This is a genomic window from Sphingobium sp. L-44 (assembly GCF_056859495.1).
Map to the genome: position 1 here is coordinate 1 of NZ_JBSXOQ010000052.1, position 55,032 is coordinate 55,032.

The following is a 55,032-nucleotide window of genomic DNA, read 5'->3' on the forward strand; positions in this document are numbered from 1 at the left end:
CGTGTGACGTGTGGTAACTCCACCTTACCGATGAGCCCGGTGGCCACCGAGTTCGAAATCGCATGGGGTTGGGCATGCCCAACCCCATGCGATCACCTCAATCTACACCGGAAATTACACCACGAGCGCGGACGCTAACCAGAATTGTTTGGACTGGACAGGCAGTGGTTCATTTCTCGCGACGTTGAATATTATGCGGAACATGCCGGTGAGCAGCTATTGCTCATGCAGCTTGCATGGCACGGCTTTCCTGATCCTCCAGAATGGCGATTGGCTTCACGAAGCGCCGGAAAAATCGATGTGCCATGGAGCGAATGGGGCTATTTCGCTAAGTTACCCCAAGCTTGGATTATCCCGTAGATCGATCCTTGGTTACGAAAGCTGCCTGTCTCACACCGACCAATTGCCGTCACCGATCGCTCATGGGATACGAGGTTGATACACAGGGCATTTATCAGATACCGCGCCTTTCTTTCGAGCAAGGCAATACCGCTACGCGGATTGGCGTGGGTAAATGAGATGAATTTCCAACTCATCCCATGGATGCTGCTGCCGCTGCTTACCTCGGCAGCCTGCTGGTCTTTTTCGATACCGGATGCCATCTCGACATGGGCTTTGCATTCAGCAGTATGCTTCACGACTATCGGTTTTGGGCTCGTAGTATGGACCTTCCTCAAGCCGGTTTTTGACCAAGAAAGCTGACAGTCCCCTAACCACCCCTGATCGCCGTCCATCGGCCCGACGCGAACGCGCCCATCCCGTTCATTTGGCCGGCGCCGAATTTGTTTATGCGGCCTGGGGCAAGCGCGCCGGCAACCTCTTTGCCATCGCCCCACGCGTTTCGAGGGGTACGGACAGCCAGCATTATCGCCCCGTCGTCCTTCGAATCGCGATCGCCTCCAGGGAGATGGCCCCAAATGCGTTCGGGCGGAGCCTGTTGCCAGACCCCGCCCGAACGCATGTTCTTCGATGTCGCGGCGCCACTTATTTCGGCGACAGCACCATCAGCATCTGGCGGCCTTCCATGCGCGGATAGGCTTCGACCTTGGCGATCTCGGAGACATTTTCCGCCACGCGCTGGAGCAGGTTCATGCCCAGCTGCTGGTGGCTGAGTTCGCGGCCGCGGAAGCGCAAGGTGATCTTCACCTTGTCGCCATCGCCGATGAAATCATGGACCTTCTTCATCTTCGTATCATAATCATGATCGTCGATGTTCGGACGCATCTTGATCTCTTTGAGTTCCTGCGTCTTCTGGGTCTTGCGGGCGATATTCGCCTTCTTCTGGGCTTCGTACTTGAACTTGCCGATGTCCAGGAACTTGCAGACTGGCGGATCGGCGTTGGGCGAAACTTCGACCAGGTCCAGGCCAACGTCGGCGGCCTGTTCGATCGCCTCCTGCGTAAACATCACGCCCAGATTTTCGCCTTCGTCATCGATCACGCGCACCTTGGGCACGGTGATGAATTCGTTATACCGGGGGCCGGACTTCGGCGGCGGCGCCAGTGGGCGGCGCATCATCGGGGGACGTATAGCAGCTTCTCCTGAGTCTATTAAAACCGAGTGGCTCTTAGCGGCTTTTCTGAAAAACCGAAAGGGGTGCGTGCCTCCGTCGTAACGGAATCACGCACCCTGTGGCATTGCTGCCTCAACCCATATCGGGTGCGCGACCTTCTTTTTCAAGGCGCGCAATCACTTCGCTCAGCGAAAGCATGGTCTGGCCATCCTTGCCCAGTTCGCGCAGCGCGACCGTGCCTTCTTCCGCCTCGCGGCGGCCGACGACCAGCAGGTTGGGCACCTTGCCCAGAGAATGTTCGCGCACCTTGTAGTTGATCTTCTCGTTGCGCACGTCGGCCTCGGCACGAATGCCGGCGGCGCGCAGCTTCTCGACCACGTCCAGCGCATAATTGTCCGCATCCGACACGATCGTCGCGACCACCGCCTGCACCGGCGCCAGCCACAGCGGGAACTTGCCGGCATAATGTTCGATCAGGATGCCGATGAACCGCTCATAGCTGCCGAAGATCGCGCGGTGCAGCATCACCGGCCGGTGACGCTCGCCATCCTCGGCAATGTAGCTGGCGTCCAGCCGCTCGGGCAGCACCCGGTCCGACTGGATGGTGCCCACCTGCCAGGTGCGGCCGATCGCGTCGGTCAGGTGCCATTCCAGCTTGGGCGCATAGAAGGCGCCTTCGCCGGGCAGTTCTTCCCAGCCATATTCGGGCGTGTTGAGGCCGGCGGCGGCGACTGCGTTGCGCAGTTCCTCTTCCGCCTTGTCCCACATCTCCTCGGTGCCGAAGCGCTTTTCCGGGCGCAGCGCCAGCTTGATCGAGTAGGTGAAGCCGAAATCCCGGTAGATCCGGTCGGCCAGCGCGCAGAAGGCGCGCACTTCCTCGACGATCTGGTCCTCGCGGCAGAAGATATGGGCGTCGTCCTGGGTGAACTGGCGCACGCGCATCAGGCCGTGCAGCGCGCCATGCGGCTCGTTGCGGTGGCAGCAGCCATTTTCATAGAAGCGCAAGGGCAGGTCGCGATAGCTCTTGATCCCCTGCTTGAAGATCAGGATGTGCGCCGGGCAGTTCATCGGCTTCAAGGCCATCCAGTCGACATCGTCCGACACCAGCGGGCCTTCGTCCGCCACATTCGGCACTTCGTCGGGGATGACGAACATATTTTCGCGATATTTGCCCCAATGGCCGGACTGCTCCCACTGGCGCGCGTCCATCACCTGCGGGGTCTTGACCTCGCGATAGCCGGCATCGTCGATCGCCCGGCGCATATAGGCTTCCAGCTCGCGCCAGATCAGATAGCCCTTGGGGTGCCAGAAGACAGAACCGTGCGCTTCCTGCTGGAGGTGGAACAGGTCCATCTCCGCGCCCAGCTTGCGATGGTCGCGCTTGCCGGCCTCTTCCAGCCGGGTCAGATGCTCATTGAGCTGCTTCTTGTTCAGCCAGCCGGTGCCATAGATGCGGCTCAGCATCGCATTCTTCTGGTCGCCGCGCCAGTAGGCGCCCGACACGCGGGTCAGCTTGAACGCGGCCGGGTCCAGCTTGCCGGTGGAGGCCAGATGCGGGCCACGGCACATGTCGTACCAGCCGTCGCCACTATGATAGACGGTCAGTTCCTCGCCCTGCGGCAGTTCGGCGGCCCATTGCGCCTTGAACGTCTCGCCGGCGGCTTCCCACTGGGCGATCAGCGTGTCGCGGGCGATGACTTCGCGGCGCAGCGGCTTGTTGGCGGCGATGATCTTGCGCATCTCCGCCTCGATCGCGGGCAGGTCTTCCTCGGTGAAGGGGCGATCCTTGGGCGCGAAGTCATAATAGAAACCATCGTCGGTCGCCGGGCCGAAGGTGATCTGCGTGCCGGGAAACAGCGCCTGCACCGCTTCGGCCAGCACATGGGCGAAATCGTGGCGCGCCAGTTCCAGCGCGTCTGCCTCGTCCTTCGCGGTCACCAGCGCCAGCTGCGAATCCTGTTCCAGCGGGCGCATGATGTCGCGCAGCTCGCCGTCGACCTTCGCGGCGATCGCCGCCTTGGCCAGGCCCGGCCCGATCGCCGCTGCAATATCCGCCGGAGTAGTGCCGGGCGCGACTTCACGCACGGAACCATCGGGCAGGGTGATCTTGAGCATGGCGGACACGGGGGGTCTTTCTGTGAAATGTTCAGGTCGCACGGCCCAAAAAGCCGCGCCTTCCCCATAAATGGGCGGTCTGCCCTGTCAATAGAAGGCATCTTGCCAAGAGTCACCCATGGGCGCATGTTTTATGTGCTGATATATCATTATCAGTGCAGGAGGGACTTATGGCTTTGAGCTTTGCAAAATCCCGTGGCGCACAGGATGACGCGCCGATGGGCGAGATGAACACGACGCCGCTGATCGACGTCATGCTCGTGCTGCTGATCATGTTCATCATCACCATCCCGATCCAGACCCACAGCGTGGGTATCAACCTGCCCCAGGCGCCGGTCGATACCAGCCTGCCCCAAGCCGATCCGATCAAGAACAAGGTGACGATCGACGCATCGGGCGTGGTCCGCTGGAACGGCAATGCGGTCGATGCCCTGACGCTGCGCCGCTATCTCGCTCAGACGCTCGCCATGCCGGTCGAACCGGAACTGCAATTCCAGCCCGACGCCGCCGCCCGCTATCTGGTGGTCGACCAGACCCTGGCCGACATCCGCCGTTCCGGCGTCACCAAGCTCGGCTTTGTCGGCAATGAGCGCTATGGCCAGTTCTGACAAGGATACGCGATAAAATGTAAAGGTAAGTTGACTAATCGCTTCCTGCTTATGTAAAGGACGCTTGACCCTTTCAGAGCAGGAGGCACGAGTCATGATGACAGGACGGTCAGCGTCGGACCGGCGCGCTATTTTCATTTGGGCGATCGCCTTTTCCTTGGCCATGGCCTGTTCGGGCGTGGTGGTCGCTCGCTTCGATCTTGGCTGGATCGGATCGTTGGCTGTCATGCTGCTGGGGACTGGGATGGTCGTCCCGTTCGTACTGGCGCTTGAGCGATCGGCGCGGAACAAGGGCGACCTGTCTCCGGCGATGCAGCGCTATAATCGGCGCATGATTCTGGGCAGCCTGATCTATACGCTGGGCATGTTCGCCGCGACATTCGGCTACAAGAGCTGGCATCCTACCGGTGTTCTGCTCTGGATTCTCGGTATATTGCCGTCGATCGGGGTGCTGCTGATGGTCTGGGCGATGGGGCGGCTGCTGACCGAAGAGACCGACGAATATCAGCGCCTGAAGCTGACCCAGTCGGCGCTCGTCGGCACCGGCGCTCTGCTGGTGATCGGCACGTTATGGGGATTTCTTGAACAGTTCCGCGCCGTGCCTCATGTGCCGGCCTGGGTGGTCATGCCGATCTTTGCCATCACGATCGGGGTGGCTCGCTGTATCAGCTGGCTGCGCGCATGAAGAACCGGCTCAAAATCTTGCGGGCGGAACGCGACTGGAATCAGAGCGATCTCGCCGCCCAGCTCGGCATTTCGCGCCAGAGCGTCAACGCGATCGAGACGGGCAAATATGACCCCTCGCTCCCGCTCGCCTTCCGCATCGCCGACCTGTTCGGTTTGAAGATCGAGGATATCTTCCTGCGCGACTAAGGCCGGAAGAAGGGGGGGGGCAGGGCGCGCGGGCACCATGCAAATGCCATGGCGCGAAGCGACCAGAAGTGGACCTGTTCCCCCTCCCGCAGGCGGGAGGGGGTTAGGGGGTGGGCCGGACGTCGCGATAGCCCACCCCGCTGCGACTAACGCGCTGCGCGCGCAAGTCTCGCTACCCCTCCCGTTTACGGGAGGGGAATGGCAGGAAACCACCCAAATCCGCCCTTCCTTCTTTCTCCTCCGCGCTCTTCGCGGCTCCGCGCGAACAATGATCACGCGGAGCCGCGAAGAGCGCGGAGAAAGGGATATGAAGGACTGGAAAACAGTCTGGCGTTTAGCCAGCCTTTTTCGTCATTCCCGCGCAGGCGGGAATCCATCTCTGGAGTGCGCGCCGAAACGCTGGATGGGGAGATGAATCCCCGTTTACCCGTTTTGCGCGGGGATGATGATGGCAGAAACAAGCGCCCCATTCGCCTTCGCTCTCCGCCTTGGCCGCGGCTCCGCGTGTTGCATGTTCCACGCGGGCAAAGGGAATGGCAGCGCCTCTGCGCCGCGATGGCCTTCTGCGGAAAGCCCTGTCCTACAGCGGCGTGTCCGGTGTAAAGTTCCGGTCGGCTCTTTCCATCGTCAACCCACGCAATTGTAGTCGATTTTTCGCCGGCCGCGAAAATCTTCCATGGCGCATACGCGCAAACTTTCGATCGTTTCCGGCTAAGGCACTGAAAAGCCTGGCACCACCCTGCGCGACTCGCCGTCTAACAAGCGCTCATACCGGGGAAGGCCGTTAATTTAGGGCGTCAAACGACCCAGGCCGGCCATGTCTGTCGCTGAACGTGCCGACCGCGATCAGGCGATCAGCAGCCGGGCAGCGTCGTCGGTCGGTTGCAGGAAGGAAAGCGGGCCGCCAATCTCGACCCCGGCGGGCAGGGCGTCGGCGGACAGGCCCGACAGCGCCAGGCCGCTCTGGCAGGCGATCAGGGCCACCCCCATGTCCAGCGCCTCGGCCAGCAGTTCGGCGAGCGTCGGCAGGCCCGCCGCCTGATGCGCCGCATCTTCCGGCGCGGCCAGCGGCGACGCCAGCAGCGCGACGGCATCCAGTTGCAGGAACAGGCTGGCCGCGCCGCCTAACGCTGCCTGCGCCGTCGCGATCACCAATGCGCCGCGCAGTCGCTCCGCATCGGCCGTCATGACGACGATCCTCAGTGCGCGCATAGTTCCGCCGCGCAACCTGGGCAGGCCGGATCCTTGGGTACGGCCAGCGTGCGGAACCGCATCGCCAGCAGGTCCGCGATCAACAATTGCCCCGCCATGTCGGCGCCGAAGGGCACCAGCGCGCGGATCACCTCCAGCGCCGCCAGGCTGCCCATCACCCCGGTCAGCGCGCCGATTACACCGGTTTCCGAACAATTGCGTTCGGGCGCGTCGACCGGGCTGCCCACCAGGCAGCGATAGCAGGGCTTGTCCTTCTCCCAGCCGCGATAGGTGGCGAGTTGTCCCTCGAACGGGCCGACCGCCGCCGACACCAGCGGCATGCGCAGCGCCTGCGCAGCATCGGCCACCACCAGCCGGGTGGCGAAACTGTCGCACCCGTCCAGCACGACGTCGGCCGCGCGCAGCAGCATGGCGGCATTGTCCGCGTCGATCCGGGCGTTGATCGGGATCAGCTTGATGTCGGGATTGAGGCGCGCGACGGCCGCCATTGCCGCTTCGGCCTTGGGCGTGCCGATCTCGGCGGTGCCGAACAGCACCTGCCGCTGCAGGTTTGACAAGGCGACCGCATCATCGTCGATCACCCGGATCGTGCCGACGCCGGCGGCCGCCAGATAGAGGATGGCCGGACTGCCGATGCCGCCCGCGCCGATCACCGCGACATCGGCCGACAGCAGCCTGGCCTGGCCGGCGCCGCCAATTTCCTTCAGCACGATATGGCGCGCATAGCGCTCCAGTTGATCGTCGGTCAGCGTCACGATGCGTCCGACCAGAGGAAGCGCACCTGCGAGCGCATCCAGACCGGTTCGTCGGTGCCGGTCTTGGGGAAGCTGCCCTTAAGCGTGCCGAGGATGCGCTTGCTCACGAATGTTTCGACATCCGGGCAGCGGACATTGACCGGCGCGATCTTCAGCGGCCGGCCCTGACCATCGAGCAGGAACAGCACATCCAGTTCCAGCAGTTGCGAGCCTTCATAATTGACCGTGCCGCTGCACGATGCCTTGCGGTAGAGGGTGTGAACATTCTCCGACCATTTGGGCGACACCTTGCGGCCCTGCCAGCCCTCGATCACTGGCACTTCGCTCAGATCCTGGGGCATGGCGGGAAGCGCCTGGGGTGTGGCGGCGGCAAGCATCAGCGAAAGCAGCGGGGTCATCATGATGTCACACTCCCGTAGAACCGAAGCCGCCCATTCCGCGGACGGTATCGTCGAGCATATCGACCTCGACGAAGCTCGCAAGCTGAACCGGCGCGACCACCAGCTGGGCGATGCGATCTCCCCGCTTGATTGGGAAGGGATCGGCGCCATGGTTGATCAGCAGCACCTTGAGTTCACCGCGATAGTCTGGCTTCAGGTCACCAGAGTGGGTGAACCCACTATAGAATAGGGGTTCTTTTGGGTTCACCCATTTTGTTTGGGTGAACCCGTCCCGCGTTACGTGACGGTTGTTGGGAAGACCGACGCCCATTCTGGACGATCGATTGACTTCGAAATTTATTTTCGAAGTCAATCGATCGTAACCGCCGAAGGCGGCAACCCGCTCGCCACGGATACAGACCTCGGTGAGAAAGCGCCGGCACCCACGCCAAGGAGCGCGGGTGACCGGGCTAAAGCCAGGTACTCCACCACTTGGATGCCTCTTCGAGGACTGTCCCCTATAAGCCGCAATGGTCACTTTATGCCTTCTTTCAGTTCCGTTAGATCGCTCTAATTCCTAAACGCCAGCGAGTGCCTACAGGTCTGGTAGAGTGATCAGCTGGAACCTTTCCATCTCAAACGCCGGTTGAACCAAACCCACCCAACCCACGAGAGGTGGTGGCTGAAAATTCCTCTACAACGCGGAATGACGGTCGCAGGATAGGTAAGAAGACAAGTTGTGCGATACGATCGCCCGGATTGATCATGACCGGGGCGCTGCCCGGCGGGGTACGCAGCCAAGTGCTAATGAAAATTTGATTGGCATAATCAGCGTCGATGGTCCCCACGGACTGGCCGAGTATGACACCCTTTTTGTGACCCAGCCCTGACCTGGCGAGAAGAAAAGCGACAACGTTAGGGTCATTCATAAGTATCGCTACGCCGGTTGGAATAAGTACCGCATCAGCTTGAGGCTGAAGTTCGAGTGGCTCATCAAGGCACGCATACATGTCGATACCTGCCGACATATCCGTCTGAAACGAGGGAAGGCCCCATTCTCTGACTCGTTCATCGAGCACGCGCAGTTCAAATTCAGGGGTGTTCAACTCATTTCCTTCGAAAGTTTGTCGTCTAAATCTGGCTAGGCACTCAGGTTAGCCCAACGTCACACGGCTATAAAGGGGGGGGCACCAATACCCCGTACATTCCCAATCCGATGATAGTGCCTCACCGATGCAAGGAGGCATTCTGCGGCGCTGAAGAGGCCGATAATTTCCTAACCACGCCAATCTTGAAGTCCCGGTTCGAACGCAATGTGCCGTGTTGACTTTTCGCGCACGCCATCCATATTGTGTTGGAAATTCGAACATGAGGTAATCATGGCGGCTACCAAGGAAGAGCTCAAAGCGATCTTCGCCTCGAAGGCGAAGGAGCTCGTGTCTGAGCTGGAAGCATGGTTCGAGGAAGAAACGGAGGCGATCGATGGCTCGATTGCCGCGGCTGCGCCCTCGGGTAGCGGAGGCTCCATCATGGGGACCTGTCCCGCGATCGATTCCAAGCGGGTCGTGGACGCCACGGTTATCACCAAGAAGGTGCTCGACATCGAGTTGCCGCCTGAAATCATCCAGCCTGGGGGCTATGCTAGCTGCGATGAAATGATTGCCGATCTCGTGCCGAAACTCGAGCGTGTCTTTATCGGCGACATCAAAGTAAAAAAAGCAAAGCCGGTCAGAGCATTAGAGCCGGCGTGAAGGGTCTGCAATGAGTGATGAATCCGACAAATGGCAGGCAATCGGAGAGCGGTTGCGCCAAGCCCGCGAATATCTGGAGCTGAAGCAGGAGGAAGCTGCTGACGCGATAGGTATTTCGCGGTCGGCACTCTCGTTGGTTGAAAATGGCCGTCGAAAGGTCGATGCGGTCGAATTGGGGCGGTTTGCCCAAGTTTACGGCCAATCTATCGAGGCTCTAACCGGCTCTGCCGAGACACCGCCGCTTCCAGAGAGTGTTCAGGCGTTGGCGCGCGCAGCGACGGAGTTATCGTCGGACGATCGCGCGGAACTGCTTCGCTTCGCGGAATTCCTCCAGATGCGTGGGCCTCGAGGAGAAGATCGTGGCTAGGTCGGCGGCAGCGGCGGTCCGTCTTGATGCTGTCGCGGCGGCCAAGCGAGTTCATCGCGAACTCGATCTCAAGGAGCGCGTGACCGAGGCCGGCGGCCTTATCGATATCTTCGAAGTGATCGGAGATCTCGGCATCCCGTTGGTATTTAAGCCGCTGAACTCCGCTTTGGGGCTATGTCTGCCCGCCCCCTTGCGCGGCATCATGGTAACGACCCGCCGCGGATTGCATATCCAGCGTTTCACAGCCGCCCATGAGCTGGGCCACGTCGTCTTGGAGCATGCCGGCAGCGTTGATCGGGTGATCCTGGAGCGAGCACCGCAGCCCGAAGACGATGGACGCGATCTTCAAGAGGTGGCGGCGGACGCGTTTGCAGCTGAAATGATGCTGCCGAGGTGGTTGTACCGGCACCACATTCGCGCTCAAGGTTGGACGGTTGCTTCGCACCTCCATGATCCCGATGTCGTCTATCAACTCGCCCTGCGGATGGGCACAAGTTATGAGGCCGCCTGCTGGGGGCTTTTGAGCCACCAGATACTGACCTATGCCGACGTCACTCGTTTGCGGAATGCCCAGGTTGCCAAGCTCAAGCATCGCCTTGGCGAGGAGCATCGGCCGGGGAGCAGCTGGTCCGATGTCTGGCGGCTGACCGAGCGGGACAACGGCGCGCGGTTGATTGGTAATCCCGACGACCTCCTACGTATCGAGCTCGACGAGGCGGCAGGCAGTGGCCATCAGTGGCAGATCGAAGCCCTTCGCGAGGCAGGGTATTCTGTTCTCTCCGATCAATCAGACTTCTCCCGTGAACCACTGCATTATGGCGCGTCGTCGCGTCGAACCATGATCGTTAGGCCACCTGAGAGCGGGATTGGCGACGTCACGATACACGAGTCTCAGCCTTGGGCCGGGGCTTTGCCGGACGACACCACGTTTTCGATTGAGCTCGCGCTGGAAGGTCCAGAGGCGGGCGGAATGTCGCGCGCTGCCCGCCGCCGGTTCGGGGGGCAGTCTTGATCACCGCGTCAATCGACTTGCGTTCCCTGTTGTTGCCCGTCCGTCAGCAAGGGCGGCGGCAGTCGTGTTTGGCATTTGCGAGCTCCGCTGCTCACGAGCATGGCGCGAACATTGGCGAGCATCTGTCGGTCGAATACCTGTTCTTCCATGCGGTAGCACGAACACCGGGCCAGAACCCTGATGCTGGTACAACTATGGCAGCAACGGCCGATGCGCTTGCTCAAGAGGGGCAACCGATCGAGCCAGCTTGGCCTTACTCGCCAACCCAAGCTCTCCCTTGGGCGCCCCCCGCCTTCTCCAGTCCGCTGTTCAAGACGACGATGGTGCCCGGCAAGCCGGCGTTTGCCGATCTGGCAGCGACCCTCGACAAGAAGGTGCCGGTGATCCTCGGGCTGGTGATAACTGACGCATTCTTTCGGCCCGACGCGTTGGGGATAGTTCCCGATGTAACGCCCGACACCGAGCGTGGCGGGCATGCGGTTTTGGCGGTCGGCCATGGTCTCGATCCGGCCGGTCAGGAAGCCGTACTTATTCGCAACAGTTGGGGTCCCGGTTGGGGGCTTGATGGCTATGCATGGCTTTCACGGCCCTACGTTGACCGCCAACTCCACGAGACCGCCAGCTTGATCTAGGAAAGCCCCATGGAACTGATCAAAGGTGAAACTTCTCCTGCAGTCTGGCTCGCCGCTGCGGAGCACTTGAATGGCCTGAAGAAGTCCGAAGATTTCGACGTGATCCTCCATATCGCGCAACCGACAGTGCTTTCGAAAGAGGACCGTCGGGTGCATGATGAGGTCGACACGTTCCTCAAGTCGCACGGTGCTTTCGGAATCCACACCGTGGCCGAGACGATCTTCCCCTTTGACGAGTATCAGAGGTCAGGGATCTGCTTGATGAGAAAAGGTTCAATTTCGACGAGGCGGGTCTTGTTGCCCTTTCCGGTAACCCTGAGGTATTTCTGGTTCCCAGAACCTTGCTGCACCAGCGCGTCATTGCGAAGATTGATTACCTCGCTCAATCTCAAGCCGCAGCCGTAGATAAGCAAGGCCCCAACTTGGGCCGCAGGGTCCAAGATCGCCGCAATGTGCCCACGGAGTTCATCCCCATCAGGAAGTCGTACTCGTCTGGGGTCTGGGCGACGTACTACAGCGAACTGCGGGCGTGAGATTGTCAGCGGCGCGCCCGAAAAGGAGGCCACGCGGACCTTCCGCTCCGTAGCGGAGACGATGAACTCTGGTGCCAATCCCTCGAACTTTGTCCAAAGGAGAAAATTCAACGCATTGATTTGGCGGTGATTGATTGTCGTGTTGGAGACCGGGATCCCGCTATTCGACCATTCCCCGGTACCCATGTCATCACCATATGCCTCGAGAAGATCCTCTTGCGCTCTGAGCAGCCGCTCGTGAACATCTTCATCGGTGTCGTCGAGACTCAGCGATGCCTCCCACCATTCAACGAAATCGTCGACGTGGCGCGCTATGACATTAATGCTCTGAGGGAGCGCTCGGCGCCCTTTCTGCTTCAACGCAGCGGCTTGGAAGTTGTCCAATTGTGTTGGTCGGGTGCTCCCAACCTCAGCAAGTTGGGCCCGCCCGATCGATGGAGTCCACGCTTTCGCCCAACGGGCTTGAATGTAGGCGTTGACGAGGCGGCCCGCTTCACCTCCACGGGTAACGTAGGGGCAGCCAATGAATTTACGTGGGATGCCCAAATTCAGCGCGGTCGGCTGGAAATGGAATATCCTCTTTGTCAGGGCTTGTGGTTTTAGAAGGTCCCCCGCTCTGATCTCTGCAACTGGCAAACAACTGTTCCCGAACTGTTCCCTTTTCAGCTAGGAATCAGTCCGCTCGGTGTCAACATAAGTAAAAATAGCGATGGGCGAGTGATCTGTCTCTGTCGCGCCTCAAACAGCCCATTCGAAATACTCCCGGAGTTCAGCTGTCTCGACCGCAACGCTCAGCCATCGTTCGCCGTGTTCACCCATGCGAGGGGGGTGTCATGAATATCGGCGTCGATCGTACCGGGGGCGTTGGGCAGGGTGATGCCATGCTTGAGCGCCAGGCCGGACCGGGGCCGCACCTGAATCTCATAGCCTTCGGGGATCGCCAGCGCGAAACCGGTCGCGACCGGATGGCGATCGCCAGGGTTGAGAATGATCTCCTCGGCCGACACCACATCCATGCCGGCGGCATGCGCGGTGGCATAGGCGGGGACGGGCAGGCCCTCGCCATTGGGCAGGCGCATGAGTTGGATATCAATCGGCGGCAGGGGAGAGGGCATTGGCAACCTTTTCGATGAGTTTGGTGGCGACATCGCTCTTGGCCATGGCGGCCCAGCTTTCGATGCCGGCGGATGTGACGATCTGGACGCTGTTGCTGTCGCCGCCCATCACGTCGCCGGACACGTCATTGGCGACGATCCAGTCGGCGCCCTTGCGGGCCAGCTTGGCCTGCGCATGTTCGGCGATCTTCTGCGTCTCGGCGGCAAAGCCGATCAGCAGGCGGGGGCGGCGGGCATGGTGGCCCAGCGTCGCCAATATATCGGGATTTTCGACCAGGCTAAGCGGCGCCGGCTGGCCGGAGCCATCCTTCTTCAGCTTCTGCTCGGCCGCGTCGGCGGTGCGCCAGTCGGCAACGGCCGCGACCATGATCGCGGCATCGGCGGGCAGCGCGTCTTCGACCGCCGCCAGCATCTCGCGTGCGGTCTCGACATCGATGCGGTCGACCCCGGCGGGCGTGGGCAGATGCACGGGGCCTGCCACCAAAGTCACCTTCGCCCCAGCGCGGGCGGCAGCGGCGGCGATGGCGAAGCCCTGCTTGCCCGAGGAGCGATTGGCGATGTAGCGCACCGGATCGATTGGCTCATGGGTCGGTCCGGCCGTCACCAATATATGCCGCCCAGCCAGCGGCTCATCCGCGTCCGCGAAATCAGGCTGACCCGCCAGCGGATCGGGCAGGGGCGGGGCGGCCAGCAGGCGCCCAATCTCCGTCGCAATCGCTTTGGGCTCGGGCAGGCGGCCCTTGCCATATTCGCCGCAGGCCATCTCGCCATCGTCGGGCGTCATGATGTGGACGCCATCGGCATGGAGCTGCGCCAGATTCCGCTGCGTCGTCTTGTGGTGCCACATGCGCACGTTCATCGCCGGCACTGCCAGCACCGGCTTGTCGGTGGCGAGCAGGATGGTGGTGGCTAGGTCATCGGCGATGCCCGCCGCCATCTTGGCCAGGATGTTGGCGGTCGCCGGCGCGACGACGATCAGGTCCGCCTGCCGCGACAGCTGGATATGGCCGATCTCGCGCTCTTCCTTGAGGTCGAACATGTCACCATAGACATGATCCTCGGTCAGCACGCCCAGGCTCAGCGGCGTGACGAACTGCTGCGCGCTTTCAGTCAGCACTGCGCGCACGGCGATGCCGCGCTTGCGCAACTGGCGCACCAGTTCCAGCGACTTATAGGCCGCAATGCCGCCGGAGACGATGAGAAGGACACGCTGGGTCATGGCCAACATTTGGTCGTGCGACCGGGACTTGTCCAGCCCGGTCGCCGACTTAGAAGAAGGTCGTGGCTGCGGCCATCGCCCCGGCGCCGATCGCTGCCGCCGCGATCGCGACCAGCCCATAGCGCCAGCCACCGCCCACCTGGATCAGCTTCACGTCGCCCAGCGGGAGTGGTGGCGGGGCGCCGCCCTTCTCGGGGAAGGCATCCTCGATGCGGCGGACCAGTGCAGGCAGGCGCTGGATCAGGCGCCAATTCTCGATCAGCGCATCGGCGGCCTTGGCTTCCGGCCCCAATTCGGTGCGCAGCCATTCCTTCACATAGGGACCGCTGGTTTCCCACATGTTGATTTCGGGATCGAGCTGATGGGCGACGCCCTCGACCATCACCATCGTCTTCTGCAGCAGCAGCAGGTGCGGCTGGGTCTGCATGTCGAAATCGCGGGTGATGGCGAACAGCCCGTCCAGCATGCCGCCGACCGACAATTCGCTCGCCGGCTTGCCGCGCATCGGCTCGCCCACGGCGCGCAGCGCGGTGGCGAACTCGTCGACATTATGATGGCCGGGCACATATTGCGCCTCGAAATGGATTTCGGCGACGCGCTTGTAGTTGCCGGTGATCAGGCCATAGAGAATCTCGGCCAGCCACATGCGCGCGCGCCGATCGATCCGTCCCATGATGCCGAAATCGATCGCGACGATGTCGCCATTGCCCTTCACGAACAAATTGCCCTGATGCATGTCCGCGTGGAAGAAACCCTCGGCGATCGCCTGGCGCAGGAAGGCGTTGACCAGCCGCGCGGCGATGTCCTTCAGGTCATGGCCGGCGGTGATCAGCGCATCGCGATCGGAGATCTTGATGCCGTCGATCCACTCCATCGTCATGACCTTGCCGGTCGTGCGATCCCAGTCGATGGCGGGAATGCGATAGCCCGGCATCGCCTCCATCGCCTCGGCCAGTTCCGATGCCGATGCCGCCTCGCGCCGCAGGTCCAGCTCGCGCGCGGTCCAGCGCTTCATATTGGCGATGACCAGCCGCGGGCGCAGGCGGGCAACTTCGCCGCCGAGCATCTCGACATGGGCGGCGGCCCATTCATAGGTCTGGATGTCGCGGTTGAACTGGTCGATCACGCCGGGGCGGATCACCTTGACCGCAACCTCGCGGCCGTCGCTGGTAACGGCGCGATGCACCTGCGCGATCGATGCGGCGCCCACCGGCATCTCGTCGAAGCGGGCATAGACCTCTTCCAGCGGCCGGCCGAAGCTCTGCTCGATCTGGGCGCGGATCGTCTCGAACGGGACGGGGGGCAGGGCATCCTGCAGGCGCAGCAGGTCGTTCGCCGCTTCCTCGCCGACCAGATCGGGGCGGGTCGCCAGCGTCTGGCCCAGCTTGATCGCCGCCGGGCCGATCGACTGGAACGCATCGGCATAGCGTGGCTGCTTGGGCACGCGCGCGCCGAAGTGGGCCAGGCGCACCAGCCGGCGCACCGGCGTCGGCGTCAGCGGATCGCGTTCAATGCCAGTGAGGGCGCCATGGCGTGCAAGTGTCCGGCCCCATTTCAGGAGCCGCCAGATATGAGTCGCGTGGGTGGTCATGCGGGCGTCAGATCTTCCAGCCCGAATGGATCGCCACCAGTCCGCCCAGGATCGGCTCGACCTTGGTATGCACGAAGCCGGCGTCGCGGATCATGCCCTCGAACTTGGGCATGGGCGGGAAGCGGCGGATCGATTCGATCAGGTAGCGATAGCTGTCGGCATCATTGGCGAACAGCTTGCCCAGCTGCGGCACCAGCTTGTGCGAATAGCTGTCATAGACGTCGGAAAAGCCCGGCCAGGTGGTGGTCGAAAATTCCAGGCAGAAGAAACGGCCGCCAAACTTCAGCACGCGATGTGCTTCGCGCAGCGCCATGTCGATATGGGTGACGTTGCGGATGCCGAAGGCGATCGTATAGGCGTCGAATTCCCGGTCGCCAAAGGTCAGCGTCTCGGCATTCTGTTCCGACCAGATGAGGCCCTCATAGCCCTTCTTCTGCGCGCGCTCGACGCCTACGGCCAGCATCTCGGGGTTGATGTCGGACACGGTGATGTGCGCGCCCAGCTTGTGCATGCGAAAGGCGATGTCACCGGTGCCGCCGGCCATGTCCAATATCTGCTCGCTCGGCTGCGGCTTCACCCGCTTGACGAACTGGTCCTTCCACAGCCGATGGGCGCCGCCCGACATGGCGTCGTTCATCAGGTCATATTTGGCGGCGACATTGGAGAATACGGCGCGGACCATGCCGGCCTTCTCGGCGGCATCGACGTCGCGATAGCCGAAAGATGCTGTTTCGCTCATGCGGTTCGCTCTAGAGCCTGATCGTGCCAGATGGAAGCGCTATGCGCGCTCACGCGATGCGGCGAATCCCGCTCTTGTGTGATTACGCAGTTTCAGCGTCAGTCCGGTGCGAAGGCATGGGTTGGGAGTTGGGTGTAAACGCCCCTGTCGTTCCGCTATCCGGCATCCTACATAGGGGCCATGCCAGAGCTTCCCGAAGTCGAAACCACCGTTTCCGGCCTGCGATCCGTCTTGCAGGGCGCGACCCTCACACGGGTCGAGCCGCGCCGCGCCGATCTGCGCTTCCCGATTCCGGTGGACCTGCGTCAGCGTATGACCGGCGCCACCGTCACGGGACTGTCGCGCCGGGCCAAATATGGCCTCATCGAAACTGATCGCGGCGACATGATGATCTTCCATCTCGGCATGTCGGGGCGATGGCGAATCGATCCGGCGGAAATCGGAGCGCATGACCATCTGTTGCTGGAGACGGGCAGCGGCCATCTTCTCTCGCTCAACGACCCGCGCCGTTTCGGTTCGCTGGATCTGGTGCGCAGTGACGCTTGGCAGGGCTATGCCCCCTTCACCCGCATGGGGCCGGAACCATTGGGGCCGGATTTCGACGCTGCCTATCTGGCGAAGGTGCTGGACGGCAAGGCAACATCGATCAAGGCGGCGCTGCTCGACCAGCGCATCGTCGCGGGTCTGGGCAATATCTATGTATGCGAAGCGCTGAACATGGCGGGCATCGCCCCGACTCGAGCGGCGGGCCGCATATCGAAGCCCCGGCTTGGCTTGCTGGTGGAGGCGATTCGCACGGTTCTGTCCGCCGCCATCGTCGCTGGCGGGTCCACCCTGCGCGATTATGCGCGGCCGGATGGCGAATTGGGCTATTTCTCCAACCAATGGCGAGTCTATGGGCGCGAAGGACAGATTTGTCCCTGTGGCGGCACCGTGCAACGCCGAGTCGATGGGGGGCGATCGACCTTCCATTGCCCCAAATGCCAGAAATAGCGGGGGGCTCGCTGGTTGACGACACCCCGGAACAGCTGTAAGGGGCGCACCTTCACGAGGCTGGTTGGCGAATCCGACGGGCCTCTTCCCGAGATTTGATGAGAACCGAGGAATAGAATGGCCAATACGCCGCAAGCCAAGAAGCGCATCCGTCGCAATGAGCGTCGCGCCGCGATCAATGGCGCCCGCATCAGCCGGATCCGCACCCTGGTGAAGAAGGTGGAAGCCGCCATCGTCGCCGGTGACAAGGATGCTGCTGCGACCGCGCTTCAGACTGTCCAGCCCGAACTGGCCCGCGGCGTTGCCCGTGGCGTTCTGCACAAGAACACGGCCGCTCGTAAGTTCGGCCGCCTGACCAAGGCCGTCGGCGCGATCGCCTAAGCCTTACGTTAAGCTACCCGCTTATCTGAAAAGCCCGCTCCGGATCGCCGGAGCGGGCTTTTTCTGCTGGAGTCATGGAATAGTCATTTCCCTGACCCGCGAATTTCTCACGATTCGAGCTGGATTGTCAGAATCGTCTCAAAGTAATTCACTGAAAAATAGTCATAATTTGTGAATCTGCGGTTTTCTGCGGGATTCCCGAGTCAACGTCTTTATTTCAGTTTTTTGAAGCGACCCGCCCTTGATCCGGCGAAGCGGCCCTGTCTATTTTGATCCTCCGGCCGCTGATCGAATCACTTCCTGGCGGTCGTCATAATGTCAGTCGATGTATCAGACTCGGAAGAGCGGGGGCGCTTTTCCGAACCATCTTGTTGCGTCCGATAGTCGTGCCCTCAGGGGCATTTTTGTTGGTATTTTGGGGGCAGCATTCAATGAAGGATAATGCGGCGGTGCTTGGAATTCAGGACGGAGAGGCAGCGGCAGATATGGCCCGCCTGGAATCCGCCTGGACGACCATCCGCACCGGTCTGCGCCGCGACATCGGCGCGCGCATGTTCGACCAATGGTTGAAGCCTGCGCGCCTGGGTGACTATTGCCCCGATTCGCAGACGCTGGATCTCCATTTTGCGTCGGATTTCAGCGCGAATTTCGTTTCCGGCCAGTTTGGCGATCGCCTGCGCATGGCCTGGCGCTGCTCGGGTGCCGGCGTGCGTGAAGTGCGCCTGCGCCGTGCGCCCGATTCGTCGGGCCCGCGCCTGCTGGAGGTGAAGCGCGACGTGGCCGCAGCCGTGACCGCGCCGGCGATCGTTGCCGCTGCGCCGACCGTCGCCTGCAACTTCCAGCCGCGCCACGCCTTTGACCAGTTCGTTCCGGGTGAGACCAACCAGCTCGCCTATTCGGCGGCGCTGGCGATGGCGGGCGAGGCGGAGCCCCGCTTCACGCCGCTCTTCATCCATGGCGGTACCGGCCAGGGCAAGACGCACCTGCTGCACTCGATCGCGCGGGCCTTCTCGGCCCATTCGCCGAGCGCGCCGGTGCTCTACATGTCGGCCGAACGCTTCATGGTCGAGTTCGTCAATGCGATGCGCTCGAACGAGACGATGGCGTTCAAGGCCCGCCTGCGCGCCGCGCGCCTGCTGCTGATCGACGATATCCAGTTCATCGCCGGCAAGGGCTCGACCCAGGAAGAATTCCTCCACACGATCAACGACCTGATCGATACCGGCGCCCGTATCGTCGTGACCGCCGACCGCGCGCCGCAGATGCTGGACGGCATTGATCCGCGCATCCTGTCGCGTCTGGCGGGCGGTCTGGTGGCCGATATCCGTCCGGCGGGTCTCGACCTGCGCCTTGCGATTCTGGAGGCGCGCCGCGCCCATGCCGGCGATCCGCCGGTGCCCGATGCGGTGATTGACTTCCTTGCCCGTTCGATCCGCTCGAACGTGCGCGAACTGGAAGGTGCCTTCAACAAGCTGGTTGCCTATGGCCAGCTGACCGGTCGCTCGATCGATCTGGAATTTGCCCAGACCATGCTCGCCGATGCAGTGCGCGCCAATGTGCGTCGCCTGACCATCGACGAGATCCAGAAGGCCTGTGCCGCGCATTTCAAGATCGACCTGTCGGAAATGAAGTCGAAGCGCCGTGCGCGCGCCGTCGCGCGTCCGCGTCAGGTGGCGATGTATATCTCGAAGAAGATGACGCCGCGCTCGCTGCCGGAAATCGGCCGCACCTTTGGCGGTCGCGATCACAGCACGGTGATTCACGCGGTGCGCACGATCGAGAAGCTGCGCGAAAGCCATCCGGACATGGACGCCGACGTCCGCGCCCTGATGCGCCAGTTGGAAGGCTGATAGCAGCCCCAACCATGGGCTGACTCCATGGGCTGACAGGGCAGGGTGGTTGGACTAGGCTTGATGCCATGATCCGTACCCTGGCCCTGTTCCTCCTTGCCGCGCTGGCCTCCGGCCCGCTGCTGGCCCAGTCTTCAACGCCGGTTCCGCCGCCTGTCGCCTCAAGCGATGTCCGGGTGGCGCTCGACACGAGTGCCGGGCGCATCGTGGTGGCACTGCATCCCGACAAGGCACCGGTCACGGCCGGCAGTTTCCTGCGTTACGTCGACCAGAAGCGGTTCGACGGCACCGTCTTCTACCGTGCCGTCGGCGGCCCGGACTATGGCTTCATCCAGGGCGGGACACAGAATGATCCCAAGCGCGTCCTGCCGCCGATCAAGCATGAGCCGACCAGTCAGACGGGCCTCACCCATGATGACGGTGCGCTGTCGATGGCGCGCTATGCGCCGGGCAGCGCAACCGGGGATTTCTTCATCGTGCTGGGCAAGATGCCGGCGATGGACGCGCAGCCCGAATCGGCCGGCGACAATCAGGGCTTTGCCGTCTTCGCGCATGTGGTCGAGGGGCTGGATATCGTGAAGGCCATCCAGGCCGGTCCGAAATCGCCCACCGCCGGCAATGGCGTGATGAAGGGGCAGATGCTGGAGCCGACGGTCAAGATCCTGTCTGCCCGTCGCCTGCCCTGAATCATCCGGCTTAGAGGCTGCGTCGTTCCGTCGGTTCGACGGTGGGCGCGGCGGCATATCGATCCAGATATTGCGCCTCGCCCATCGGCCTGGCGAGGTGATAGCCTTGGAACAGGGTGCAGCCGATGACGCGCAGCATGTCCATCTGCGCTTGCGTCTCGACCCCTTCGATCACCACTTCCATGCCAAGGCCCTGAATCAGGCCGACGACCGCGCTGCAGATCGTCCGCGCCTCTGCGGAGGTCGCGATGTCGCGCACCAGGCTGCGGTCGATCTTTACCCGGTCGACCGGCAATTCGCGCAGCCGGGCCAGGTTGGAATAGCCGGTGCCGAAATCGTCGATGGCGATTCGCACGCCGTCCTGCCGCAGTGCGCTGAGCTGCCCCAGCACGCGCTCGTCCATGTCCATCGCCAGCGATTCGGTGATCTCCAGCTCCAGCATGAGCGGCGGGGTCTGGTGCGTCGCCATGGCATGGCGCAGGCGCAGGAAGAAATCGGCCTGCGCCAGTTCGCGAGTCGAAATATTGATCGCGATTCGCTGATGCACGCCTGATCGCGCCCAGCGCGCAGCGGTCTCGCATACCCGGCTCATGACCCAGTCGCCCAGCGCGACGATCATGCCGCTTTCCTCGGCAACCGGCACGAAGGCGCCGGGCATGATGAGCGCGCGTTCGGGATGGACCCAGCGCACCAGCGCCTCGGCCGTGACCGCATGGGCCACCCCGCCATGGCTCATCTCGATCTGCGGCTGAAATTCCAGCAGAAATTCGTCGCGCTCCAGCCCCAGCAACAGGTCGCGTTCCAGTTCGGCCCGGTCCGCCGCTTCCAGTGCCAGTTCGGCGGTGAACATCTCGGCGCGACCCCGCCCTTCATGCTTGGCATGATACATGGCGATGTCGGCCGATCGCAGCAGTGCGGACAGGCTGTCGCCATGGTCGGGATAGCAGGCGATGCCGATCGACGCGCCCAGATCGACATGCTGGCTGCCCAGTTCGAATCGTTCGCCCAGCGCGAACTGGATGGCACGCGCGATGCGTGAAGCCGCATCGCGATTGGGCAGGGTGGGGAAGAACATGGTGAACTCGTCGCCGGCCAAGCGGCCGATCACGGCGTCGCCCAGGCCTGCGCTGACCTGGGCCATCACCACTTCGCGCAGGCGACCTGCCACCCGCGCCAGCAACTGGTCGCCGGCCGCATGGCCCAGCGTATCGTTGACCGCCTTGAATCCGTCCAGGTCGATGAAGAACAAGGCTGCCGGTCCCGAGCCGCAACGTTCGACGAGCAGGCGTTCGACCTGCCGACAGAAGCTGGTGCGGTTGGCAAGGCCGGTCACCTGGTCGAACAGTGCCAGCGTCTGGACATGGTCCAGATTGGTGCGGACCTGGCTGAACAGGCTTTCCATCGCCACCGACAGGTCGGGCAGTTCCAGGCCGATCTCGGCGGGGACATGGGAATGAAGATCGCCATGGGCGGCGGCCAGCAGCCGCTCGGTCGCGGTATCGATGGCGCTTGCGGTGGCCGCGATGGTGCGCTGGGCCGACGCCCAGCTCATCGTACCGCACAGGATCGCTATGATCAGGGATCGGCCGACATCGACCAGATTGTCGGCCGCGCCATGGCCCAATAGCAGCGACAGGATGAAGACGAGCGCACCAGCCGCACAGTGAAAGGCAGCAGCGCGGCTTTTCACTGTCACGCCCTGCATGTGCCTCCCTGCCTGCTCAAAGCCCCCGATAATCGGTGCTGCTTGATCAGGCGGATATGAAGGACAGTGGTTAAGAAAAGGTCAGTGGCTGCGCAAATTGCGTCATTTTTTGCGGCGCAGAATCAGGTAGATGGCGCCGTCGCCGCCATGGCGGGGATGGGCGATGCGCACGCTGGCGATGCGATCGGCATAGGGGCTGGTCTCCAGCCAGTGACCGATCTCGCCCCGGATCGCGCCGCGCCGGCTCGAATCCCCGTGGCTGCTGGCTTTTGGCGGCTTGCCGGTCACGACCAGCAGCACCCGGACATCACGGGCAATCGCTGCCGCCAGCGCCTGATTAAGCCTGACATGGGCGCCGGCCAGATTATGGCCGTGCAGGTCGATCGACATATCGGGGGCGATGTTGCCGCTACGGATTCGCTTTTCCCAGCCAGTGTCGAGTACGGCCGCTGGCGTGCGGGCGGGGGGGATCGGCACCGCCTTGGCAGGCTGCGGCGTTAACCTTGTTTCCGGGATCGGCACCGGGGCGACAACGGGCAAGGGCGGACGGATCAGCCCCGGCCGCAGCGGCCGGACCGAGCGCGTCAATGCGCCCCAGAGCGCCTGCTCTTCAGAAGATAGGGTCCGGCGTCGCATGGCGCGCGATCACGGGCGCGCCAGCCGTGCGGCGGACCCGATCGGCAGCAATATCAGCGCGCTGCCCCGAGCGGACATGCCGCCGGCAATGCCGCGCGCGCGGTCGCCCGCGCCCCAGAAACTGTCGAACCGGTTGGCGCCCTTGATCGCGCCGCCGGTATCCTGGGCGATCCAGATGCCATTGGGTTCGGCCCGGTCGAGCGACAGCAGGACAGGGGCGCCCAGCGGAATATATTTGGGATCGGCCGCCACCGTCGCCTCGGCCGTCACCGGTACGCCCAGCGCGCCGATCGGTCCCGCGCCGGTCAATTCACGGAAGAAGACGAAGCTTTTATTTTCGTTCATGATCGCCGCGCCCTCGGCCGGGTGGGCGCGCAAATATTGCATGATGTCCTGCATCGACCCGGCCTGGATCAGGCCACGATCCTTCATCAGCTTGCCGATGCCGGTATAGTCGCGCCCATTCTGCCCATCATAGCCGATGCGCATCACGCCGCCGTCGGGCAGGGTCAGCCGGCCGCTGCCCTGGACCTGCAGGAAGAAGAATTCGACCGGGTCGGCCGCCCAGGCCAGTTCCAGCCCGCGCCCGGCGAGCGATCCGTCGACGATCTGCGATCGCTCGTCGAACGGCACGAAATTACTGCCCTGAACCTTGCCGCGGATGGTGCGGCCCTTCAGGCTGTCGCTGAACAGGCCGAGGTTCACGTCGATCAGTTCCGCCGGGCGGCGATAGATCGGCACCTGATAGCCGGGCTGGCGGGTGCGCGATCCGGCGATTTCCGGCTCATAATAGCCGGTGACGAAGGCCTTGCCCTCGCCCACCTGCACCGCCTCGAAATAGCGGGAGAAAAACTCGGCAGCGGTGGCTTCGGGCCAGCTCGACGCCGCGCTGCAGGCGCTGTTCCAGTCCGATCCGCGCGTGAGGCCGCTCTGGTCGGTGCGCTTCATCAGCGTCGGACAGGAAATGCGAAAGGCCTGCAGGGCGGCGCGGGCGCGCTCGCCGGACGGGATCAGGCTGGCAATGTCGGGGCCAGGCGTGACGCCCAGGTCGGCGGCATTGGCTTGATCCGTCGACAGGTCGCCCGGCGATACGTTCGGCAATTTCGGCGGCAGGGTGGGGCGGGGCGTGGCCGGAACCGGCCGGGTCGCGCCTTCGCCGCCATTGCTCGGCCGGCTTGGCGCAGGGCCGCCGGCCGATGGCGGAATGACGCCACCCGCGCAGGCGGACAGCATCAGCGCCGCAAGCAGCGCTCCCCCCGAATGACGCAGGCTCACGCCGCCTCGTCGGTTTCGCTGAGCTTCCAGTTGGGATCCGCGCTGCGGATGTCGCGGGTGAAGGTCCAGATATCATTGGTGCCGACCGCGTCGGTCAGCGACCCGGCGATGACATTGCCGTCCTTGTCGCGGGTGACGGCAGCGATGTCCGCCTCGAACCGCAGCGAGACTTCGGCGATGCGGCCATTGACGCTGGCATCGACGATCTGTGCCTTCTCGATCCGCACCAGGCGATTGTCGAGCACATGGCCTTCCGCTTCGCGCGCCGCGATCGCTTCCTCGAAGGAGCCGAGAACATCGGCGTCGCACAGCCAGGCCAGTTCGTCGCGATCACCGCGCCAGAAGGCTTCCAGCACCATCTTGTAGGCGCTCTTGGCGCCTTCGACGAATTGCGGCACGTCAAAGCTGCGATCGGCACTGATCAGCGCGCGCACGCCTGCTTCGCCCGCCGGGGTAATGAGCCCTTCGGCCAGACGAACCGAATCGCCCGTCGCTTCCGGCATCGGGCGGGGCTGCAACCCGCCTACCTTGGCGCGTTCCTCCGCCGGACGCAGCGCAGGCTCCTGCTCATGGCCCGTCCGCTTTCCAAGAACGGAATAGAGCCGCAGTGCCAGGAAGCCGGCAATCATGGCGAGGATGACGATCACGTACACGGAGGCAAATACCCTTTGTTCGGGATGATGTTCCATCAACATAGGCATGTTTGCACGATACTTCAAATATCGGCTTGCCCTGTAAAGCGCAGCAATTGGCCGACGTTGCTTCCTGTCGGGCGGCATTGCCCTGATCTTTCGCCACTGCTAAGCGCGCGGATCGATATCGCGGGCCGTTCCGGCCCTTCGAGCAACGAACGATCAGCAAGGATTTGAGGACAATGGCCGACGAAGCCGACACTATCCAGACCAACCTGACCGGCAATGGCGCCGACACCGCGCCGCAGATCGCGCTGATCAGCCAATATGTTAAGGATCTGTCGTTCGAAAATCCGAACGCCCCGGCCGTCTATCAGTGGCAGGACCAGCCGCAGATCGACGTCCAGTTCAACATCGGCGCCGATCGCGTCGGTGACGAAGTGCTGGAAATCGCCCTGAAGATCGAAGTGAAGGCCGTCGCGCCGCAGGGCACCGCCTTTGCCGTCGAACTCGTCTATGCGGCCCTGTTCGGCATGCGCAACGTGCCCGAGGACCAGATCCAGCCCTTCATGCTGGCCGAAGCGCCGCGCCTCGTCTTCCCCTTTGCCCGCCGCGTGCTGGCCGACGCGATCCGCGACGGCGGCTTCCCGCCGCTGCTGCTCGATCCGATCGATTTCGGTGCGCTCTATCTGCAGCAGGCCGAACAGATGCAGCAGACCGCAGGCGAACCCGCCGGCCACGCCTGATTGCATCATGAATACCCATCCGTTCGCCCTGAGCCTGTCGAAGGGCGCGGCTGAGCGTAGCGAAGCCCTTTCGCTACGCTCAGGGCAGGGCTTCGACTTCGCTCAGCCCGAACGGAGATTGCCATGAAATTGGTGAAGGCCCTTGGCTCCGTCGGCGGGCTGACGCTCGCCAGCCGGGTGCTGGCGCTGGTGCGCGATTCGCTCGCGGCTCGTTATGTCGGCGCCGGCTTCGCGTCGGACGCCTTCAACGGCGTCGCCTTCCGCCTGCCCAATATGTTTCGCGCGCTTTTTGCCGAGGGCGCCTTCTCCGCCGCCTTCATCCCGCTGTTCAACAAGAAGGCGGCCGGGCCGGGCGGCATGGCGGGCGGCTATCATTTCGCAGAGCGGGCGCTGGCCGTGCTGCTGCCGGTGCTGATCCTGTTCACGATCGTGCTGCTGGCGGCGGCCTGGCCGATCACCTGGGCGCTGTCGGGCGGCTTTTCGCGCCAGAATCCGACGCCGGATCAGTTCGCCTTCGCCGTCACCTTGTCGCGCATCACCATTCCCTATCTGGCGTTGATCAGCCTGGCTTCTTTGCTGGGCGGTATATTGAATTCGCTCGACAAATTCTGGGTCAATGCGGCCGCGCCGATCCTGCTCAACGTCGCGATGATCGCGGGTCTGTGGTTCTTCCACGGCGCCGACGAATATGAGACCGCGCGGGTGCAGGCCATGTCGGTCACGGTCGGCGGCGCGTTGCAACTGCTTTGGCTGATCTGGGCCTGCAAGCGGGCCGGCGTCTCGATGAAGCTCAAGCGCCCCCGCCTCGACGCCGATGTGCGCGAGCTGCTGCGCCTGATCGTGCCGGCCGCTGCCGGCGCCGGCGCATCGCAGATCAACCTCTTGATCTCCACTGCGCTGTCGGGCTGGCTGCTCGCCTCGGGCTCGATCACCTATATTTATTATGCCGACCGGTTGAATCAGTTGCCGCTCGGCCTGATCGGCATCGGTCTGGGCACCATCCTCCTCCCCACCATCTCGCGCATGCTGTCGAAGGGTGAGGATCAGGCGGCGATGGAGACGCAGAACCGGGGCATCGAACTCGCCCTGTTCCTGACCCTGCCGGCGACCGTCGCCTTCATCACCGTGGCCGAACCGATCGTGCGCGGCCTGTTCCAATATGGCCGCTTCAGCGCCGAGGATGCGATGCGCTGCGGCTGGGCACTCTCCGCCTTCTCGATCGGCCTGCCCAGCTATGTGCTCGTGAAGGTGCTGACGCCGGGCTATTATGCGCGCGGCGATACGAAGACGCCGGTGCGCTATGCGATGTTGTCGATCGCCATCAATATCGTCGGCAATCTCGCGATGATCCCCACGCTCGGTCATATCGGGCCGCCGCTCGCCACCGCGCTCTCCTCCACCGTCAATGTCGCGATGCTCTATCGCACGCTGGTCGCGCGTGGCCATTTCACCGCCGACCCGCAACTGCGCCGCCGTATCCCGCGCCTCGCCGTCGCGGCGGTCGTCATGGGCGTGGCGCTCTGGGCGGGAGAGGATCTGCTCGATCCGATGCTGTCGGGCACGATGGTCAGCCGCTATATCGGGCTTGCCCTGCTTGTCGGCGCGGGCGTCGCGCTGTACGGGCTGGCATGCTTCGTCACCGGCGCCTATCGCCTATCCGACCTCAAGGCGCTGATGCGGCGGCGAGGCACCCCATAATCAACAGAATGGATTAGAGTATGCGCGTCCTTTCCGGCATCCAGCCCACCGGCAATCTGCACCTTGGCAACTACCTTGGCGCGATCCGCAACTGGGTGCGGATGCAGGACGAGATGGACGCGGATTCGCAGTGCTTCTTCTTCCTCGCCGACATGCACTCGATCACCGTGCATGAAGGGCGCGAGCAGCGCATCCGCAACGTGCGCGACATGGCCGCCGCCTTGGTCGCCTCGGGCATCGACCCGGATCGCTCGGTCCTCTTCAACCAGGCGCGCGTGCCGGCCCATGCCGAACTCGCCTGGCTCTTGAATGGCACCGCCCGTATTGGCTGGCTCAACCGCATGACCCAGTTCAAGGACAAGGCGGGCAAGGACCGTGAGGGCGCGTCGGTCGGCCTGTTCGTCTATCCGGTGCTGCAGGCGGCCGACATCCTGCTCTATCAGGCGACCCATGTTCCCGTGGGCGAGGACCAGAAGCAGCATCTCGAGCTGTCGCGCGACATTGCCACCAAGTTCAACACCGACTTCGGCGTCGATGTCTTCACCCTGCCGGCCCCGATCATCCCCAAGGAATCGGCGCGCATCATGTCGCTGCGCGACGGCACGGCGAAAATGTCCAAGTCCGACCCCTCGGACCTGAGCCGCATCAACCTGACCGACGAGGATGATGCGATCATGACCAAGGTGAAGAAGGCCAAGACCGATCCCGAACCGCTGCCGGAAACGGCGGAAGGCCTGGCCGGTCGTCCGGAAGCGACCAACCTGATCGGCATCTACGCCACCCTGTCGAACAGCACGCCCGATGCGGTCTGCGCGCAGTTCGCCGGCAAGGGCTTCGGCGCGTTCAAGCCGGCGCTGGGTGAATTGCTGGTCGAAACGCTGCGGCCGATGCGCGAGCGCTTCGTGGAACTGCGCACCGACGATGCCGCGCTCGATGCGATCCTCGACAAGGGCGCGGCCAAAGCGGCGGCGGCAGCCGAACCGACCCTGCGCGCGGCCTATGACGCCATGGGCCTGATGCGCTGAGTGATGCCCTGATGCCACAGGGGGCGGGGAAAGAATCCATTCCCTGTGGCAGGCATACGGAATGGGCGCCACCGCTCCGTCCCTTCATTGACCGGACATGGCTTGCGTCCAATCGACGGGTTGGTGCGTTCAAACGATGTTCAGTTGCGTTTTGCTAGAGCAGGGCGCAAGAAGACTAACAGGCATCCGCCTGATTCAGGACGCGAAAAAATGAAAGCTTTCAGCAAGATCGGCCTTTTCGCAGCGCCCGCGCTGGCGTTGGTGGCCCTGTCCGGCTGCGCCACGTCGTTCAAGGCGGACGTCGCCCGTTTCCAGCAGCTCCCCGCACCCGCAGGGCAGAGCTACACGATCGTGGCAGACGATCCCAAGCTCGCCGGTGGGCTCGAATTTTCCCATTATGCCCAGATGGTCGGGCAACGCCTGACCCAGACCGGCTATGTCGCCGCTGGCGATCCGGCCAAGGCCGACCTCATCGTGCGTGTCGCCTATGATGTCGACAATGGTCGCGAGCGCGTGCGCTCGACCGGTGGTTTCGGCCCGAGTCCCTATTTCGGCGGCGGCTGGGGCTATGGCCGCTGGGGTCGCCCCTGGGGCTATGGCTTCTATGATCCCTGGCTGTTTGGCGGCGGCGGCTTCAACGACGTGTCGAGCTACACCGTCTATACCAGCGACCTCAGCATGAAGATCGATCGTGCTGCCGACAATCTGCGCCTGTTCGAGGGCAAGGCCAGCGCCCAGTCGCTGTCCAACAAGCTGACCTATCTGGTGCCGAACCTGATCGACGCCATGTTCACCAATTTCCCCGGCCAGAATGGCGAGGATGTGAAGATCACCCTGCCGCCCGAAAAGAAGGGCTGAGCAGCAGCAATACGGTCGGCTCCCAGCCAGACCAAATTGGCCCGGCGATCCCTGCGATCGCCGGGCTTTCTTTTTGCCTGCAAGCTTTTAGGCTGATCGGCAGGGGAGAGATGCCGTCATGCATCAGGGGGAATGCACATGTCGTTGACGGTCAGGATCATGATAGCGCTGGTCGCGGGGCTGGCGTGCGGCATTGCCCTGTCGGAATTTGGCGGCGCGCTGGATGCGCGCATCGTCGATATCGCCCAGCCAGTCGGCAAGGCCTGGCTCAACGGGCTCCAGATGCCGCTCATCCCGCTGATCTTTGCGCTGCTCGTCACAGGTGTCGCATCCGCCGCCAGCACGGCGCGGACCAGCGGCACGGCGACCCGGACGCTGATCCTCTTTGCGCTGCTGCTCACTGCCTCGGCGGCTGTCGCGGCGCTGCTGGGGCTGTTGCTGCTGCAATTCTGGCCAGTGCCGGCTGGCGCTGTGGGGGCGCTCACCGGGGCGGGGCCGGCCAGCGAGGTGCCCGGCGTTCGCCCGTCCGCCGAATGGTTGCTGGGTTTCATCCCGGCCAACCCGATCCGCAGTGCGGCCGAGGGGCAGGTGGTCGCCGTCGTCCTCTTCGCCCTCGTCTTCGGCTTTGCCGTGACGCGGGTGGCGGAGGAGCGGCGCGCCGCGCTGACGGGCTTCCTCGCCGCGCTGGTCGATACATTGCTGATCGTCGTCGGCTGGGTGTTGTGGCTCGCCCCGATCGGGGTGTTCGCCCTGGCATTGGTGGCCGGTAGCCGCTCAGGCCTCGCCACCGCCGGGGCACTGCTCCACTATATAGCCTTCATCGTCCTCATTTGCCTGGCTGTGACGGCGCTGGTCTACCCGCTGGTGATCCTGTTGGGCCAGATCGCGCCCGGCCGTTTTGCCCGTGCGGCCTTGCCGGCCCAGCTCATCGCCTTTTCGACGCAAAGCTCGATCGCCTCGTTGCCGGCGATGATCGCAGCGAGCGACGGCCCGCTGGCGGTGCGGGAAAGCACGCGCTCCATCGTGCTGCCGCTCGCCATCTCGCTGTTCCGCATCACCAGTCCGCCCGCCAATCTGGGCGTCGCCCTCTATGTGGCGGCGATGAACGGCGTGGCGCTCGGCCCGGTGCAGATCATGTTGGGCGTCGCGGTCGCCGCGATCGTCAGCCTGGCGGCGGTCGGCTTGCCGAGCCAGATCACCTTCTTCACCACCACCGGTCCCATCTGCCTCGCCATGGGCGTCCCGGTCGAGGCGTTACCGCTATTGCTCGCGGTGGAAACCGTGCCCGACATCTTCCGTACCGTTGGCAATGTCACCGCCGACATGGGGGTGACTCGCATCATCGATCGACTGGGCGCGACGCCTGTTGGCACCAATTTACGTGAAGATACGGAGAAAAATGATGCCAATTGATTGCTGCGGCAATTTTTATCATGATTTTTCATAATATTGTTCTTGCCTCCCGTCCGGGGCATCGCGATCAGAAGCTAAGGAGTAGGAGCGAGCCATCGGTCCGGCCTTCGTCAAGTAAGGCCAAGCTACAGGCCGCCACGTAGCAAGATTACCTTTCTTTAACTGGTGTCTTTTCGTGGATCGCTCCAAACGGTGCGCCACGGAGAAATTTGATGAATCAGAAAGTCTGCTGGCCCGATACTAGCTGGTCTTATGTTGATGAATTCGGGGTCTGGTGCCCGTCCTGTTCCACGCAGATCGCAAAGGTCGAGGAACTTACCGCCGATTGGCGTGAGCCTGCGAAATGCGCATGCGGATATCCCGAAGAGGAATGATCGCGGAGCAGAGGGCAACTGCTCCTCTGTTCAAGATGTGATCATGCTCACCCGTCATGCCGGGCTTGGGCGCCCGCTCTGGACGAATTGCTTCCAGGCAGACGGTTAATCTAGCCCCGCAGCGCCCGTTCCGTGATCAGCGTGTAGATGCGGGTTAGGTCGTGCAGGTCGGCGACCGCAACGGCCTCGTCCAGCTTGTGCATCGTCGCATTGTTGAGGCCGAATTCCGCTACCGGGCAGAGGCGCGAGAGGAAGCGTGCATCCGACGTGCCGCCGGTGGTCGACAATTCGGTGTCGAGGCCCGTCACGTCGCGGATAGCACCGCCGATCAGGGTGGAGAGCGTGCCCGGCTGCGTCAGGAAGGGCTCGCCGCTGATCTTCGCCTCGACGCTGCCGCCCTCACTCGTCGCGATCGCGCTGATCCGCTCGATCAACGATGCGCCGCTATGCTGGTCGTTGAAACGGATCGAGATGCGCGCCGTTGCCGCCGCCGGGATGACATTATGCGCCGGGTTGCCGACTTCCAGGTCGGTGATCTCGATATTGCTGGGCTGGAACCAGTCGGTGCCCTCGTCCAGCACCTCGGCATCGATCTTGGCCAGGATGCGGACCAGCGCCGGGATCGGATTGTCGGCCAGGTGCGGATAGGCGACATGGCCCTGCGTGCCCGCCACCTTGATCCACATGTTGACCGAGCCGCGCCGGCCGATCTTCACCACGTCGCCCAGCCGGGCCGAGGAGGTGGGTTCGCCGACCAGGCACATGTCGGGGTGCAGGCCATGGGCGACCATCCGGTCCATCAGCGCGAGCGTGCCATAGGTGGCCGGGCCTTCCTCGTCACCGGTGATGATCAGGCTGATCGTGCCAGGCAGGCCGTCGGGCAATTCGTGCAGCGCCGCGACGAAGGCAGCGATCGCGCCCTTCATGTCGACCGCGCCGCGGCCGTAGAGCAGGTCGCCGCGCACCACCGGGGTGAAAGGATCGCTGGCCCAGCCATGGCCGGGCGGGACGACGTCGAGATGGCCGGCAAAGGCGAAATGCGGGCCGGCGCCGGTGGTGCGCCAGGCGAGCAGATTTTCGACCGGGCCGTCGGGCGCGACGCCGCTGACGAAACGGTCTACGGTGAAGCCCAGCGGAACCAGCATCGCTTCCAGTTCGGCGAACACATCGCCGACGGCCGGGGTGACGGAGGGGCAGGCGAGCAGACGCTCGGCCAGGGCCAGGGCGTCATGATTGGTGCTGGTCTTGGTCATGGGGCAGCGTTAGCGAAAGCCGTCTTTCTTGACCAGCGCAGAGGAGAGGGGCCATGCCGAAGATCGATCTCGCCGCCATTCCACAAAGCAATGCCACCGGCTATCCGGGCGATCATGCGCTGGCGGTGGCCGGTCGCTACTATCGCCGGCTGGCCCCGGCGACGGGTCTTGGCGATTTCGGCGTCAGCCACGTCGTGCTGAAACCCGGCGCAGCCTCATCGCAACGCCACTGGCATGAGGGCGAGGACGAATTTGTCGTCCTGCTGTCGGGCGAGGCGGTGCTGGTCGAGGAGGGCGGGCGCACGCCGATGGCACCGGGCGACATGGCGGCCTTTCCCAAGGGGGTGGCGGATGGCCATCATCTGCTTAACGAAAGCGATGAGGACTGCGTGTTGCTTGCCTTTGGCCGTCCGTCTGTCAGTGATTGCCATTATCCCGATATCGATCTGCACCTGTCCGGTGGGGTCTATCGCCACAAGGATGGGAGCGTTTTTGCATGATGGATCGTCGTGGGTTGCTGGCCGGAATAAGTGGTGCTGTGGTCGCGGCGGGCGTGCCCTCGGTTTCGGCAGCGGCGCCCGCCGGGCTGATCCGGCCGCCGCGCCTGCGCGAAGGGGATGTGGTCGGCCTGGTCGAGCCGGCGGGTTTCACCGATGACGCCTTCGATCTGGACCTGGTCAAGGATACGATCCGGGCGATGGGGCTCAAGCCCAAGGCCGCGCCGCATCTGGTCGAGCGCTATGGCTATCTGGCGGGCAAGGATGCCGACCGCGCCGCCGACGTCAACGCCATGTATGCCGATCCGGAGGTGAAGGCGGTGTTCGCGGTGCGCGGCGGCTGGGGCTGCGCGCGCATGCTACCCTATCTCGATTTCAAGACGATCCGCGCCAATCCCAAGCTGTTGACCGGCTTTTCCGATATCACGGCGCTGCATCTCGCCTTTGCGGCCCGCGCCGGCTTCACCACCATCCATGGCCCCAATGCCGCCAGCGGCTGGGGCAAGCTCAGCTGGGACAGTTTTCGCGCGGTGGCGTTCGACGGGGCGACACCGACCTATGTCAATCCGGTGGGGACGGAGGATAGGCTGGTGCCGCGCAGCGGCCGCATCCGCACCTTTGGCAGCGGCAAGGCGAGCGGGCGGCTGCTGGGTGGCAATCTCACCGTGCTGACGGCGCTGATGGGCACGCCCTGGTTGCCCGATTTCACCGGCGCGATCCTGTTCGTGGAGGAAACCAACGAGGCGGAATATCGCATCGACCGGATGCTGACCCAATTGTCGCTGGCGGGCATATTGCCAAAGCTCGCCGGATTCGTCTTCGGCCAATGCACCAGTTGCACGGCCACCGGCGTGTCCTATGGCGGCTTCACCCTGTCGGAAGTGCTGGAGCAGCATCTGGCGCCGCTCGGCATCCCCGCTTTCCAGGGCGCGCTGTTCGGCCATATCGCCAACCAGTTCAGCCTGCCGGTCGGCGCCCGCGCCGAAATCGACGCGGACGCGGGTACGATCCGGTTGTTGGAGCCGGCTGTCAGTTAGAGCCTGATCGTTTGAGCTGGAAGCGCTCCGCGCTTCCAGCGATGGCGTGAATCAGGCTCTATTCCTTTGTTGCGGGCTTGGCGCCGTCCAGCGAGGCGACGGTGCCATTGCCGATCGGCTCGCCTTTCATCCCCTCTGCAACCTTCTCGGCCGCCGCCATGACGCGCAGCACATTCTCGCCGGCCAGCTTGGCGATGTCGGCATCGCTCCAGCCGCGGCGCATCAGTTCGGCCAGCAGCGCGGGATAGGTGGCGACGCTGCCCAGCCCCTGGGGCAGCGATCCCACGCCGTCGAAATCGCTGCCGATGCCGACATGGTCGACGCCCGCAACCTTGGCGATATGGTCGATATGGTCGGCGACCATCGACAGGGTGACGACCGGTTCGGGATTGGCCTTTTCCCATTCCGCCAGCGCCTTCTTCGCGCCCTCGGGATCACCGATATAAAGGCCGCCAAAGGGCGGGGCGTTATAGCGGGCCATTTCCGCGCTGCGCGCCGCGCTCCAGACCCGGCGGGCCTCCGACACATATTGCGGCGCGAAATTGACCATGACCACGCCGCCATTGGCCGCGACCTGCTGCAGGATCGCGTCGGACACGTTGCGCGGCGTGTTGCACAGCGCGCGTGCGCTGGAATGGGAGAAGATGACCGGCGCCTTGCTGACCTTCAGCGCGTCCATCATCACGCCTTCGCTCACATGGGCGAGGTCGACCAGCATGCCCAGGCGGTTGAGTTCATGCACCACCGCCTCGCCGAACGGGGTGAGGCCGTCATGCTGGGGATTGTCGGTGGCGCTGTCGGCCCAGGCGATGGTTCGGCTGTGGGTCAGCGTCAGATAGCCGACGCCAAGGTCGTGATAGGCGCGCAGCACGGCCAGGCTGCCGTCGATCTGGCCGCCGCCCTCGACCCCGATCATCGACGCGATCCGTCCGGCCTTGTGCGCGGCACGGACCTCGGCAGCGGTCGTGGCGAGGGTGAAGTCCTGCGGGTAGCGGCGGGCGAGGCTGTGGACCAGTTCGATCTGCTCGACCGTGTCCTTCACCTGCTGCAGTTCGGGCAGGTCGGCCGACACCCAGACGGACCAGAATTGCCCGCCCATCTGCCCGGCCCGCAGGCGGGTGATGTCGGTATGATATTGGCTGGGATCGAGCCGGTCGAGCGGCATGGTCCAGCGGGCGTCCCCGGCCTTGCCGGCCATCGCTTCGGGCCAGTCATTATGGCCGTCGATCAGCGGGGTGGCCTTCAGCACCTTGGCGATTCGCGCGGCATAGCGATCGGATGCGGGCGCGGCCGAGGCGGCGAAGGGGAGGGCGACGGTGGCGAGGAGCAGCGGCAGGGGTGCGAGGCGGAGGGATGTCATGGCGCGGGAGACTAGGGGGGCGACGTATCAAGTCAATCGCGGCTGGCGGGCGGGTGCGACATTGGCTAGACCCTTGAATCGATGACGATCGATCCGCTGTTGCTGCTGCAGGCCTATGCCATCGGCGTGTTCCCGATGTCCGATGACCGGCAGGCCGACGATGTCTATTGGGTCGAGCCCAAAAGGCGGGCGATCCTGCCGCTCCATGCCCTTCACCTGTCACGTTCGCTGTCAAAGACGATCCGGCAGGACAGGTTTCGCGTCACCGCCAACCGCGCCTTTGCCGGCATCGTCGCCCTATGTGCGGAAGCCGCGCCCGATCGTCCGTCGACCTGGATTAATGGCCCGATCGAGCGCGCCTATCGCCATCTCCACGAACTGGGCTTTGCCCATTCGATCGAATGCTGGGACGGGGATGAACTGGTCGGCGGCCTCTATGGCGTGGCGCTGGGTGGTGCCTTTTTCGGCGAGTCCATGGTGTCGCGCCGCACCGACGCGTCAAAGGTGGCGCTGGCCTGGCTGGTGGCGCGGATGCGCTTTGGCGGCTTCAGCCTGCTCGACTGCCAGTTCATGACCGATCATCTGCACAGCATGGGCGCGCAGGAAATCAGCCAGCGCGACTATCTTCAGTTGTTGGGCGTTGCCGTCGGCGACGTGCCGCTGGGAACGGGCGACGCAGCGCTGTCGGCCGGTTCGGGCGCGGCGGCCGAACTGGCGTTTGCGCCGCTGGCCGGCGATGCGGCGGCAGGCACCTTGCCCTTGTCGCCCAGCTTGACCGTGGCAGGACCGCTTTCGGGCCATTCCATCGTGCAGCTCTTGACCCAGACGTCATAGACCGGGTGCTGGACGACATTGCGGTCGGGCCGTTCGCGGAACAGCCAGCCGGAAAAATTGCGGCGCCACTTGCCGTCGGAACTGCTGCGCACGTCCAGCTGCACGAAGGCGCCGGTTTCCTGCACATTCTCCCAGGGGGCCGTGGTCTCGCACGCCTGCAGGCGGACGATGGCATCGCCGACGCGCAGCGCCTCGCCGGGCTTCATCGTCAGGTCGCGGGTCAGGCCGTTGCGCTTGTTGAGCAGGCCGATCACGGCGGTGCGCTCGGCCATCGGCGTGCCGGACAGGCTGGCCTCGTCCGCGTTGCGGATAGGCTGGCCCTCGATCTTTACCGGGCCGCTCTGATTCGCTTCTGGCGCATCATTGCGACCGCAGGCCGCCAGCAGCGCGCACCCCAGAAGCGGCGCGCCAAGCAGGATCGGCGGGAATCCCCCCGCCGGACGCCGAATCATGCCGCGTCGGGGCTCCATGCCTCGTAATCGCCGGTCGCCTTCTGGCGCTGGCCGCCCTTTTCGAGCGCGCCCGAGGGACGATAGGCGTTGGCGGTGCCGGTCGCGTTGGGGGTGAATTCCTTTTCCCAGATGCGCGGCGGCGGCAGGAAGCTTTCGGGCGTGCTCTCGATCGAGTGGTGCAGCCAGCCATGCCATTCGGCCGGCACGCGGCTCGAATCATTGGCGCCGTTATACATCACCCAGCGGCGCGTCAGGCCGTTCGGATCGACGCCGCCTTCATAATAGACATTGCCCTGATGGTCCTCGCCCACTTTCGTGCCCTTGCGGGCCGTGAAGAGCCAGGTGCCGAAGGTGGCGCCATTCCACCAGGTGAAGATGTTTGCCAGGATACCCATGGCCGATGCGCTTAGCCGCTGGGATTGACGTGGGCAAGGACGATATGGCCCTAACGGGCGGTTGTCGGGCAGAAATCGAGGTCGATCGCGCTCTTGCCGTCGGTTGTTGCGCATTTGCCCCAGGATAGGCGGTCGCCTTCCTTGATCCCCAGTTCCGCGGCGCGGCCGCCGCGCAGTTCCAGCACCGCCACCACCGGCACGCCGGCGGACACCGGCTCGCGTGAATAGGGGGCGACATTGGCGCCGATGAAGGCGATCGTGCCGTCCGTATGGATGAACAGCATGTCGAGCGGGATGATCGTGTTCTTCATCCAGAAGCTGGCGGTGCGCGGCGGCTCCATCGGGAACAGCATGCCCTTGTCGGCATCCAGCGCCTTGCGGAACATCAGCCCCTGTTCCTGCTCCGCCTCGGTCCGGGCGACTTCCACGTCGAAGCGATGCACCCCCTTCGCCGTGTGGATGACGAGGGGGAGCAGCGCGCCCTGCGGCGCGGCGGCCTGGACATTGCCGCTGTCATTTGCGGCGTCGGCGCCGGCATCGGGCTTTGCAGAGCAGGCCAGGAGCAGCGCGGGCAGGGCGGCGGCGAAAAGCAGTCGGGTAAGGATCATGCAATCCTGCCTAGCGGGTTTCGGGGAGGTGCGGGAGAGAATTAACCCTCAATCCTCCGCTTCGGGGAAGTCGCCGGGTGCTGCATCGACCCAGCGCCGGGCCAAGGCATAATCATGGCCGGCGCGCAGGAAGGCGGCGATCGCCTTTTCCCGTCCCTTGGGATCGGGCGCCTGCATTGCATAGGGGCCGATCCGCTTGCGTCGGGCGAATCGGTCGGCTGCCGCCCAGCGATCGGCCTGTGCCTGGGCATCGGCGGCGCCACGATCGGCCTCCTCTATGCCGGCGGCGCGCAGCGTTTCGGTGATGCGGCGGGCGCCATAGCCGCGCCGGCCAAGGGCGGCGCTCTTCATCAGGGCAAAGCTGCTGTCGTCGACATAGCCCAGTTCTGCAAAGCGGGCGACCAGCGCTTCGGGATCGGCCGGCGCTTCCCCGCCCCATCCGCGCTCGCGCAATTTGCGCGCAAGATAGGCGAGCAGCTTGCCGCGGCTGGTCGCGAACCGGCCGGCATAGCGCAGCGCCAATTCGCGCAATGCGTCTTCATCCAGGGGTGGGGGCGGGCGTTTGCTGGTCATGACCGGTCGTGCATTGTGCGCCATCATGCGCTAAGCGCCATCTTTATGCCACAGTCGGGCCGGAATTTTACCGCGCCTTATGGTCTAGAAGCACAGGCTGGATTGAAACTATCCGGTGCAAGTCGACGTCAAAACTGATAGCGGCCGCCGGAATATGACAGATATGACATTGGGTGACACCAATATGACGGGTTCGCAGATTATGATGGCACCTACGCCGACCAACGATGTTCTTCCGCGCCGCTTCTCCGATTTCGAGACGTTGGGCGAAGCGTTGGATTATGCGGCGCAGGGCAAGCGCGGTCTCAATTTCCATGATGCGCGCGGCAATCTGGCGCGGCCCTATCCGTTCAGCGCACTGCGCGAGGACGCGATCGCCTGTGCCCATCGCCTGATCGCCCATGGCGTGAAGCCCGAGGACCGCGTCGCCCTCGTCGCCGAAACCGGCGCCGACTTCGCCATGCTGTTCTTCGGCATCGTCTATGCCGGCGCCTGGCCTGTGCCGCTGCCGCTGCCGACCAGCTTTGGCGGCAAGGAAAGCTATATCGACCAGCTCAATGTCCAGCTGTCGAGCTGTGACCCGATGCTGTTCCTCTTCCCCAAGGAACTGGAGGACATGGCGGGCGAATCCGGTCGGCAGAAGTCGGTCGAGAGCATCGCCTTCGAGGATTTCATCGCCCGCGACGCGGTCCCCTGCGACCTGCCGCAGGCCAAGGGCGAGGAAATCGCCTATCTGCAATATTCGAGCGGTTCGACCCGCTTCCCCCATGGCGTCGCCGTGACGCACCATGCGCTGCTGTCCAACCTGTCGGCGCATAGCCATGGCATGGAAGTGCAGGAAAGCGATCGCTGCATCAGCTGGCTGCCCTGGTATCATGACATGGGCCTGGTCGGCTGCTTCCTGTCGGTCGTCGCCAACCAGGTGTCGACCGACTATATGAAGACCGAGGATTTCGCCCGCCGTCCGCTGGCCTGGCTGGACCTGATCAGCCGCAATGAAGGCACCTCGATCAGCTATTCGCCGACCTTCGGCTACGACATCTGCGCGCGTCGCATGTCGAGCCAGACCAAGGCGGCCGATCGTTTCGACCTGTCGCGCTGGCGCTTGGCCGGCAACGGCGCCGACATGATTCGCCCCGACGTGATGCAGAGCTTTGTTGATGCGTTTGGCGATGCCGGCTTCAGCCCCAAGGCGTTCCTGCCGAGCTATGGCCTGGCCGAAGCGACCCTGGCGGTCACCATCATGCCGCCGGGCGAAGGCATCATCGTCGAACTGGTCGAGGAAACCGACCTGTCGGGCGGTGCCGCACCGGAAGGCCGTCCGCAGCGTTTCCGCTCGATCGTCAATTGCGGCAAGCCCGCCAAGGACATGATCGTCGAGATCCGGGACGAGGATGGCGGCCTGATGAACGAGCGCCAGATCGGCAAGGTCTGGACCACCGGCCCCTCGCTGATGGTCGGCTATTTCCGCGATCCCGAAGCGACCGAGGCCTGCATGGCGGATGGCTGGCTGGACACGGGCGACATGGGCTATCTGTCCGATGGCTATCTCTACATTGTCGGCCGCGCCAAGGACATGATCATCATCAACGGCAAGAATCACTGGCCCCAGGATATCGAATGGGCCGTGGAACAGCTGCCGGGCTTCAAGCAGGGTGACATTGCCGCCTTTGCGATCACCACGCCGGGCGGCGAGGAAGCGCCGGCGGTGCTGGTCCATTGCCGCACCTCCGACAATGAGGAGCGTTCGCGTCTGCGCGACCAGATTCGCGAGCGGGTTCGCGCCATCACCGGCATGAACTGCGTCGTCGAACTGGTACCGCCGCGCACCCTGCCGCGCACCAGCTCCGGCAAGCTCAGCCGGTCCAAGGCACGCAACCTCTATCTGACCGGCGAGATCCGTCCTTACGATATCGCTGCCTGATCGGGCGACGCATACCGATTGATAACCATTGCCTGCTAGGCCGGGCATGTGGGTATCGAGCAAGGGCAATCCGAAACCGACCGACAGGGACGGGGCTCGCTAAGGGCGATGATGGGGCTCGCACGCCTCGTCGATGAAGCCGATATGCGCGTCCTGACTGCCCAGTTGCAGTCGGCAGACAGCGTCGCGCTGCTGCGTCTGGCGATGAACGTGTTCGGCCTGCTGTTCCTCTGGCGCGTGTTCGGTAGTCATGTTTCGGCGACCGTCATGATCGGCTGGAGCGTCGCGCTGATCGGCGCCGTTGCCATCAGTGCCCTGTTGATCCATCGCCGGAAGATCGGCGCAGGCGGCGTGCCGCAGGCGCGCGACCTGCGCCGCCATGCCCTGACCGGCCTGCTGCACGGCCTGGTCTGGGCGGCCTGCATGACGCTTTTTTCGAGGGGAGAGGGGGCCGAGCATCTGGTGGCGCTCTGGACCCTCATCAGCTGCATCATGGTGTGCGGCGCAATCAGCTATGCGGCGACGCCGCTGGCCGCGATCGCTTTCCTGGTCCCCTGCATTGTCGGCCTGTCGGCGATGTTCGATGGCGAAACCCTGTTGCCGCTGCGGGCGCTCGCCACCAGCTATGCACTGTCGCTGCTGGTCGGCTGCCTCATCTATGCCCGCACCTTCGCGCGCCAGCACAGCACCACGGTCCAGTTGGCCGAGCAGACCGAAGTCGTCAGCCTGTTGCTGCGCGAATATGAGCAGGGCGCATCCGACTGGCTGTGGCAGACCGATGCGCTGCGCCGGATCAGCGGCGTATCCCAGCGTTTCGCCGAAAGCGTCGGCATGACGCCGCAGGCGCTGGAAGGGGCGCCGCTGGTCCAGGTTCTGGCTGGCGCCGGATGGGAAAGCGGCCGCTTCGCCTCCAGCCTGCATAGCCTGGCGGATCATCTCAAGCGGCGGGAGAGCTTCAGCAATCTGGCGTTGCCCGTCGATGTGCAGGGGCGCACGCGCTGGCTCGAACTGTCGGCCTCGCCCCGCTATGATGACAATGGCAATTTCCAGGGCTTTCGCGGTGTCGGGTCCGATATCACCGTCCAGCGGGAATCGGCCGACAAGATCGCCCAGCTGGCGCGGTTCGACACGCTCACCGGCCTGCCCAACCGCGCCCATCTGCGCGATGCGCTGGATCAGGCGATGGCAGACACCGGCAATCGCCGGCCCGGCTGCGCGTTCCTGATGCTTGATCTCGACCGGTTCAAGGCGATCAATGACAGCCTGGGCCATCAGGTCGGCGACCAGCTGCTCAGCCAGGTGGCGCAGCGCCTGCGCCATGTCTGTGGCGGTGCCGGCTTTTGCGGTCGTATCGGTGGCGATGAATTTGGCGTGGTGATCGCGCGGATCGACGACGACCGGGCGGTGGCGCGCCTGTCGATCGCGATCATCGACGCGCTGTCGGCCCCCTATCAGATCGATCAGCATGTGCTGCATGTCGGGGCGTCGGTTGGCTCGGCCGTCTCGCCGATCGACGGGCACCAGTCCGAATCGATCATTCGCAGCGCCGATCTGGCGCTCTATCGCGCCAAGGACGAAGGGGGCGGCGTCCATTGTCCCTATGAGCCGCAGCTGCATGCCAAGGCGGAGGAACGGCAGCGTCTGGAGCAGGCGCTGCGCGAGGCGCTGGAGAAGGATCAGCTCCATCTTCTCTATCAGCCGGTGGTGGATGCCACCTCAGGCGTGATTACCGGTTTCGAGGCGCTGGCGCGTTGGACCCATCCCGAACTGGGGCCGATCCCGCCGTCGAAATTCGTGCCGGTGGCCGAGGAGGCTCGGTTGATCGGGCCGATCGGCGAATGGGTGCTGCGGACCGCCTGCCGCGAGGCGATGCGCTGGCCCGCGCATATAAGGGTCGCCGTCAACGTGTCGGCGGAACAGCTGCACCAGTCCAACTTCATCTCCGCAGTGATCAATGCGCTGGCCCAGAGCGGGCTCGATGCGCGGCGGCTGGAGCTGGAGGTCACCGAAAGCGTGTTCATGCATGAGGATGACGGCGCGCTGCGCGTGCTGGATCAGTTGCAGGCGATGGGCATACAATTGTCGCTCGACGATTTCGGCACCGGCTATTCCTCGCTTGGCTATCTCAGCCGCACCCGTTTCAACACGATCAAGATCGATCGCAGCTTCGTCGTCGGGGCGGCACATAACACGCCGGAGAATCTGGCGATCATCCGGGCGGTGGTGACGCTGGCGGAAAGCCTGGGCATGTCGACTACGGCGGAAGGGGTGGAAACCGCGACCGAGCTGGACATGGTGCGCCGGCTGGGCTGCAAGAAGGTGCAGGGCTATTATTATGGCCGGCCGATGCTGCCGCAGGATGCGGCGCGCCTGTTCCCCGATCCGCCGGCGCAGGCCTGCGCCGTAGGCTGAGGCAGGGCCTCAGCCCTGCTGAACCTGCCGTTCGACCATCGTCCATAGCGCGCCGAAGGCCTGGGCCGGGGGCGAGGCGGGGGCGAAGGCGCCCAGTGGCTTGCGACGGACCGTCATCTGCTCGATCGTGCTGGCCATAGGGATCGCGCCCCAGCCGGGCTGTTCGTCCAGTGCCTTGCGATGCAGGCTGCGGCGGCGGTCGACCATCGAATAGACCGGCAGGATCGGCGCATGATTGCCGCCGCGCTGCACCAGATAGCGTGCCACCTCGCCCATCGCGCGCTGCGACAGGGGGGAGGGGATGACCGGGATGACGATCAGGTCGGCGGCGCGCAGCACCTGCTCGCTGGTTTCGGTGAGGCCCGGCGGGCAATCGAGGATGATGCGGTCATAATCCTTGCCCAGGCTCTCGATCAGCTTGGCCAGCCGCTTCTTCTTGTCCATCTCGCGGAACAGATGGTCGAGGCTGCGCAGCGAGGTGTCGGCGGCGATCAGGTCCAGACCCGGCACGGTGGTGGGCTGGATCAGCTTGCGGACCTCGACATCCTTGCTGAAGATGGCCTGGGCGGCATCGCGGCTTTCAAGATCGGTGGAGAGGAGCCAGCTCGACGCGGCCTGCGGGTCGAGGTCCCAGAGCAGGGTCCGCCGCTTCGATATGCTCGCCGACGCCCAGGCGAGGTTGACCGAAAAGGTGGTTTTGCCAACGCCCCCCTTGAGGCTGTAGACGGCGATGGTCGCCAATGCCGGTTCCTTTGCCATGGGAGAGGAAGCTACGGCTTCCCCCCGTCAAAGCAAGGGCTCAAATCAGCCGCTTGTTACATGGGCGTGACAAGCGGCTGATATTCAGAGAATTTCCAGAACCTTGTCCTGGGGGCGGCAGAAGCGCACGCCTTTCTCGGTTTCGACGAAGGGGCGGTTCACATAGGCCGGATTGGCCGCCATCTCGTCCAGGATCGCATCCGCCGTCATGTCGGGCAGACCGCGTTCCTCGGCATCGGTGCCCATCTTGCGGATCGCTTCGGCCGGGGTCATCCCGGCGTCGGCGAACAGCTGGGCCAGCTTGTCGCGCGTGAAGGGGGTCTTGAGATATTCGACCACCTCCACCTCGACGCCTGGCGTTTCCTCAAGGATCGCCAGCGTCTTGCGCGACGTGCCGCATTTGGGATTGTGCCAGATGGTGGCCTTCACTGGCCATCCTTACGGGCAAGCCATTCTTCCAGCCACTTGATCGTATAGTCGCCATTGAGGAATTCGGGATCCTTCAGCAGCGCCTGGTGCAGCGGGATGGTGGTCTTCATCCCTTCGATCACATATTCCTCCAGCGCGCGGCGCAGACGCATGATCGCGCCCTCGCGGGTGCGGCCATAGACGATCAGCTTGCCGATCATGGAGTCGTAGTAAGGCGGCACCTTATAGCCCTGATACAGGCCGCTATCGACGCGGACATGCATGCCGCCCGGAACATGATAGCTGGTGACGGTGCCCGGAGAGGGCGCGAAGGTCTTGGGATCTTCCGCGTTGATGCGGCATTCGATCGCATGGCCGGTGAAGCGGATATCTTCCTGGTTCACCGACAGCGGCTTGCCTTCGGCAACGCGGATCTGTTCGCGCACCAGGTCGAGGCCGGTGATCATCTCGGTCACGGGATGTTCCACCTGCAGGCGGGTATTCATCTCGATGAAGTAGAATTCACCATTTTCCCACAGGAACTCGATGGTGCCCGCGCCGCGATAGCCCATGTCGGCCATCGCCTTGGCACAGATGCCGCCGATCCGTTCGCGCTCGGTCTGGCTCAGGACGGGCGAGGGCGCTTCTTCCAGCACCTTCTGGTGACGGCGCTGCAGCGAGCAGTCGCGTTCGCCAAGATGGATGGCGTTGCCATTGCCGTCACCGAACACCTGGATTTCGATGTGGCGCGGATTGCCGAGATATTTCTCGATATAGACGGTGGCGTCGCCGAACGCGGCCTTCGCTTCCGAACCGGCCTGCTGCATCAGCGTTTCTAGCTGGTCGGGCGAGGTGCAGACCTTCATGCCGCGACCGCCGCCGCCGGACGCGGCCTTGATGATCACCGGATAGCCGGCAGCATCGGCAATCGCGCGCGCTTCCTCGACATCGCTGACCGCGCCGTCCGAACCGGGCACCAGCGGCAGGCCGAGCGCGCCAGCGGTACGCTTCGCCTCGATCTTGTCGCCCATGGTGCGGATATGTTCGGGCTTGGGACCGACAAAGGCGAGACCATGGGCCTCGACGATCTCGGCGAACTTGGCGTTTTCGCTGAGGAAGCCATAGCCCGGATGGATCGCGTCGGCGCCGCTGATCTCGGCTGCAGAGATGATCGCGGCGATGTTGAGATAGCTGTCCTTGGCGGCGGGCGGCCCGATGCAGATCGCCTCGTCGGCGAGGCGCACATGCATGGCATCGGCGTCGGCGGTCGAATGGACCGCCACCGTCTTGATGCCCATTTCATGGCAGGCGCGGTGGATGCGCAGCGCGATTTCGCCCCGGTTGGCGATCAGCAGTTTTTCGATGGCCATGGGATCGCGGCCTTATTCGATGACGATCAGCGGCTGGTCATATTCGACCGGCTGGCCGTTATCGACCAGCACGGCCTTGACGGTGCCGGCGACGGGCGCGGTAATCGCGTTCATCACCTTCATGGCCTCGACGATCAGCACGGTTTCACCGGCCTTTACCTGTGCACCGACGCGCGCGAAGGGCGCGGCGCCCGGCTCGGCCGAAAGATAGGCGGTGCCAACGATCGGCGACTTCACCACATTGCCGGCGGGCAGGGCAGGCTCGGCCGCCGCGGCGGGAGCAGCGGCCGGTGCCGCAGCAGGGGCAGCGACGGGTGCCGCTACGGCAGCGGGCGCTGCGAAGATGGGGGCTCCGCCACCGATCTTGCGCGCCACGCGAATCTTGCGATCGCCGTCCTCGACCTCGATCTCGGTCAGGTTGGTGTCGTCCAGCAAAGCTGCCAGTTCGCGCACCAGGGTGACGTCCACCTGCATCGCGCCCTTGTCATGCTTGTCGTTCATGCTTGACCCTTGTCGTCTTTCAAAATGCGTTCTGGCGGCCAGCGCCTATGCTCATTTGCGCCAAAGCGCAACTTTTGTGCGTTCTACAGTTCCAGAGCTGCTTCGAGCGCCAGCATGTAGGACATGGCGCCAAAGCCCGCGATCGTGCCCTTGGCGGCCATGCCGACATAGGATTTGTGGCGGAAGGCCTCGCGCGTGTGCGGGTTAGACAGGTGGATCTCTATCACCGGCACGGTGATGCTCTTGATCGCATCATGCAGCGCGATCGACGTGTGGGTATAGGCGCCGGGATTCATGATGATGGCGTGGGCGCCCTCGCGATGCGCCTCCTGCATCCAGTCGACCAGATGGCCTTCATGATTGGACTGGCGGAAGTCGATTTCGACATGGGCGCGGTGGGCGGCATCCTCCATCCGCTCGGCAATGTCGTCCAGCGTGTCATAGCCGTAGATTTCCGGTTCGCGGGTGCCGAGCATGTTGAGGTTCGGGCCGTTGAGAACATAGATTTTGCGTGTGTCCGCCATGGCGATCCCCCAGTCGGTCGAGACTTGTCTGTTGCGGGCGCGGCGTCGCCGCCCCTATATGCGCGCTGATCTTTAGCCCTTCGTGTCGCGCCAAGTCGAGACACGTTTCCAGCCACGAACGGGATAATGTAGTGAGCATCGACGGCACCATCTCCATCCATATCAATGGCGAGCATCGCCGCATCCGCGACGGCCTGACCCTGGCCGAGCTGGCGAGCGAGCTGGGCTTCGCGCCGGAGAAGGTGGCGGTGGAGCGCAATCTGGAAGTGGTGCCGCGCTCGACCCTGGCCGATGTGAAGGTCGAAGACGGCGACGAGTTGGAGATCGTCCATTTTGTGGGTGGCGGCGATGTGTCCCCGGTGGATGACGATAGCTGGACGGTGGCGGGCAAGACCTTCCGCTCGCGCCTGATCGTGGGCACCGGCAAATACAAGAATTTCGAGCAGAATGCCGCCGCGCTGGTCGCGTCGGGGGCGGAGATCGTCACCGTGGCGGTGCGTCGCGTCAATGTGTCCGATCCCAACGCGCCGATGCTGACCGACTATATCGACCCGAAAAAGGTCACCTACCTGCCCAACACCGCCGGCTGCTTCACCGGTGAGGAGGCGATCCGCACCCTGCGCCTGGCGCGCGAGGCGGGCGGCTGGGAACTGGTGAAGCTGGAAGTGCTGGGCGAAGCGCGGACGCTCTACCCGGATATGGTCGAAACGCTGCGCGCGACCGAGGTGCTGGCCAAGGAAGGCTTCAAGCCGATGGTCTATTGCGTTGACGATCCGATCGCGGCCAAGCGGCTGGAGGATGCCGGGGCGGTCGCGATCATGCCGCTGGGCGCGCCGATCGGGTCGGGCCTGGGCATCCAGAACAAGGTGACGATCCGCCTGATCGTGGAAGGCACCAAGCTGCCCGTGCTGGTCGATGCGGGCGTGGGCACCGCGTCTGAAGCGGCGCAGGCGATGGAGCTGGGCTGCACCGGCGTGCTGATGAACACCGCCATTGCCGAGGCGAAGGACCCGGTGCTGATGGCGGCGGCGATGAAGGCGGGTGTCGAGGCCGGCCGCATGGCCTATCGCGCCGGCCGCATGGGCAAGCGCATGTATGCCGACCCGTCGAGCCCGCTTGCCGGCCTGATCTGATTCCAGGGCGTCGCGGCGCGGGATTCGACGCGACAGTCGAAGTTCACAGTGTCGTGGGGGTGATTCCGGGCCAATGCGCCGGGAACGCGCCCGCGACGCGACAGCGAAGCGACAGTCGCGCGACAATCGGGTCACGATCGCGCGCGTCCGACGCGACAGTGACGCGACACGAAGGCGACAGTGAAGCGACGCCTGGACGGCACATGACCGGTTGCTTGGGGGCGGATGTCCCATCCCTCAAGTTAATCAGAAGAGGCGCGTGTAGGACAGCGCGGTTGAGGGGGGGAGCTGTCGCTAACAGCATCGTCACCCTGAACTTGTTTCAGGGTCCATTTGTCCCAGCAGGCCAATAGGCAATTGGGCTGGATGGATGCTGAAACAAGTTCAGCATGACGTTGTGAGGGAGGGTCGGAAGCCCATTATTTTACCGATCAGGTTGACCGTGATCCTATCCCTCGTTCTTCATTCCTCGCCCCGCAACTCCAGCCGGCTGGCGCGGTCGAAGATGGTGAGCACCAGCGGGTCGGCTTCGGCGGCGCGGACGGCGACGTGGAAATCGACCGGGGGCATGAGCGGGGCGCCGGGCACCGGGACCAGTCGGCCTTCGGCCAGTTGCTGGCGCGCCATTGGCCGGGGAAAGATGCCGATGCCGCCGCCTTCCAGCACGATGTCGATCATGGTGCGGACATTGTTGCAGAGGTTGAGCGGGCAGTCGGCCAGGTCCGACGCGGCGATCGCGTCCTTCATGATGCGGTAGAGCGGCGACAGGTTGGTGAGCGACCAGATCGGTGGGCGGATGTCTGCCATGGTCGTGACGGTCGCGGGGCTGGCGAGCCAGAGCAGGTCGACGCTGCCGATCGGCGCGGTGCGCAGCATCGGATGGGCGATGCGGCCGGCGGCGAAGGCGAGGTCGGCATGGCCCGAGGCGAGCTGCTGGATGAGGTCGGCGGTAAGCGCGATGTCGACCTCCAGGCTGACATGGGGCAGGTCGCGGCCAAGCTGGGCGACGAAGCCGGGCAGGCAGCTGGCGGCGGCAATTTCGCCCGCGCCGATGCGGATGATGCCGGTCGCGCCGGATATGTCGCTGCACCCCATCAGCACGCCCTGGAAACGCGCCCATAGCGGTTCGCTCTCGCGCACCAGCTCGCGCCCGGCGGGCGTGAGGGCCATCGTCCGCCCCTCGCGCCGGAAGAGCGCGGTGCCCAGATGGCTTTCCAGTTCGCGCACCCGCGCGGAAATGGCCGGCTGGGTGGTGTTGAGGCGCGCCGCCGCCGCCGCGAAAGTGCCCAGCCGCGCTATCCAGAGCAGAGTTTCGAGATGGTAGAAGGCGATGCGATTGATAGACATTGTTTGGGTTTAACCGAAAAAACAAATCATTGGTATTGATCGGTTTGCCTGCCTAGTCTGCGCCGAAATTTCAAAAGGATGGATGCCGATGGCCAAGAAGCTCTACCCCGATGCCGCCGCCGCGCTGGAGGGGCTGCTGTTCGACGGCATGCATCTGTGCGCGGGCGGCTTTGGCCTGTGCGGCATCCCCGAACGGCTGATCGACGCGATCCGCGATTCGGGGGTCAAGGACCTGACCATCGCCAGCAACAATGCGGGCATCGACGGCGAGGGGCTGGGCAAGCTGCTGCGCACGCGCCAGGTCAAGAAGATGATCTCCTCCTATGTCGGCGAGAACAAGGAGTTCGAGCGGCAATATCTGGCCGGTGAGCTGGAGGTGGAATTCTGCCCCCAGGGGACGCTGGCCGAGCGCTGCCGCGCGGGCGGGGCGGGCATTCCCGGCTTCTATACCAAGACCGGCGTCGGCACCGCGGTGGCCGAGGGCAAGGAAGTGAAGAGTTTCGACGGCCAGGACTATATATTGGAGCGCGGCATCTTTGCCGATGTCGCGATCATCAAGGGCTGGAAGGCCGACGAGAGCGGCAACCTGATCTTCCGCAAGACCGCGCGCAATTTCAACGCGCCGATGGCGACGGCGGCGAAGATCTGTATCGCCGAGGTGGAGGAAGTGGTGCCCGTGGGCAGCCTCGACCCCGATGCGATCCATCTGCCCGGCATCTACGTCAAGCGGATGATCGTTGGCGCCCCCTATGACAAGAAGATCGAGTTCCGCACCGTGCGGCAGAGGGACGCGGCCTGATGGCGACGATGATGCGGCTTGCGCCGGCGCTGTTGCTGGCGCCGCTGGCAGCCTGTGCGACCACCACCGCGACGACTAGAGCGACTGGCCCGGCGCCGGTGACGCCGACCGGACCGGCGGTGCCGCCGGCGGGCATGCAATATCTCTATGGATCGGGCGAGGCGGCGGCGCTGTCGCGCCAGGCCTGGACCGCTTTGGTCGCTCATGCCGCTGCCGTCGTGAAGGCACGGCCGGCCGATTCTGTCGTGCTGGCCGAAGGCGCGAGCCTGGACGCGCCCAAATATGTGCCGTGCGGCAACCGGCCCTTCGCCGCCGTGTTCGACGTCGACGAGACGGTGATGCTGAACACCGGCTTCGAATATCATGATGCGAAGACCGGCAAGGGCTATGATGCCGCCGACTGGGACGCGTGGGAAAAGACCGGCGAAGGCGCGGTCGGCCCGGTGCCGGGCGCTGACAGCGGCCTCGACGCGCTGCGGGCAATGGGCGTGACCGTGATCTTCAACACCAACCGCTCGGCCGCCAATGCGGACGCGACCGCGCGCGCGATCAAGGCGGCGGGGCTGGGCGAGGCTGTGCATGGCCAGACGCTGTATCTGGCCGGCGATGATGCGATGGGATCGCGCAAGGACGGCCGGCGCTGGACGATTTCGCGCAGCTATTGCGTGATCGCGCTGGGCGGCGACCAGCTTGGCGATTTCACCGACCTGTTCAATGCGGGGCAGTCGGTGCCGGCGCGCCGCGCCGCGACGCAAGGCCCGGCAATCGCGAAACTTTGGGGCGCGGGCTGGTTCGTCCTGCCCAACCCCGTTTATGGCAGCGGCCTCAAGGGCGGCTTCGACGATGTTTTTCCTGCCGACAAGAGGTGGGCGCCGGGAGGCGCGAAGCCATGATCGGCTTTCGGGCGGCAGAGCATCCGGGCGCGCTGTCGCTAAAGGGTAATTTGGCGCCGGAAAAGGACGCGTTCGAACTGGCCCGCTTTTGGATAAGTCCTGAAGAGGGGCGGTCGCGCGTGTTAATCGGCTTCCCTGACAAGTGGCGGCCGGAGTTGCTGGGTTCGCTGTTGGTGGAAAGCGTGCATACGGCTGCCAAGGCTTACGCCCAGACAGCGCAAATGTCCGAGGAAGAGGCCTTGCGCCGTATCTGGCAGGGGCTTGATGAGGAACGCGCGAGGCTGAACGCCGAGCCTGCGAAGGAGAGTGAGTGATGGCCTGGACCCGTGACGAGATGGCCGCGCGTGCGGCGAAGGAGCTGGAGGACGGCTTCTATGTGAATCTGGGCATCGGCATCCCGACGCTGGTGGCGAACCATATTCCCGATGGCGTGGAAGTGACGCTGCAGTCGGAAAATGGCATGCTGGGCATCGGCCCCTTTCCCTATGAGGGGGATGAGGATGCGGACCTGATCAACGCCGGCAAGCAGACGATCAGCGAGCTGCCGCAATCGGCCTATTTCAGTTCGTCCGACAGTTTCGCGATGATCCGCGGCGGGCATATCGACCTCACCGTCCTTGGCGCGATGGAAGTGGCCGAGAATGGCGACATCGCCAACTGGATGATCCCCGGCAAGATGATCAAGGGCATGGGCGGCGCGATGGACCTGGTCGCGGGCGTCAAGAAGATCATCGTGGTGATGGAGCATACATCCAAGAATGGCGATCCCAAGTTCATCCCGGCCTGCACCCTGCCGCTGACCGGCAAGAATGTGGTCGACATGATCGTCACGGACCTGTGCGTGTTCCAGCGTCCCGACCATGACAGCCCGTTCAAGCTTGTCGAGCTGGCACCGGGCGTGACCGCCGAGGAAGTCGCTGCTAAGACGACCGCCCATTATCTCAGCTAAGGGCGTTTCATGAGCCTCGAAGGCACCTATGACGAAGCCAATATCTTTGCCCTGATCCTGCAGGGCAAGATCCCGTCGACCAAGCTGTACGAGGACGAGAACACCTTCGCCTTCCTCGACATCATGCCGCAGACGCGGGGCCATGCGCTGGTCATTTCCAAATGGTCCAAGGCGCGCAACCTGCTGGAGATGGAGGATGAGGCGCTGGGTGAGGTGATGGCGACCACCAAGAAGGTCGCCACCGCCATCCGCAAGGCGCTGGACCCCGACGGCATCCAGATCGCCCAGTTCAACGGCGCGCCGGCGGGCCAGACGATCTTTCACCTGCACGTCCATATCCTGCCGCGCTGGGAAGGCGACCCCAAGGGCTTCGCCGCCCATGGCGCCGGCGCGCAGGCGGACAAGGATGCGCTGGCGGCGCTGGCCGAAGAGATTCGCGCGCAGTTCTGACGTGGCACTCAAACCCTTCAAGGCGCCGGGCGCGCGGCTGGCGCTGCGGTCCAAGCCCGCCAACAGCTATCTGACCGGCGATCGGGGTGGAGCCGAGGTGATCCTCGACATCTCGCGGCTGCTCTCGCGTGCCTTTCACCCGACGCCGACCGGCATCGACCGGGTCGAATATGTCTATGCCCGCGAATTGCTGGAGCGGATGCCGGACCGGCTGGCCTTCGCCGCCGTTCACCCCGCCGGCGGCTATTATGGCCGCCTGAACCATGCCGCGGTGCGCCAGTTCCTGGCCTTCACCGCCGCGAAATGGCGCAATGTGGATTCGCCAGACGAGCGCAAGGAGCGGGCGGCGGTGATCCGCCACATGTTCGCGACACGCCCGCGCCCGGTGCCCAAGGCCAAGGGGCCGCGCATCTATCTGCAGGCATCGCCCCATCATCTGGACGATGCGGCGCAGGTAGGGGCGATTTTGCGGGCGGAAGGCGCGAAGTTCGTCACGCTGGTGCATGACGTCATTCCGCTGAGCCATCCCGAGTTCGCCCGGCCGCAAGGGGCAGACGAGCATCGTCGCCGGCTGCGCAGCATCGATCTTTATGCAACCGGCATCATCGGCAATAGCCAGGCGACGCTGGACGCGCTGGAACCGCATCTGTCGAACGGTCTGACGGATCGCAGGACATGCGTCGCCCATTTCGGCGCCGATCCGCCCGACGTCTTTGGCGGGTCGGACACGGCGATCCCGCAGCGGCCCTATTTCGTCTATCTGTCGACCATCGAGCCGCGGAAGAATCATCTGCTGCTGCTCAATATCTGGCGGCGGATGGTGGACGAACTGGGTGATGCGGCGCCGATGCTGGTGCTGATCGGCCGGCGCGGCTGGGAAAATGAGAATGTCATCGACATGCTGGAGCGCGGCGAGGCGCTGCGCGGCCATGTGATCGAGGCGGGCGAGCTGCCCGACAACCAGATGCAGGATCTGGTCGCGGGCGCGCGGGCGATGCTGATGCCATCCTTTGCCGAAGGATTCGGCATGCCGGTGGTCGAGGCGCTATGTGCCGGCGTCCCGGTGATCTGCAGCGACATTTCGGCCCATCGTGAAGTCGGCGGGGACGCGCCCGATTATATCGATCCGCTCGATGGCATGGGCTGGATGCGGATGATCCACGCCTATGCCGCAGCGGATTCGCCACAGCGGGCGGCGCAACTTGCACGGATCGGCGGATGGCATGCGCCGACCTGGCGTGACTATTTCGACATAGTGGCGGAACTGATGGAAGAAGTGACAGCTTCTGTTCCTTGACCTCCCATCGGTGGACGGACATGGAGAGGGGCGACGGGGATGAAGGCCATGGCGCCTTGCGGTTGTTCAGGGGATCAGGCGGCAGTGTGTCGAGGTGAAGAGCGTGCGTGGCAGGGCCGGCGCAAAGGGGCGCCCGTAGCGTGACCCCGCCGCCGTTCCTGCGATCGCCTCCCTTTCCCGGAGCTCCGGCTTGTGTCGCCGCGATCAGCCTGCCGATGCCGCCGGGCAGCAGTATGATCCCGGATGATGTGCTCGACGCCATCGCAGAGGCGCGGGTCGGTGGCGATTTCTGGGGCGCACAGGCGCCGCAGGTGCGGATCGTGGTGCGCGCGGGCGTGGCCGTTGGCGCGGAGGCCTGTCGCGGCCTGCTGCCATCGCAGATCGCTATCCTGCCGCCCGCACAGGCGGGGGCGGCGGCCGGCATGGGTGCTTCGCCCAAGGGCGAGGTCTTGCCCGCGGGCTGCGACCCCTGGAGCCTGATCGCCGGCGCGCAATCGGTGCATGCCCCCATGGACGATGAACTGGCGATCATCGCCGGGTTGCTGGGTGTGGCGGTTTTCAGGGCCGACGGCCTGCCGGTCCCCGCGGCGCGCCTGCGGGAGGCGGCGCGCGCGCGCCTGTCTGCGGCCCATTATCGCGACTGTTTTTCCGGCAAGCGGGTGGAGGCGGCTGACATTTTGCCGCTTCTGGCCGACTGGCGCCGGCATATCGATGGCAATCGGCATATCGCCGCTGCCAGTGGCATGGCCTTCTGGAAGCGCGAGGCGATCCGCAATTTCCTGTGGGATGGCCAGGCGTCGCCGCCCTTTCTTCCGCCAGGGCGCGGATTGGCCCGCGCGCGCAGGACCGGCGGCGCATTGGCGATATGGCCTTCGCGCGTGCCGCCCATGACCATTGTCGACGCGGCCGACATGCATGTTCCGATCGTGCGTGTGGAGGACGGTTTCCTGCGGTCGCGCGGCCTGGGGGCTGCGCTGCACCCGCCCGGATCGGTGGTGATCGATCGAACGGGCCTCTATTATAATGCGCGTGTCGCCAGCGATCTGGAGACGCTGCTGGCGACCCATCCGTTCCCCGCTGCCCTGGTCGATCGCGCGCGGCGGTTGCGGACCAGGGTCTGTGCAGCCGGCGTGACCAAATATGGCCCCGAGACGGGCCGCATGATCGACCTGCCAGCCGGCCGACGCACGGTGCTGGCGGTGGGGCAGGTCGATGATGACCTGTCGGTGCAGCTGGGCGGTGCCGGCGTGGATGGCAATCTGGATTTCCTGGCCCGCGTGCGCCGGGCCGAGCCGGATGCCTGGATCATCTATCGTCCGCATCCCGATGTGCAGGCCGGCCATCGCAAGGGGCATCTGAGCGATGCCGCGGTGCTGGCGCATGCCGATGTGATCGACACCGGCGCGCCGTTGATGGAACTGGTCCAGACGGTGGACGAGGTGCACGTCCTCTCGTCGCTCACCGGGTTCGAGGCGCTGATGCGCGGATGTCGGGTGACCGTGCATGGCATGCCCTTCTACGCGGGCTGGGGCCTGACCCGCGATCTGGCAAAGCCATTGGCGCGAAGGGGGCGTCAACTGGACGTGGATCAGCTTGTGGCCGGCGCCCTCATTCTCTATCCTCGCTATCTTGATCCGGTAACAGGCTTGCCATGTGGTCCCGAACTGATGGTGGATCGCATGGCCAGTGGATCGACGCCGCCGATGACCTGGCTGATTCGGTTGCGGGTACTGCAGGGGAAGCTACGAAGATTTATGACCTTGTCCGCTGAGTTCCTTCATGGCTGAACCCACGTCCAAAACATTCTTGTTCCTGCAGGGGCCACACGGTCCCTATTTCTCGATGCTTGCGGATGCGTTGCGCAAGCGCGGGCATTCTGCTCTGCGGATCAATATTAATGGTGGCGACAAGGTCGATTGGCTAGGAGAGGCCACCGATTATCGTGGAACATTTCGTAACTGGCCGCTCTTCTTTGACGATTTTATCGTCAATCATGGCGTTACGGACCTGATTCTCTATGGTGATTGCCGTCCCTACCATACCTCGGCACATGGCATGGCACGGCTGCGCAACCTGCATGTTCATGTCGTTGAGGAAGGGTATATTCGCCCCGATTTCCTGACCTTGCAAGATGATGGCGTGAATGGCAATTCGACTCTGCCGCTGGACCCGCAATGGTACCTGGACCTAGTCCGGGGCCTGCCGGACTATATCGATAATCTGCCGCCCGTGCCCTCGACCTTCAATGCCCGTGCGCGCAACACGATGCGCAATGGCCTGGCCGCTGCATTCATGCGGCCCTATTTCCCATTCTACCGAACCCACCGGCCGCATAGTTTCCTGATGGAATCGGTCGCCTGGTGTCGCAAGCTGGTCATGCGTCGCGGTGACGGGCGCCGGTCTTTCAAGGCGTGGGATACGGTCAAGGATAAGCCCTATTTCGCGCTCCCGTTGCAACTCAACTCCGACTATCAGATTCGCGTTCATTCGCCCTTCGGCAACATGCGCGCTGCGCTGCGTTTCGCTATCAAGAGCTTTGCGCAGCATGCGCCTGATCATGTCTCTCTTGT

General features: G+C 64.0%; 56 protein-coding genes and 3 pseudogenes (1 of these 59 only partly in view). 31 read left to right on the plus strand and 28 right to left on the minus strand.

What is annotated here, in order from left to right:
• Nucleotides 1-539: 539 nt before the first annotated feature.
• Nucleotides 540-689 carry a hypothetical protein gene (locus AC13EK_RS04220; RefSeq protein ID WP_483022054.1) on the plus strand — a complete coding sequence of 50 codons (150 nt, stop codon included), beginning with the start codon at nt 540-542 and terminating at the stop codon, nt 687-689.
• Between the two features lie 295 nt (nt 690-984).
• Here the strand turns inward: AC13EK_RS04220 and infC are convergent, their stop codons facing one another.
• Together infC and thrS are read right to left on the minus strand one after the other, a co-directional pair.
• Complete coding sequence (gene infC / locus AC13EK_RS04225) at nt 985-1,518, minus strand: translation initiation factor IF-3 (RefSeq protein ID WP_069337496.1); 534 nt, start codon at nt 1,516-1,518, stop codon at nt 985-987.
• Nucleotides 1,519-1,645: 127 nt separating this feature from the next.
• Nucleotides 1,646-3,628 carry a threonine--tRNA ligase gene (gene thrS, locus AC13EK_RS04230; protein ID WP_069337495.1) on the minus strand — a complete coding sequence of 661 codons (1,983 nt, stop codon included), beginning with the start codon at nt 3,626-3,628 and terminating at the stop codon, nt 1,646-1,648.
• Between the two features lie 170 nt (nt 3,629-3,798).
• On the opposite strand from thrS, the gene AC13EK_RS04235 reads away from it, so the two are divergent.
• From AC13EK_RS04235 to AC13EK_RS04245, 3 genes are all read left to right on the plus strand, one after another.
• The gene (locus tag AC13EK_RS04235) at nt 3,799-4,236 is read left to right on the plus strand and encodes an ExbD/TolR family protein (RefSeq protein WP_069337494.1); all 438 of its coding nucleotides are present in this window, start codon (nt 3,799-3,801) and stop codon (nt 4,234-4,236) included.
• A gap of 163 nt (nt 4,237-4,399) precedes the next feature.
• Nucleotides 4,400-4,921 carry a hypothetical protein gene (locus AC13EK_RS04240; protein ID WP_483022055.1) on the plus strand — a complete coding sequence of 174 codons (522 nt, stop codon included), beginning with the start codon at nt 4,400-4,402 and terminating at the stop codon, nt 4,919-4,921.
• Nucleotides 4,918-5,109, plus strand: coding sequence for a helix-turn-helix transcriptional regulator (locus AC13EK_RS04245; RefSeq protein WP_004208912.1), 192 nt, complete (start codon nt 4,918-4,920; stop codon nt 5,107-5,109). The genes AC13EK_RS04240 and AC13EK_RS04245 overlap by 4 nt, the downstream gene beginning before the upstream one ends.
• A gap of 846 nt (nt 5,110-5,955) precedes the next feature.
• Here the strand turns inward: AC13EK_RS04245 and AC13EK_RS04250 are convergent.
• The 5 genes and pseudogenes from AC13EK_RS04250 to dut form a co-directional block, all read right to left on the minus strand.
• The gene (locus AC13EK_RS04250; RefSeq protein ID WP_170828630.1) at nt 5,956-6,321 is read right to left on the minus strand and encodes a DsrE family protein; all 366 of its coding nucleotides are present in this window, start codon (nt 6,319-6,321) and stop codon (nt 5,956-5,958) included.
• Nucleotides 6,309-7,076, minus strand: coding sequence for a HesA/MoeB/ThiF family protein (locus AC13EK_RS04255; RefSeq protein ID WP_069335984.1), 768 nt, complete (start codon nt 7,074-7,076; stop codon nt 6,309-6,311). The genes AC13EK_RS04250 and AC13EK_RS04255 overlap by 13 nt, the downstream gene beginning before the upstream one ends.
• Nucleotides 7,073-7,477 (minus strand): hypothetical protein, encoded by a 405-nt coding sequence (locus AC13EK_RS04260; RefSeq protein ID WP_069335983.1) that lies wholly within the window; start codon nt 7,475-7,477, stop codon nt 7,073-7,075. Before AC13EK_RS04260 ends, AC13EK_RS04255 begins: the two co-directional genes overlap by 4 nt.
• A 4-nt stretch (nt 7,478-7,481) precedes the next feature.
• Nucleotides 7,482-7,679, minus strand: a pseudogene (locus tag AC13EK_RS04265) (dUTP diphosphatase); the annotation flags it as partial.
• Nucleotides 7,680-8,091: 412 nt separating this feature from the next.
• Entirely contained in the window at nt 8,092-8,562 is a 471-nt protein-coding gene (dut, locus tag AC13EK_RS04270; RefSeq protein ID WP_069335981.1) for a dUTP diphosphatase, read from the minus strand.
• Nucleotides 8,563-8,835: 273 nt separating this feature from the next.
• On the opposite strand from dut, the gene AC13EK_RS04275 reads away from it, so the two are divergent.
• From AC13EK_RS04275 to AC13EK_RS04290, 4 genes are read left to right on the plus strand one after another with little or no spacing between them, the layout of a single operon-like run.
• Complete coding sequence (locus AC13EK_RS04275; RefSeq protein WP_069335980.1) at nt 8,836-9,207, plus strand: hypothetical protein; 372 nt, start codon at nt 8,836-8,838, stop codon at nt 9,205-9,207.
• A gap of 10 nt (nt 9,208-9,217) precedes the next feature.
• A complete protein-coding gene (locus AC13EK_RS04280; protein WP_069335979.1) occupies nt 9,218-9,574 on the plus strand; it encodes a helix-turn-helix domain-containing protein in 357 nt (118 codons plus the stop codon).
• Nucleotides 9,567-10,586 (plus strand): ImmA/IrrE family metallo-endopeptidase, encoded by a 1,020-nt coding sequence (locus AC13EK_RS04285; RefSeq protein ID WP_069335986.1) that lies wholly within the window; start codon nt 9,567-9,569, stop codon nt 10,584-10,586. The genes AC13EK_RS04280 and AC13EK_RS04285 overlap by 8 nt, the downstream gene beginning before the upstream one ends.
• Nucleotides 10,583-11,218: a C1 family peptidase gene (locus AC13EK_RS04290; protein WP_069335978.1), complete on the plus strand. Its 636-nt coding sequence runs from the start codon at nt 10,583-10,585 to the stop codon at nt 11,216-11,218. Before AC13EK_RS04285 ends, AC13EK_RS04290 begins: the two co-directional genes overlap by 4 nt.
• Before the next feature lie 239 nt (nt 11,219-11,457).
• Here the strand turns inward: AC13EK_RS04290 and AC13EK_RS04295 are convergent, their stop codons facing one another.
• The 5 genes and pseudogenes from AC13EK_RS04295 to AC13EK_RS04315 all read right to left on the minus strand — a co-directional run bounded on the left by AC13EK_RS04295 (nt 11,458) and on the right by AC13EK_RS04315 (nt 16,415).
• Nucleotides 11,458-12,135 (minus strand): site-specific integrase, encoded by a 678-nt coding sequence (locus AC13EK_RS04295; protein ID WP_069335977.1) that lies wholly within the window; start codon nt 12,133-12,135, stop codon nt 11,458-11,460.
• Between the two features lie 455 nt (nt 12,136-12,590).
• Nucleotides 12,591-12,866 (minus strand): annotated as a pseudogene (locus AC13EK_RS04300) (dUTP diphosphatase); the annotation flags it as partial.
• Complete coding sequence (gene coaBC / locus AC13EK_RS04305) at nt 12,841-14,085, minus strand: bifunctional phosphopantothenoylcysteine decarboxylase/phosphopantothenate--cysteine ligase CoaBC (protein ID WP_069335985.1); 1,245 nt, start codon at nt 14,083-14,085, stop codon at nt 12,841-12,843. The gene coaBC and the pseudogene AC13EK_RS04300, both read right to left, overlap by 26 nt.
• Nucleotides 14,086-14,134: 49 nt before the next feature.
• The gene (gene ubiB / locus AC13EK_RS04310; protein ID WP_069335976.1) at nt 14,135-15,676 is read right to left on the minus strand and encodes a 2-polyprenylphenol 6-hydroxylase; all 1,542 of its coding nucleotides are present in this window, start codon (nt 15,674-15,676) and stop codon (nt 14,135-14,137) included.
• Between the two features lie 7 nt (nt 15,677-15,683).
• On the minus strand, nt 15,684-16,415 hold the full coding sequence (locus AC13EK_RS04315; protein WP_069335975.1) for a class I SAM-dependent methyltransferase: 732 nt from the start codon (nt 16,413-16,415) through the stop codon (nt 15,684-15,686).
• A 180-nt stretch (nt 16,416-16,595) separates the two neighbouring features.
• On the opposite strand from AC13EK_RS04315, the gene mutM reads away from it, so the two are divergent.
• From mutM to AC13EK_RS04335, 4 genes are all read left to right on the plus strand, one after another.
• Entirely contained in the window at nt 16,596-17,408 is an 813-nt protein-coding gene (mutM, locus tag AC13EK_RS04320; RefSeq protein ID WP_004210318.1) for a bifunctional DNA-formamidopyrimidine glycosylase/DNA-(apurinic or apyrimidinic site) lyase, read from the plus strand.
• 117 nt (nt 17,409-17,525) lie between these two features.
• The gene (rpsT, locus tag AC13EK_RS04325; protein ID WP_004210319.1) at nt 17,526-17,789 is read left to right on the plus strand and encodes a 30S ribosomal protein S20; all 264 of its coding nucleotides are present in this window, start codon (nt 17,526-17,528) and stop codon (nt 17,787-17,789) included.
• A gap of 431 nt (nt 17,790-18,220) precedes the next feature.
• The gene (dnaA, locus tag AC13EK_RS04330; protein WP_004210320.1) at nt 18,221-19,639 is read left to right on the plus strand and encodes a chromosomal replication initiator protein DnaA; all 1,419 of its coding nucleotides are present in this window, start codon (nt 18,221-18,223) and stop codon (nt 19,637-19,639) included.
• A 68-nt stretch (nt 19,640-19,707) separates the two neighbouring features.
• Nucleotides 19,708-20,325 carry a peptidylprolyl isomerase gene (locus tag AC13EK_RS04335; RefSeq protein WP_069335974.1) on the plus strand — a complete coding sequence of 206 codons (618 nt, stop codon included), beginning with the start codon at nt 19,708-19,710 and terminating at the stop codon, nt 20,323-20,325.
• Nucleotides 20,326-20,335: 10 nt separating this feature from the next.
• Here AC13EK_RS04335 and AC13EK_RS04340 read toward each other — a convergent pair whose 3' ends face one another.
• The 4 genes from AC13EK_RS04340 to AC13EK_RS04355 all read right to left on the minus strand — a co-directional run bounded on the left by AC13EK_RS04340 (nt 20,336) and on the right by AC13EK_RS04355 (nt 24,594).
• On the minus strand, nt 20,336-22,030 hold the full coding sequence (locus tag AC13EK_RS04340) for a putative bifunctional diguanylate cyclase/phosphodiesterase (RefSeq protein ID WP_483022056.1): 1,695 nt from the start codon (nt 22,028-22,030) through the stop codon (nt 20,336-20,338).
• A gap of 102 nt (nt 22,031-22,132) precedes the next feature.
• Nucleotides 22,133-22,666, minus strand: coding sequence for a Smr/MutS family protein (locus AC13EK_RS04345; RefSeq protein WP_069335972.1), 534 nt, complete (start codon nt 22,664-22,666; stop codon nt 22,133-22,135).
• A gap of 9 nt (nt 22,667-22,675) precedes the next feature.
• A complete protein-coding gene (gene mltA, locus AC13EK_RS04350; protein WP_069335971.1) occupies nt 22,676-23,941 on the minus strand; it encodes a murein transglycosylase A in 1,266 nt (421 codons plus the stop codon).
• Nucleotides 23,938-24,594, minus strand: coding sequence for a Tim44/TimA family putative adaptor protein (locus AC13EK_RS04355; protein WP_037491994.1), 657 nt, complete (start codon nt 24,592-24,594; stop codon nt 23,938-23,940). The genes mltA and AC13EK_RS04355 overlap by 4 nt, the downstream gene beginning before the upstream one ends.
• Before the next feature lie 221 nt (nt 24,595-24,815).
• On the opposite strand from AC13EK_RS04355, the gene secB reads away from it, so the two are divergent.
• The 5 genes from secB to AC13EK_RS04380 all read left to right on the plus strand — a co-directional run bounded on the left by secB (nt 24,816) and on the right by AC13EK_RS04380 (nt 30,313).
• Complete coding sequence (gene secB, locus AC13EK_RS04360; RefSeq protein WP_069335970.1) at nt 24,816-25,319, plus strand: protein-export chaperone SecB; 504 nt, start codon at nt 24,816-24,818, stop codon at nt 25,317-25,319.
• A gap of 123 nt (nt 25,320-25,442) precedes the next feature.
• Nucleotides 25,443-27,017 (plus strand): murein biosynthesis integral membrane protein MurJ, encoded by a 1,575-nt coding sequence (murJ, locus tag AC13EK_RS04365; protein ID WP_069335969.1) that lies wholly within the window; start codon nt 25,443-25,445, stop codon nt 27,015-27,017.
• Nucleotides 27,018-27,037: 20 nt separating this feature from the next.
• A complete protein-coding gene (trpS, locus tag AC13EK_RS04370; protein WP_069335968.1) occupies nt 27,038-28,042 on the plus strand; it encodes a tryptophan--tRNA ligase in 1,005 nt (334 codons plus the stop codon).
• A gap of 210 nt (nt 28,043-28,252) precedes the next feature.
• The gene (locus AC13EK_RS04375) at nt 28,253-28,900 is read left to right on the plus strand and encodes a DUF4136 domain-containing protein (RefSeq protein ID WP_069335967.1); all 648 of its coding nucleotides are present in this window, start codon (nt 28,253-28,255) and stop codon (nt 28,898-28,900) included.
• A 138-nt stretch (nt 28,901-29,038) separates the two neighbouring features.
• Nucleotides 29,039-30,313 carry a dicarboxylate/amino acid:cation symporter gene (locus tag AC13EK_RS04380; protein ID WP_069335966.1) on the plus strand — a complete coding sequence of 425 codons (1,275 nt, stop codon included), beginning with the start codon at nt 29,039-29,041 and terminating at the stop codon, nt 30,311-30,313.
• Between the two features lie 484 nt (nt 30,314-30,797).
• Here AC13EK_RS04380 and dapE read toward each other — a convergent pair whose 3' ends face one another.
• Nucleotides 30,798-31,940: a succinyl-diaminopimelate desuccinylase gene (gene dapE / locus AC13EK_RS04385; protein WP_069335965.1), complete on the minus strand. Its 1,143-nt coding sequence runs from the start codon at nt 31,938-31,940 to the stop codon at nt 30,798-30,800.
• A gap of 53 nt (nt 31,941-31,993) precedes the next feature.
• Here dapE and AC13EK_RS04390 point away from each other — a divergent pair, with 53 nt between their 5' ends.
• Nucleotides 31,994-32,440, plus strand: coding sequence for a cupin domain-containing protein (locus AC13EK_RS04390; protein ID WP_010335647.1), 447 nt, complete (start codon nt 31,994-31,996; stop codon nt 32,438-32,440).
• Nucleotides 32,437-33,474, plus strand: a complete 1,038-nt coding sequence (locus AC13EK_RS04395; RefSeq protein ID WP_277788179.1) for a S66 peptidase family protein — start codon at nt 32,437-32,439, stop codon at nt 33,472-33,474. The genes AC13EK_RS04390 and AC13EK_RS04395 overlap by 4 nt, the downstream gene beginning before the upstream one ends.
• 58 nt (nt 33,475-33,532) lie before the next feature.
• Here the strand turns inward: AC13EK_RS04395 and AC13EK_RS04400 are convergent, their stop codons facing one another.
• Nucleotides 33,533-34,834: a dipeptidase gene (locus tag AC13EK_RS04400; RefSeq protein ID WP_069335960.1), complete on the minus strand. Its 1,302-nt coding sequence runs from the start codon at nt 34,832-34,834 to the stop codon at nt 33,533-33,535.
• Between the two features lie 81 nt (nt 34,835-34,915).
• Here AC13EK_RS04400 and aat point away from each other — a divergent pair, with 81 nt between their 5' ends.
• Nucleotides 34,916-35,668: a leucyl/phenylalanyl-tRNA--protein transferase gene (gene aat / locus AC13EK_RS04405; RefSeq protein WP_069335959.1), complete on the plus strand. Its 753-nt coding sequence runs from the start codon at nt 34,916-34,918 to the stop codon at nt 35,666-35,668.
• Between the two features lie 35 nt (nt 35,669-35,703).
• On the opposite strand, the pseudogene AC13EK_RS04410 reads toward aat, so the two are convergent.
• From AC13EK_RS04410 to AC13EK_RS04425, 4 genes and pseudogenes are all read right to left on the minus strand, one after another.
• Nucleotides 35,704-36,138: pseudogene (locus AC13EK_RS04410) on the minus strand (DUF2155 domain-containing protein); the annotation flags it as partial.
• Nucleotides 36,117-36,515, minus strand: coding sequence for an NADH:ubiquinone oxidoreductase subunit NDUFA12 (locus AC13EK_RS04415; RefSeq protein ID WP_483022057.1), 399 nt, complete (start codon nt 36,513-36,515; stop codon nt 36,117-36,119). The pseudogene AC13EK_RS04410 and the gene AC13EK_RS04415, both read right to left, overlap by 22 nt.
• A 50-nt stretch (nt 36,516-36,565) precedes the next feature.
• Nucleotides 36,566-37,123: a DUF192 domain-containing protein gene (locus AC13EK_RS04420; RefSeq protein ID WP_010335653.1), complete on the minus strand. Its 558-nt coding sequence runs from the start codon at nt 37,121-37,123 to the stop codon at nt 36,566-36,568.
• A gap of 48 nt (nt 37,124-37,171) precedes the next feature.
• On the minus strand, nt 37,172-37,696 hold the full coding sequence (locus AC13EK_RS04425; RefSeq protein WP_029547402.1) for a regulatory protein RecX: 525 nt from the start codon (nt 37,694-37,696) through the stop codon (nt 37,172-37,174).
• A 163-nt stretch (nt 37,697-37,859) separates the two neighbouring features.
• On the opposite strand from AC13EK_RS04425, the gene AC13EK_RS04430 reads away from it, so the two are divergent.
• Both AC13EK_RS04430 and AC13EK_RS04435 read left to right on the plus strand, forming a co-directional pair.
• A complete protein-coding gene (locus AC13EK_RS04430; RefSeq protein ID WP_010335655.1) occupies nt 37,860-39,620 on the plus strand; it encodes a fatty acyl-AMP ligase in 1,761 nt (586 codons plus the stop codon).
• Nucleotides 39,621-39,728: 108 nt separating this feature from the next.
• Nucleotides 39,729-42,032, plus strand: coding sequence for a putative bifunctional diguanylate cyclase/phosphodiesterase (locus AC13EK_RS04435; RefSeq protein WP_069335957.1), 2,304 nt, complete (start codon nt 39,729-39,731; stop codon nt 42,030-42,032).
• A gap of 9 nt (nt 42,033-42,041) precedes the next feature.
• On the opposite strand, the gene AC13EK_RS04440 is transcribed toward AC13EK_RS04435, so the two are convergent.
• From AC13EK_RS04440 to aroQ, 5 genes are all read right to left on the minus strand, one after another.
• Nucleotides 42,042-42,791, minus strand: coding sequence for a ParA family protein (locus tag AC13EK_RS04440; RefSeq protein ID WP_069335956.1), 750 nt, complete (start codon nt 42,789-42,791; stop codon nt 42,042-42,044).
• Nucleotides 42,792-42,875: 84 nt separating this feature from the next.
• On the minus strand, nt 42,876-43,220 hold the full coding sequence (locus AC13EK_RS04445) for an arsenate reductase family protein (RefSeq protein ID WP_069335955.1): 345 nt from the start codon (nt 43,218-43,220) through the stop codon (nt 42,876-42,878).
• Entirely contained in the window at nt 43,217-44,569 is a 1,353-nt protein-coding gene (gene accC, locus AC13EK_RS04450; RefSeq protein ID WP_069335954.1) for an acetyl-CoA carboxylase biotin carboxylase subunit, read from the minus strand. The genes AC13EK_RS04445 and accC overlap by 4 nt, the downstream gene beginning before the upstream one ends.
• A 12-nt stretch (nt 44,570-44,581) precedes the next feature.
• Nucleotides 44,582-45,070: an acetyl-CoA carboxylase biotin carboxyl carrier protein gene (gene accB / locus AC13EK_RS04455; RefSeq protein WP_004210355.1), complete on the minus strand. Its 489-nt coding sequence runs from the start codon at nt 45,068-45,070 to the stop codon at nt 44,582-44,584.
• An 83-nt stretch (nt 45,071-45,153) separates the two neighbouring features.
• Nucleotides 45,154-45,594, minus strand: coding sequence for a type II 3-dehydroquinate dehydratase (gene aroQ / locus AC13EK_RS04460; protein WP_069335953.1), 441 nt, complete (start codon nt 45,592-45,594; stop codon nt 45,154-45,156).
• Nucleotides 45,595-45,725: 131 nt separating this feature from the next.
• Between aroQ and thiS the strand changes: the two genes are divergently transcribed.
• Nucleotides 45,726-46,727: a sulfur carrier protein ThiS gene (gene thiS, locus AC13EK_RS04465; RefSeq protein WP_004210358.1), complete on the plus strand. Its 1,002-nt coding sequence runs from the start codon at nt 45,726-45,728 to the stop codon at nt 46,725-46,727.
• Nucleotides 46,728-47,189: 462 nt separating this feature from the next.
• On the opposite strand, the gene AC13EK_RS04470 is transcribed toward thiS, so the two are convergent.
• Nucleotides 47,190-48,074: a LysR family transcriptional regulator gene (locus tag AC13EK_RS04470; RefSeq protein WP_277788178.1), complete on the minus strand. Its 885-nt coding sequence runs from the start codon at nt 48,072-48,074 to the stop codon at nt 47,190-47,192.
• 88 nt (nt 48,075-48,162) lie between these two features.
• Here AC13EK_RS04470 and AC13EK_RS04475 point away from each other — a divergent pair, with 88 nt between their 5' ends.
• The 8 genes from AC13EK_RS04475 to AC13EK_RS04510 all read left to right on the plus strand — a co-directional run.
• A complete protein-coding gene (locus AC13EK_RS04475) occupies nt 48,163-48,873 on the plus strand; it encodes a CoA transferase subunit A (RefSeq protein ID WP_037506493.1) in 711 nt (236 codons plus the stop codon).
• Nucleotides 48,873-49,766: an HAD family acid phosphatase gene (locus AC13EK_RS04480; RefSeq protein ID WP_483022058.1), complete on the plus strand. Its 894-nt coding sequence runs from the start codon at nt 48,873-48,875 to the stop codon at nt 49,764-49,766. Before AC13EK_RS04475 ends, AC13EK_RS04480 begins: the two co-directional genes overlap by 1 nt.
• A complete protein-coding gene (locus AC13EK_RS04485) occupies nt 49,763-50,080 on the plus strand; it encodes a DUF5076 domain-containing protein (RefSeq protein WP_139149932.1) in 318 nt (105 codons plus the stop codon). Before AC13EK_RS04480 ends, AC13EK_RS04485 begins: the two co-directional genes overlap by 4 nt.
• The gene (locus AC13EK_RS04490; protein WP_026108971.1) at nt 50,080-50,715 is read left to right on the plus strand and encodes a CoA transferase subunit B; all 636 of its coding nucleotides are present in this window, start codon (nt 50,080-50,082) and stop codon (nt 50,713-50,715) included. Before AC13EK_RS04485 ends, AC13EK_RS04490 begins: the two co-directional genes overlap by 1 nt.
• 9 nt (nt 50,716-50,724) lie before the next feature.
• Nucleotides 50,725-51,165, plus strand: coding sequence for an HIT family protein (locus tag AC13EK_RS04495; RefSeq protein WP_069335949.1), 441 nt, complete (start codon nt 50,725-50,727; stop codon nt 51,163-51,165).
• Between the two features lies 1 nt (nt 51,166).
• On the plus strand, nt 51,167-52,462 hold the full coding sequence (locus AC13EK_RS04500; protein WP_069335948.1) for a glycosyltransferase family 4 protein: 1,296 nt from the start codon (nt 51,167-51,169) through the stop codon (nt 52,460-52,462).
• A gap of 140 nt (nt 52,463-52,602) precedes the next feature.
• Nucleotides 52,603-54,249, plus strand: coding sequence for a capsular polysaccharide export protein, LipB/KpsS family (locus AC13EK_RS04505; protein ID WP_069335947.1), 1,647 nt, complete (start codon nt 52,603-52,605; stop codon nt 54,247-54,249).
• Nucleotides 54,242-55,032, plus strand: the 5' portion of a protein-coding gene (locus AC13EK_RS04510; RefSeq protein WP_069335946.1) for a capsule biosynthesis protein. Its footprint extends 496 nt past the window's final position; the window shows 791 of its 1,287 coding nt (coding positions 1-791); it begins with the start codon at nt 54,242-54,244; the stop codon falls past the right edge of the window. Before AC13EK_RS04505 ends, AC13EK_RS04510 begins: the two co-directional genes overlap by 8 nt.

What these genes read in the sequence shown, in the direction of transcription:
- AC13EK_RS04400 (WP_069335960.1), bottom strand. Translation starts at nt 34,834, where the DNA reads ATGACATCCCTCCGCCTCGCACCCCTGCCGCTGCTCCTCGCCACCGTC.
- murJ (WP_069335969.1), top strand. Translation starts at nt 25,443, where the DNA reads ATGAAATTGGTGAAGGCCCTTGGCTCCGTCGGCGGGCTGACGCTCGCC.
- AC13EK_RS04495 (WP_069335949.1), top strand. Translation starts at nt 50,725, where the DNA reads ATGAGCCTCGAAGGCACCTATGACGAAGCCAATATCTTTGCCCTGATC.
- AC13EK_RS04275 (WP_069335980.1), top strand. Translation starts at nt 8,836, where the DNA reads ATGGCGGCTACCAAGGAAGAGCTCAAAGCGATCTTCGCCTCGAAGGCG.
- trpS (WP_069335968.1), top strand. Translation starts at nt 27,038, where the DNA reads ATGCGCGTCCTTTCCGGCATCCAGCCCACCGGCAATCTGCACCTTGGC.
- AC13EK_RS04340 (WP_483022056.1), bottom strand. Translation starts at nt 22,030, where the DNA reads ATGCAGGGCGTGACAGTGAAAAGCCGCGCTGCTGCCTTTCACTGTGCG.
- AC13EK_RS04280 (WP_069335979.1), top strand. Translation starts at nt 9,218, where the DNA reads ATGAGTGATGAATCCGACAAATGGCAGGCAATCGGAGAGCGGTTGCGC.
- secB (WP_069335970.1), top strand. Translation starts at nt 24,816, where the DNA reads ATGGCCGACGAAGCCGACACTATCCAGACCAACCTGACCGGCAATGGC.
- AC13EK_RS04430 (WP_010335655.1), top strand. Translation starts at nt 37,860, where the DNA reads ATGACATTGGGTGACACCAATATGACGGGTTCGCAGATTATGATGGCA.
- AC13EK_RS04415 (WP_483022057.1), bottom strand. Translation starts at nt 36,515, where the DNA reads ATGGGTATCCTGGCAAACATCTTCACCTGGTGGAATGGCGCCACCTTC.
- ubiB (WP_069335976.1), bottom strand. Translation starts at nt 15,676, where the DNA reads ATGACCACCCACGCGACTCATATCTGGCGGCTCCTGAAATGGGGCCGG.
- AC13EK_RS04345 (WP_069335972.1), bottom strand. Translation starts at nt 22,666, where the DNA reads ATGCGACGCCGGACCCTATCTTCTGAAGAGCAGGCGCTCTGGGGCGCA.
- AC13EK_RS04245 (WP_004208912.1), top strand. Translation starts at nt 4,918, where the DNA reads ATGAAGAACCGGCTCAAAATCTTGCGGGCGGAACGCGACTGGAATCAG.
- AC13EK_RS04425 (WP_029547402.1), bottom strand. Translation starts at nt 37,696, where the DNA reads ATGACCAGCAAACGCCCGCCCCCACCCCTGGATGAAGACGCATTGCGC.
- thrS (WP_069337495.1), bottom strand. Translation starts at nt 3,628, where the DNA reads ATGCTCAAGATCACCCTGCCCGATGGTTCCGTGCGTGAAGTCGCGCCC.
- AC13EK_RS04480 (WP_483022058.1), top strand. Translation starts at nt 48,873, where the DNA reads ATGGCGACGATGATGCGGCTTGCGCCGGCGCTGTTGCTGGCGCCGCTG.
- accB (WP_004210355.1), bottom strand. Translation starts at nt 45,070, where the DNA reads ATGAACGACAAGCATGACAAGGGCGCGATGCAGGTGGACGTCACCCTG.
- AC13EK_RS04240 (WP_483022055.1), top strand. Translation starts at nt 4,400, where the DNA reads ATGGCCTGTTCGGGCGTGGTGGTCGCTCGCTTCGATCTTGGCTGGATC.
- AC13EK_RS04395 (WP_277788179.1), top strand. Translation starts at nt 32,437, where the DNA reads ATGATGGATCGTCGTGGGTTGCTGGCCGGAATAAGTGGTGCTGTGGTC.
- mutM (WP_004210318.1), top strand. Translation starts at nt 16,596, where the DNA reads ATGCCAGAGCTTCCCGAAGTCGAAACCACCGTTTCCGGCCTGCGATCC.
- AC13EK_RS04375 (WP_069335967.1), top strand. Translation starts at nt 28,253, where the DNA reads ATGAAAGCTTTCAGCAAGATCGGCCTTTTCGCAGCGCCCGCGCTGGCG.
- AC13EK_RS04440 (WP_069335956.1), bottom strand. Translation starts at nt 42,791, where the DNA reads ATGGCAAAGGAACCGGCATTGGCGACCATCGCCGTCTACAGCCTCAAG.
- AC13EK_RS04335 (WP_069335974.1), top strand. Translation starts at nt 19,708, where the DNA reads ATGATCCGTACCCTGGCCCTGTTCCTCCTTGCCGCGCTGGCCTCCGGC.
- rpsT (WP_004210319.1), top strand. Translation starts at nt 17,526, where the DNA reads ATGGCCAATACGCCGCAAGCCAAGAAGCGCATCCGTCGCAATGAGCGT.
- coaBC (WP_069335985.1), bottom strand. Translation starts at nt 14,085, where the DNA reads ATGACCCAGCGTGTCCTTCTCATCGTCTCCGGCGGCATTGCGGCCTAT.
- AC13EK_RS04475 (WP_037506493.1), top strand. Translation starts at nt 48,163, where the DNA reads ATGGCCAAGAAGCTCTACCCCGATGCCGCCGCCGCGCTGGAGGGGCTG.
- AC13EK_RS04490 (WP_026108971.1), top strand. Translation starts at nt 50,080, where the DNA reads ATGGCCTGGACCCGTGACGAGATGGCCGCGCGTGCGGCGAAGGAGCTG.
- AC13EK_RS04485 (WP_139149932.1), top strand. Translation starts at nt 49,763, where the DNA reads ATGATCGGCTTTCGGGCGGCAGAGCATCCGGGCGCGCTGTCGCTAAAG.
- dnaA (WP_004210320.1), top strand. Translation starts at nt 18,221, where the DNA reads ATGAAGGATAATGCGGCGGTGCTTGGAATTCAGGACGGAGAGGCAGCG.
- AC13EK_RS04435 (WP_069335957.1), top strand. Translation starts at nt 39,729, where the DNA reads ATGATGGGGCTCGCACGCCTCGTCGATGAAGCCGATATGCGCGTCCTG.
- AC13EK_RS04220 (WP_483022054.1), top strand. Translation starts at nt 540, where the DNA reads ATGGATGCTGCTGCCGCTGCTTACCTCGGCAGCCTGCTGGTCTTTTTC.
- AC13EK_RS04315 (WP_069335975.1), bottom strand. Translation starts at nt 16,415, where the DNA reads ATGAGCGAAACAGCATCTTTCGGCTATCGCGACGTCGATGCCGCCGAG.
- dapE (WP_069335965.1), bottom strand. Translation starts at nt 31,940, where the DNA reads ATGACCAAGACCAGCACCAATCATGACGCCCTGGCCCTGGCCGAGCGT.
- AC13EK_RS04260 (WP_069335983.1), bottom strand. Translation starts at nt 7,477, where the DNA reads ATGATGACCCCGCTGCTTTCGCTGATGCTTGCCGCCGCCACACCCCAG.
- AC13EK_RS04390 (WP_010335647.1), top strand. Translation starts at nt 31,994, where the DNA reads ATGCCGAAGATCGATCTCGCCGCCATTCCACAAAGCAATGCCACCGGC.
- AC13EK_RS04470 (WP_277788178.1), bottom strand. Translation starts at nt 48,074, where the DNA reads ATGTCTATCAATCGCATCGCCTTCTACCATCTCGAAACTCTGCTCTGG.
- AC13EK_RS04235 (WP_069337494.1), top strand. Translation starts at nt 3,799, where the DNA reads ATGGCTTTGAGCTTTGCAAAATCCCGTGGCGCACAGGATGACGCGCCG.
- AC13EK_RS04250 (WP_170828630.1), bottom strand. Translation starts at nt 6,321, where the DNA reads ATGCGCGCACTGAGGATCGTCGTCATGACGGCCGATGCGGAGCGACTG.
- AC13EK_RS04420 (WP_010335653.1), bottom strand. Translation starts at nt 37,123, where the DNA reads ATGATCCTTACCCGACTGCTTTTCGCCGCCGCCCTGCCCGCGCTGCTC.
- aroQ (WP_069335953.1), bottom strand. Translation starts at nt 45,594, where the DNA reads ATGGCGGACACACGCAAAATCTATGTTCTCAACGGCCCGAACCTCAAC.
- aat (WP_069335959.1), top strand. Translation starts at nt 34,916, where the DNA reads ATGACGATCGATCCGCTGTTGCTGCTGCAGGCCTATGCCATCGGCGTG.
- infC (WP_069337496.1), bottom strand. Translation starts at nt 1,518, where the DNA reads ATGATGCGCCGCCCACTGGCGCCGCCGCCGAAGTCCGGCCCCCGGTAT.
- accC (WP_069335954.1), bottom strand. Translation starts at nt 44,569, where the DNA reads ATGGCCATCGAAAAACTGCTGATCGCCAACCGGGGCGAAATCGCGCTG.
- AC13EK_RS04380 (WP_069335966.1), top strand. Translation starts at nt 29,039, where the DNA reads ATGTCGTTGACGGTCAGGATCATGATAGCGCTGGTCGCGGGGCTGGCG.